Consider the following 57,671-nt stretch of genomic DNA (forward strand, 5'->3'; position numbering starts at 1 on the left):
CATCGTCAGCTTCTACAACAGCCAGCGGTTGCACTCCACACTGGGCAACTTGCCACCCAATGCTTTCGAGCAGAAATCGGCAATCAAACAACCTATCGGTCTGTACGAAAAAACTTGACCAGGACAGGCTGCCTGCGTGCCATTTGTCAGCATTGCGGGTGAAAGTATCCTTACAAAAAATAGGCGCCCTGGGTAAATGGATTTCATGAGCACCCTTGATTCATCCTAGAATTCACCCAATCTGCAGCCTGCAGAACATGAAGGAGTTTGACTATGACGGACAACATTCAATCCATTGATCACGGTTACGGCTATGTTGCGTCGGCCGAGCAGCGCAATAAGGTGCTGCGCAATACCTACTGGCTACTGGCTTTGAGCCTCGTGCCAACTGTCTTGGGCGCCTGGCTGGGCGTCGCCACCGGCATTACCCAGTCTTTGGGCGGTGGCTTGGGTCTGGTTGTGTTCTTGGGTGGTGCTTTCGGCTTCATGTACGCCATTGAGAAAACCAAGAATTCGGCAGCGGGTGTACCCGTTTTGCTGGGATTCACATTTTTCATGGGCTTGATGCTGTCGCGCATGATCGCCATGGTGCTTGGCTTCAAAAATGGCCCCGATCTGATCATGACGGCCTTTGGTGGTACGGCAGGTGTATTTTTTGTGATGGCCAGCCTGTCCAGCGTCATCAAACGCGACCTCTCCGGCATGGGCAAGTGGCTGTTTGTGGGTGCCGTGGCCGTGATGATCGGCGGCATTATCAATGTGTTTGTCGGGTCAACAGCGGCCATGATGGCCATCTCGGTGGCGGTTATTGGTATTTTCAGCGCGTACATGCTGTATGACCTGAAGCGCATCGTGGACGGCGGTGAAACCAATTACATCAGCGCCACCTTGGCGTTGTACCTGGATATCATCAATGTGTTCCAGGCGCTGCTGGCTTTGCTGGGTATTGCGGGTGGCGAGCGCGACTGACATCCTCTTTAGCGCCTGTCAAAAAAGACCCCGAAGGGTCTTTTTTGTTTTCGCCATACCGCCTGCACTTAATGCGGCGCACAATTTGCCGATAAAGATATTACTCATCCTACCTACGCCATGACTCTTCGCCTGCTGATCACTGCTATTGCCCTGCTTCTGGCCGGCTGCGAAATTCCCGGCATGGGACCTGACCCCAGAATTGCCAAACGCGAAGCTGACGCCAAAGCGATTGGCAGCGCCTGCAGATATGGCATACGCAGCATTGAAGACTGCTACAGCCTCAACCAAGCCGCGTCCAAAGCTGACATATTCACAGGCTGGAAGGAGATGGACGAATACATGCGCGAGAACAAGATTGAGGGTGTTCGCGCCACAGTGGTGAAGGCCGAACCGGAAGAAGAAGTCATCGAAGACCCCAAACCCAAGACCGCTGGCAGGGAGAGAACATCAGCCAGCAGCAAAGAAAAATCTTCTGAAACCAAACCTAAAGCTGCCGACAAGGCGGCCGCGAGATCCGTAGAAAGCGCCGCCGCGCACTGAAGCCTGCGCGCGCAGCGCTTGCTCGCTCAGACTTCCAGCTCAAACACCGCCATGCTCTCCACATGGGCCGTGTGAGGAAACATATTCACCACACCCGCCGAAGAGCACTTATAGCCCGCCTGATGTACCAGCAAGTCGGCATCACGCGCCAGCGTTGACGGATTGCAGCTCACATAGACAATGCGTTTGGGCGGCGTCCAGCCCTCAGCACCCGGCGTCGGTGGATTGGCCACGGGATCCAGCTTTTGCTGGTGCAAGTCCGCCAAGGCCTGGACCAGGGCCATAGCGCCCTCGCGCGGTGGGTCGATCAGCCATTTATCCGCCACCCCGTCTTCAATCAGCAAAGCCGGCGTCATTTCAAAAAGGTTTCTCGCTACAAAATTAGTAGCTGCCAGCGCACGATTGACGGGGGCTAGAGCCTTATTTTTCATAAAATTATCACGCGATCGAGCAACCAGCGCCTCACTGCCCTCCACGCCCAGCACCTCCCGCGCCTGCGTTGCAATCGGCAAGGTGAAGTTGCCGAGGCCGCAAAACCAGTCAATCACCCGTTCCTCTTTGGTTGCATCCAACAGCCGCAATGACCGTGACACCAGGACCCGGTTGATATGCGGGTTGACCTGGGTGAAATCAGTCGGCTTGAACGGCATATGGATGCCGAACTCCGGCAGGTCGTAGCTCAACTCTTCGCCGCCTTCATCCAGCAGATGCACCGTCTCCGGACCCTTGGGCTGCAACCACCACTGCACGCCGGCATGGCGCGCGGCAAATTCACGCAGCAAGGCCAGATCCCCATCACTCAGGGGCTCCATATGGCGCAGCACCAGCGCGATCACCGAGTCGCCGCAGGCCAGCTCGATCTGCGGGCAGTCCTCAATCGCGTCCATCGAGGTAATCAGCGCCCGCAACGGCAGCAGCAGGTCGCTTACATGCGGCGGCAACACATGGCACTCTTTCATGTCGGCGACGTAGCCGCTCTTGCGCTCATGAAAACCCACCAGCACCGCGCCCTTTTTACGCACATGCCGCACCGAAATCCGCGCCCGGTAGCGGTAACCCCAAGCCGGGCCTTCGATCGGCCGCAAAATATTGTCGGCCCGGACCTTGCCCAGATGCCACAGGTTGTCCTCCAGCACCCGCTGCTTGACGGCCACCTGCGCACCGATGTGCAGATGCTGCATCTTGCAGCCGCCACAAGCACCTTCATGCAAGCCAAAATGCGGGCAACCGGGTTTGACGCGCTGCGAGGACTCGCGGTGAATTGCCGTCACCACGCCCTGCTCCCAGTTGTTTTTCTTGCGGTGCACCGTGGCGCTGACCAGCTCGAACGGCAGCGCACCCTTGATAAACACCACCTTGCCATCGGCCCGGTGGGCCACCCCTTGCGCTTCGAGGTCCAGCGATTCGACCAAAAGCCAGTCAGGCGGTAAATTATCGGTTTTCTTGATTTCTTCAGTCATGCCGCTATTGTCTCAGGCCCATGCCTTGAGGTATTCATCCCAGTGCGACTCAATCGGCGCCAGCTGGCCCAATGTTTCCTTGACCATGGCGATCTCCTGCTCGTACTCCTGCTCCAGCAGGCCGCCGCGCATTTTCTGAAAGCGGCAATACAGCAGATAGGTGTTCATGACATCGGTTTCGCAATAACGACGGATGTCATCAAGCTTGCCCTCCAGGTACGCCGGGTACACGGCTGAACCGTCCATGCCGAGCTTGCCGGGGAAGCCGCAGAGCCTGGCCATGGCGTCCAGCGGCGCATTATTTTTTGGCTGGTACATGGCCAGCAAATCCATCAGGTCAAGGTGGCGCATGTGGTAGCGGCTGATGTAGTTGTTCCACTTGAACTCGCGGTCGTCTTCGCCCATGTCCCAGTACTTGTCGGCCACCACACCGTGTTTCAGGCCGCGGTAGTGCAACACCGGCAAGTCAAAACCGCCTCCATTCCAGCTCACCAGCTGCGGCGTATGCTTTTCCAGCGTATTGAAAAAAGTCTGAATCACCTTGCCTTCGCTGAGCCCGTCTTTGTCGACAAACGAATGCACACGCAAGCCCTCGGCATTGCGAAACACGGCACTGATGACCAGAATGCGCTGTAGATACAAGGGCACGAAGTCGCTTTGTCCTTTGGCCTGGCGCTCTTGCAGCCATGCCCCATAGACCTCAGCATCACTCACGTCGCCAGGTTCACCGCGCAAAGCGCGCAAGCCGACCACATCAGGAATGGTTTCAATGTCGAAGACCAAGACCGGCCAACTCATTGGCGGCGCCTCACAACAGCGCTTGCCGCGTGATCCCTCGCCGCGCCAGATAGCGCTTGAGCTTGGACAAGGCCTCGTTCTGGACCTGTCGCACGCGCTCACGGGTCAGCCCCAGGCGCGAACTGAGGACATCCAGCGTCTCGGGCTCGCGGTCATGCAGCCCAAACCGGCCTTCCAGAATCTCTTTTTCTCGCTCAGACAAGGTGCCGATCCAGTCCTCCAGCAAACGCTCCACCTCGTGGGCCTGGGTCACACCCAAAGGATCTATCGTGAGCTCATCCACCAGCGAATCACCCAGGGTCTGAGTCTCCTCCGAGCGGTCCATGGAAGCGTCCAGCGACTTGGGCGTTTCAGCCAGGGCCAGTAGATCGGCAACGCCTGCCGTGTCACGGCCCAGCAAGGCTGCAATATCGTCCACGCGAATGCCATCGGGCCGACTCGCTACAAACGTTGCATCATTTTCCAGCGCCCGGCGCGCGCGCAGCACCTGCTGCAATTCCCTAACGACGTTCACGGGCAGACGCACCGCCCGCCCCTGGTACATCAGGGCACGGTCGACCGATTGGCGAATCCACCAAGTGGCGTAGGTGGAGAAGCGAAATCCGCGTTCGGGCTCAAACTTGTCGATGGCGTGCATCAGACCCAGATTGCCTTCCTCGATCAAGTCAGACAAGGGCACGCCACGCCCCATATAAGCTTTGGCAATACTCACCACCAGGCGCAGGTTGTGTTCAATCATGCTCTGGCGAGCCGCAAAATCGCCCGCACGAGCGCGGGAGGCGAACTCAAATTCTTCTTGTGCGGTGAATAGCTCGGTGCGACGTACGTTGCGCAGGTAAACGGTCAGCGCGTCCCCAGACTCGCCCGATGCATCGACCGACAGCGTAAGCTCCAGCAAAGGCTGATCTACTACTAAATCAATAGCATCTTGCGCAGAATCCACGGGGGCTAGAGGCGAATTTACCTCATAATCTGAGGCGCCACGTGTTTGGGGTCTGGCGGACAAGCCATGGCCATTCACGGGGCGCTTCTTCACGGCATGGTCCCGTCACCTGGCCGGCAGGTACTTCGCCGGATCAACCGGTTTGCCTTGGCGGCGAACTTCAAAGTGCAACTTCACACGGTCCGCATCGCTGCTGCCCATCTCGGCAATCTTCTGACCTTTGCGCACCGACTGGTCTTCCTTGATCAGCAAGGTCTGATTGTGGGCATACGCCGTCAGGTAAGTATTGTTGTGCTTCAAAATAATCAGGTTGCCATAGCCGCGCAAACCGGCCCCGACGTAAACAACGCGACCGTCTGCTGCCGCCAACACGGGGTCGCCCGCCGCGCCGCCAATATCCAGGCCCTTATTCTTGACCTCGTCAAACCCGGCCAATACGGTGCCGTTGGTCGGCCAAATCCAGGCGATGTCATCTTCCGATGTCGTGGCCGGCGCAGAAGGCGCAGGCATCGGGACGGCAGGAGCCGATGTGGCTGCCGTGGGTGCTGACGACGCATGCTTGTCAGCACTCGCCGCTGGCGCTGGCGCGCTCGCCACCGGCGTGGCACTGGCCGAAGTCACGGGCTTGGCAACCACTCCATTGATAGCCGCTGGTGGCACGACCCGCAACACTTGACCTATTTCAATACGATTGGGGTTTTCCAGGTTGCTCCAGCGCGCAATATCCTTGGCCGCCTGGCCCTGCTCAAGGCCAATCCGGATCAGCGTGTCACCAGGTTTAACCGTGTAATACCCAGGCTTTCCCGCATTCTCAAATCCGGGGAGCTGCTGAACGACCGGTGTGGCCGCATCGGCCACCGCTGGCCCTGCTTTACCAGAGCCGATACCGCGATCTTCCACCGGCGCGCGATTGAGCGCTTTGGTGCTACACCCCCCCAGCAACGAGCCGGCAACCACGAGCGCCAAAATTGAACCCAAACGAACACTCAAACCAAACATACAACATTCCTTCATGCGATCCCCGATTTTAAAGGGACAAAGTGAACAGCCTCAAGCACCGTCTGCCTTAAACCCTGTGGGGTTTTGTCAATCACCACAAGGGCTTGCTGCCCGCCAGACGTGACGCCGGCAGACACAGGAGCTACAAGTCGCCCACCCATAGCCAGTTGATCGACCCAAGCCTGGGGCACGGACTCTCCACCGGCTGCGGCAATAATGGCCGCGTAGGGGGCTCCCTTGGCATAACCCGCCATGCCGTCCCCAAACAGAAGATGCAAGTTGGCCAAGCGTAAATGCCGCAGATTATCACGAGCCTTGTCGTGCAAGCCACGCAGGCGCTCGATACTGTAGACCTCGCTGGCCAGCAGACTTAATACAGCGGCCTGATAACCGCAACCCGTTCCAATCTCCAGCACGCGCCCCAATCTGCCAGAAGCACCGTTGCGCAGGAGTTCCGCCATTCGGGACACAACACCGGGTTTGGAGATGGTCTGACCCAAGCCGATCGGCAGACTCGTGTCCTCATAGGCCTGATTGACCAAGGCACTGTCTACAAACCGATGCCGCTCAATCGACCTCATGGCCGACAACACCATGGGATCGGTAATACCTTGCTTGGCAAGCTTGTGCACCATGTTCAGACGCACCGCACTAGAGTCCAGCCCAACCCCGTGGGACAACACCCCTGCTGGCGGCTTGGCGCCTGCGCTCAACCCACTGTGAATAACCCCCGGCACAGGCCGGTTGCCTTTGGACTTGCCCACCGAAAAGTCCAGGCGGGCAGGGAAAGTTGGGCGTTCTTTCATACGTTGGTCATTGGGGGGCAATCGTCTGTTTTGCTGAATGCTCAGTCTGATGGGGAACGACTGCCAACCTGGCAGCGGTCTGAGCCCAATAACCCAGGTGATCATGGTCGGTCAAATCAACTTTCAGGGGCGTGATCGAGATGTGCCCCTGTGCGGTAGCATGAAAATCAGTCCCTTCAGCCTCATCCATGACCGGCCCGGCGGCGCCTATCCAATACATGGTGTCGCCGCGCGGGCTAAGCTGTGTAATCACGGCCTCGGCCGCATGACGCCGCCCGAGCCGGCACAGTTTTACATGCCCAATCTCGTCGAATGGCAGGTTGGGAATATTGACGTTGAGCAACCAGGGACTGGTCCCAATCAGGTTTTGGCGAGACATTTGCATAACCAGATCACGGGCCTTGCGACCAGCGGATTCCAGATGCCCCCAATTTTTCTCAACTTGTGAAAACGCAATGGCCGGTATGCCAAACAAGAAACCTTCCATTGCCGCGCCCACCGTGCCCGAGTAAATAGTGTCATCGCCCATATTGGCGCCGTTGTTGATACCCGAAACCACCAGATCGGGCCGATATCCCAGCAATCCGGTCAAGGCAATATGCACGCAGTCTGCCGGCGTGCCATTGACATAGCGAAATCCATTGCTGGCACGGGTCACATACAAGGGCGAATGCAGGGTCAACGCGTTCGATTTGGCACTGTTGTTCTGCTCCGGTGCGACCACTTCGACATCGGCCACGTCTTTCAGGGCTTCATACAGCGCCACGATGCCCGGCGCCTGATAGCCGTCGTCGTTGGAAATAAGAATTTTCATATTCACTCAGAGTTGGCATTCATTGTAGGTGGCCGACCGGGCCGGTCATCTGGGTCACGCGTGAGACATTTTCCACGGCGACATACACCTATCATTCGCACAACTTCTTTGGAGAATTCCCATGCATGCCTGGCTTTGTGAAAACCCTGTGGGCGTCGATGCCCTGTTCTGGAAAGAAATGCCCACGCCACAGCCGAAGGCGGGCGAGGTACTGATTCAGATCAAGGCCGCCAGCCTGAATTTCCCTGATCTGCTGATTGTGCAAAACAAGTACCAGTTGAAACCAGCCCTTCCCTTTGTACCCGGCTCCGAATATGCGGGCATCGTGCAAGTGGTGGGCGAAAGCGTCACCCACCTGAAAGTGGGCCAGCATGTAGCCTGCCTGTCCGGCACCGGTGGCTTTGGCACACACACCTTGGCGCCTGCGGCATTGTGCCTGCCACTGCCAGCCAGCTTCCCCTTTGTGGATGCTGCCGCCTTCATCATGATCTATGCCACCTCCTACCACGGGCTGGTGGACCGGGCCCAATTGAAGGCTGGCGAAACCGTGCTGGTACTGGGCGCCGCTGGCGGCGTCGGCACTTCAGCCATACAGATTGCCAAGACCTTGGGAGCCAAGGTCATTGCAGCGGCGTCGAGCGACGAAAAATGCGCACTTTGCAAGTCCATTGGTGCCGACGCCACCATCAACTACACCACCGAAAATCTACGCGAGTCTGTCAAGACACTCACTGAAGGCCGCGGACCGGATGTCATCTACGACCCGGTGGGCGGCGATTTCACTGAAACCGCCTTCCGCTCCATTGGCTGGCGCGGTCGCTATCTTGTGGTCGGGTTTGCGTCCGGCCCCATACCGGCATTGCCTCTCAACCTGGCTCTGCTCAAGGGGGCCTCCATCGTGGGCGTGTTCTGGGGCGATTTCGCCAAGCGCGAGCCCAAAGCCAACGCGGCCATGATGGCGGAACTGGCTCTATGGTATGAACAAGGCAAGATCAAACCGGTGATTGACCGCACCATGCCCATGTCTGAACTCAAGGCCGCCTATGCCCACATGGGCGCCAGAGGCGTCAAGGGAAAATTGGTGATGGTGAACTGAAAATTCAGTTCTTCAGACAAAAAAATGCCCACATCACGTGGGCATTTTTTATGTTTTGGGGTGGCTGATGGGGCTCGAACCCACGACAACAGGAATCACAATCCTGGACTCTACCAACTGAGCTACAGCCACCGTAAGCTTTATATTATAACGTGCTGGCGTTTACTTTGAAGCAGCCAAGGATAAATCTGTTGAATTCCGTACTGGTCGTGGCGCCATGATTTCGACTTTAAAACGCTCCTTGAGGACGCCGTAATAAGCCTGATTCTCGGCCGCCGTCCACCACTGAGTGTATTGGGCGCGATCCTGCTTGGCGGCAGCCTCAGTTGCCGTTGGTCGCGGCACGATTTTATTTATCCGAACCACGGCGTAGCCTTGGGCGCCCAAGTCAACACCGACGAAGGCGGGCAAGGCTGACGCATCAGCGTGCAAAGCTGCGGCCAGGACCTGCGGCGGAACCTTTTGGGATTGGTCACGCGATACCACCAGTGCCGCTGGCATTATTGCCGCAGCGGGTGCAGCCTTCCAGGCCGCCAGCTTCTCCATGCCCTCTGTTTTCGCTAGTTCGGCTGCGCGGGCAGCGACGACGCGGTCATGCACGATGCTGCGCACATCAATAAACGGGACGGTCCGGGCCGCGGTGTATTGGGTGATACGCCCTGCAATCAATTGGTTTGGCGCGGTTTCAATAGCTTCGGTATTGCGCTTCTTTTCGATAGCGTCGGACGCGAATATCGCCGTCAGGAATTTATCATTCGTCAGCGGGCCAATCGCCCCTGTCGCCGGCTTGCGCGTCAGATTGGCAGCCGTTTTAATCTCAAGCTTGAGCTTGTCTGCCACTGGTTTCAGGCTGTCGGACTGCTCATAGACTCCGTTGGTAAAAGCTTCGGCAGTCTCAGCAAACTTGGCTTGGGCTTGCTGCGCTTTCAGGTCAGCCTCGATGCCTGTGCGCAATTCCTCAAAACTACGCTGCTTGGGTGTTTTGACGTCCGTGAGCTTGATGATGTGATAACCAAAGTCAGACTCGACCACTTCACTGATGTCCCCTTTTTTCATGGAAAAGACTGCATCTTCAAATGGTTTCACCATCGCGCCGCGCCCAAAGAAATCAAGATCACCCCCATTAGGAGCAGATCCCACATCTTGCGAGTTCTTTTTGGCAATCTCCACAAAACTGTCAGGTGATTTCCGCACTGCCTGCAACAACTCTTCAGCCCGCGCTTTGGCTTTTTGACGATCAGCTGCTGGGGCATCCTTGGCTGCGTTGATCAGAATGTGGCTCGCACGTCGCTCCTCGTTACCACTAAGGCGGGCCACATTTTGGTCGTAGTACGACTTGAGGTCAGACTCACTGATCGAAATACTCTTCTTGATTGAGTCAAGGTCCAGCACCACATACTCGATGCTGGCTTGGTCAGGTGCTTGAAACAGGGTCACATTGGCTTTGTAAAACGCCTCCAACTCAGCGTCGGTTGGACTAACTTTGCGTGCAAACTCAGCAGTCGCGAAATTGGCAATTTGTACTTCACGCTTTTCAAAGAATGCATTCAACGAGACATCGGCGATGCCCGCCGCAGAAAACCCGGTGGTGATCACTCCGGCTTCCACCTGTCGAACAGACAGATCCTGACGCACACGGCTTTCAAATCCTTCCGGTGTCATGCCCTGGCTGGCTGCCAGTTGACGATAGCGGTCCATGTCGAGCTTGCCGTCCGGCAAACGCAGGGAGGCAATGGTGGGATTCTCCTGCAAATCGCGCGCGAGGCGCGCATCGCTGGTCATCAGCTTGAATTTGTCTGCGGCTTGAACCAACACGCGTTCGCGAACCAGTCGCTCCAGCGTCGCATAGCGGGCCTCGGGAGAATCCAGCAGTTTGACATCCAGCTCAGGCCTTGTTGCCCGCAAACGATCCGATTCCGATTTATGCGCCGCATCCCACTCGCTCTGGGTAATGTCATGACCGCCCACACGCGCAACAGTCTCACCTTTTTCGCGAAAGCTGTTGTAGCCATCAACGCCAAACAGCACAAACGAAGGGATGATCAGCAAAAACATCACGAACATCATGACCTTCGTGTGCTTGCGGACAAAATCAAACATGCGCGAACTCTCCAAAAGAAAAACAAAAAAAGGCGAACATTTTGTTCGCCTTTACTTGGGTGGGTGGTGGGTGCTGACGGGCTCGAACCGCCGACCTACGCCTTGTAAGGGCGCCGCTCTACCAACTGAGCTAAGCACCCCACCTATAAACTTGTCAGTTCAAAGCATCCTTCAATGCTTTGCCCGGACGGAATTTTGGCACCTTGGCTGCTTTGATTTTAATCGCAGCGCCAGTTCGTGGGTTGCGACCTACACGCGCAGCTCGCTTGCCCACCGCAAATGTACCAAAACCCACCAGCGATACGGAGCCGCCTTTTTTCAATGTGCTCTTGACCGCGCCAATGGTTGACTCAAGCGCCCGAGCGGCTGCGGCTTTGGAAATATCTGCATGCACTGCAATGTGCTCAATCAGTTCAGTTTTGTTCACAAACAACCCTTAATATAGAAACAGAGTTAATCGAATTATTTCTTTGATGAATCTTGCAGCTGCACTGCAGCGTGTGATTAAAGCCATGGACTCTTACCGTGTCAACACGACATGCAGCTTTACAACAATGCGGTGGTAAATTCTAGTCGGTTTTCTCATGCACGCCGGTTCATTGCAGGCTGATTTTTCCACTCCATTGACAAAAACATCCCTTGGCAAATTCGGAACTGATCAAATCGCAGCCAAGCACATCCGCTTGCTGATCGATCCCTTGCACAATGCGCTCTGGCAAATCAAGCCGACTGGCGAGCCGGTCGCACGACAAGGCTCACACCAAAAGCAGTGAGGGCGGTACCAACAATGGTGAGCGCTGTAATGGGTTCAGCAAACAGTAGCCACGCCAGGAGGGCTGTGGAAGGCGGCACCAGATACATCAGACTGGTCACAGAAGCTGCAGCGCCGCGCTGAATCAGCAGGTACAACAGTGAACTGCCACCCAGCGTCAGGGCCAGCACAGACCAGGCCATGGCGCCTGCCAATTCAGCGGTCCAGCGCACGGACTCGGATTCAAGAAAAATCAAAGGCAGCGTCACGAGCAGGGCGGCACCCAGTTGGATGGTGTTGGCCGAGCGGACATCACAAGGTGCCACAAAGCGTTTTTGATACAGGGTTCCGATGGTGATGCTGAACAGGGCGCCCACAGCAAGCGACATGTTCAGCCAGTCGGCCTCGCCCCCCTGTCCGAACTTGCGCGACACCACCAGCACCAGACCGATAAGACCCAAGCCCAAACCAGCCCATTGCCGTGCAGCGATTTTTCCACCCGTGGATGACAACCACAAGGCGGTCAGCACAGGCTGCAAGCCCACCACCAGCGCAGAAAGCCCCGAGCCCATGCCCGCCTTTACAGCCGCCCAAACACCGCCCAGGTAACCCGCATGCATGAAGACGCCGGTCACGGCGAGGTGCAGCCACTGAGCCCGGCTACGTGGCCAAGCCACACGGGCCAACACAATCCATGGCAATAGACACGCAATGGACAATGCATAGCGTATGGACAGGAACTTCATGGGTGGGGCGTAAGGCATGCCGTAGCGGGCTACGATAAAACCCGTGCTCCAGATCAGTACAAACAATGCGGGCATGGCCCGGATAAGGGCGCGATCGTCGCGCGCCGTCACTTCACCCGCGCCCGAATTTCAGGCAGGGCCTTCTGCAGGTAGTACACCATGGACCAGACGGTCATGATGGCGGCAATCCAGATCAGCCAGACACCCCACAGATGCGTATCGATGATTCCCAGCAAGCGTCCGTCGAAAAGCAGAAACGGAATCGCCACCATCTGCACGACTGTCTTGAGCTTGCCAATCATGTGAACTGCCACGCTCTTGGAGGCGCCAATCTGCGCCATCCATTCGCGCAGGGCAGAAATCGCAATTTCACGGCCAATGATGATCAGCGCGACAAACACGTCGGCACGGCCGAGGTGCACCAAAACCAGCACACTGGCACACACCAGAATCTTGTCGGCCACCGGATCCAGGAAGGCACCAAATGAAGACACCTGATTGAGTTTGCGCGCCAGATAGCCATCCAGCCAGTCGGTGGCCGCGAACACGACAAACATAACCGTCGCCGCCAGGTTTTGCGTGGCCGCTTCAATCGGCAGGTAAAACACCCCGACTATCAAAGGAATCGCAGCAATGCGAGCCCAGGTCATGATGGTCGGAATGGTAAAAAACATGGCGTAATTGTGGCACGGCTTGGCAGTGTTCCCACGCCAGCGGATCAGTGCAGGGCCCGGTAGATTTCTTCGGCCAACTCACGGGAGATGCCTTCGACCGTCGCAATGTCTTCAACCCCCGCCAGCCCCACACCCCGCACGCCGCCAAAACGCTGCAACAATTTAGCGCGCCGTTTTGGTCCGATACCAGGAATCTCCTCCAGCTTGCCTCCGTCCACGCGCACCTTGGCCCGCTTGGCGCGCATCCCGGTGATGGCAAAGCGGTGCGCCTCGTCACGAATCTGGGCCACCAGCATCAAAGCCGCCGAATCTTTGCCCAGATAGACTTTTTCGCGACCATCGGCAAACACCAACTCCTCCAACCCGACCTTGCGCCCTTCCCCCTTTTCGACCCCCACGATCAGCGAGAGATCCAACCCCAGTCGCTCGAACACCTCGCGCGCCATCGATACCTGGCCCTTGCCGCCATCCACCAGCACCAGATCCGGCAGCCGGCCGGTGCCCGCGGGTGTTTGTCCTGTCTTTTTTGCGTCCGCCAAGGCCTCGGACAATTTGCCGTAGCGACGTAGCAACACCTGGCGCATGGCCGCGTAGTCATCGCCTGGGGTGATGCCGTCGATGCTGTAGCGGCGGTATTCTGCGTTCTGCATTTTGTGGTGATGAAACACCACACACGACGCTTGGGTGGCCTCGCCTGCCGTATGCGAGATGTCGAAACACTCGACCCGAAGTTCGTCCAGATTGTCCAGCGCCAAATCCAGTGCATCGACCAAGGCCCGGGTCCGGGCCTGTTGCGAGCCCTCTTCCGACAGCAAGCGGGCCAATTGCAGGCTGGCATTGGTTTGTGCCATTTCCAGCCACTGGCGGCGCTGCTCCCGCGGCTGGTGGACGGCCGTCACCTTGACGCCGCACTGGATCGACAAGGCCTTGAGCAGGTTTTTATTCACCGGCTCGCTGACCACCAGGGAGGGGGGAATCGGGACATTCAAATAATGCTGCGCCACGAAGGCCTCCAGCACTTGCGCCTCGATGGACGGCGCCACTGCGGCTCCCTCGTCGTCTTCGGTGTAGACCCCCGCAGCGTCTTCCACATGCACCGGAAAATAGGGCCGGTCCCCCAGGTGCCGCCCGCCGCGCACCATGGCCAGGTTGACGCAGGCCCGACCGCCTTGCACCTTCACGGCCAGAATATCCACATCCCGGTCCGACACGTTATCGACCGATTGCTGGTGCAGCACATTCGACAGGGCCGCGACCTGGTTGCGCAGTTCTGCCGCCTGCTCAAACTCCAGCCGTTCGGCATGCGCCATCATGCGGGCCTCCAGTGCGTCCATGACCTGGCGGGCGTCGCCGCGCAGAAAACGCTCGGCGTTGGCGACATCCTGCGCATAGTCCGATGGCGAAATATGCCCCACGCAAGGTGCTGAACAACGCTTGATCTGGTACAGCAGACAAGGGCGCGTCCGGTTGTTGAACATCGGGTCTTCGCAGGTCCGCAGGCGAAACACCTTCTGCATCAGCAGAATCGCTTCTTTCACCGCCCAGGCACTGGGGTATGGTCCGAAATAATGGTGCTTTTTCTCGACCGCGCCCCGGTAGTAAGACACCCGGGAAATGCTCGAACCCGGATTCGACGACGGGATCACGCCGGTGATCTTCAGGTACGGATAACTCTTGTCATCCCGGAACAGGATGTTGTACCTAGGGTTGAGCGTCTTGATGAGGTTGTTTTCCAGCAGCAGCGCCTCGGCCTCCGAACGCACCACCGTGGTTTCCAGGCGCACGATCTTGCTCACCATGTGACCTATGCGCGTGCCGCCATGATTTTTCTGGAAATAGCTGGACACCCGCTTTTTCAGGTTGATGGCCTTTCCTACATAAAGTACGGTGCCTTCGGCATCGAAATAGCGGTACACACCAGGCAGGGCCGGCAGGCTCGCCACATCGCTCAGCAGCTGGTCGGGGTGCATTGGCGGCGAAGCGAGCTCGGCCGACACAGAGGGCTCAGGCAGATTGGAATCAGGCATAACGGGCATAGGGGCGTATTGTGGACAATCCGAAGCGTGAATACAGGCAACTCGAAACTTTGGGACATCTTTTGCAGGGTCATCGACAACTACGGTGACATCGGCGTGTGCTGGCGCTTGGCTATCGGTTTGGCCGAGCGTGGCGAACAGGTGCGCCTGTGGGTGGACGATGCCAGTGCGCTGGGCTGGATGGCCCCCGAAGGCGCCCAAGGCGTGGAACTCAGGCCCTGGACCCAGCCCATCCAAACCGATGACTTGGTGATCGGCGACGTGTTGATAGAAGCCTTCGGTTGCGAGATTGCTCCTGAATATATAGCTTCCTACGCAGATAGTACGCGGGCTAGAGGCCTAAAAAGCATATGGATTAACCTGGAATACCTCAGCGCCGAGGATTTTGCGGAACGCAGTCACGGCCTGCCCTCGCCCGTGATGAGCGGCCCGGGTACGGGCCTGACCAAACACTTTTTCTACCCCGGTTTCACATCGAGAACCGGCGGCCTGCTGCGCGAACCCGATTTGGCGGAACGTCAGGCCCAATTTGACCGCATCGTCTGGCTGCGGCAGTTGGGCATTGAATTCCGGGGTGAGCGGCTGGTTTCCCTGTTTTGTTATGAACCCCCAGCCTTGAGCGAGTTGCTGGATCAGCTTGCCATCAACCCCCATGAGACCCGACTTATGGTGACGGCCGGACGCGCCGCAGCCGCTGTCAAGGCATGTATTGATGATAAAAACAAGTCCCAGCCCTTATGGAATATGCGTAAGCAGCTATCATTTTCATACGTGCCCATGCTCAGCCAGCGGGAATTTGACCATCTGCTCTGGGCCTGTGACCTGAATTTTGTCCGGGGAGAAGACTCGCTGGTACGCGCTTTGTGGGCCGACAAGCCGTTTGTCTGGCAGATTTATCCGCAACATGATGACGCGCATCACGACAAACTTGACGCCTTTCTGAATGTAATGAGTGCCCCGCTCTCGCTGCGGGATTTCCATCATGTCTGGAATGGCGTGCAGGGCTTTGCCCACGCGAATTTGCCAGCCATGGCGTTACCGGAATGGCAGGTAACTGTCACCCAAGCACGAAAGCAGCAGCTCCAGCATGACGATCTTGTGACCCAGCTCATGCGCTTTGTACTAAAAAACCATTAAAATTCAAGACTTTGCGAAATTTGACGGGATCTACATCCAGTCCATGCCGCCCTCGCCGCTAGTTAAGCGGCCAACCTTCACACTATCGCTATGAAAACCGCTCAAGAAATTCGCGCCGGCAACGTCATCATGCACGGCAAAGACCCCATGGTCGTCCTCAAGACTGAATACAGCCGCGGCGGCCGCAACTCTGCCACCGTGCGCATGAAACTCAAAAGCCTGATCGCCAACTTCGGCACCGAAGTCGTGTTCAAGGCCGACGACAAGATCGACCAAGTTATTCTGGACAAGAAAGAGTGCACCTACTCTTACTTTGCCGAACCGATGTACATCTGTATGGACCAAGAGTTCAATCAGTACGAAGTCGAAGCCGAAAACATGGGCGACTCACTGAACTACCTCGAAGACGGTATGGCCCTCGAAGTCGTGTTCTATGAAGAAAAGGCTATCTCGGTTGAAATGCCCACCAGCGTCGTGCGCGAGATCACCTGGACCGAACCCGCCGTCAAGGGCGATACATCGGGCAAAGTGCTCAAACCTGCCAAAATTTCGACCGGCTTCGACCTCGGTGTGCCAATTTTCGTGGCCCAAGGCGACAAGGTCGAAATCGACACCCGCACTGGCGAATACCGCAAGCGCGTCTAAAGTTCTTACTCACGGTCAGTACGCCTCGTACCCCGTTCAGTAGCAAAAGGCTTCCACCAGGAAGCCTTTTTCATTGGGGTTTTCACTGCACCCAGTGGACGCCGTGCGTGCGTACCCGCCTGCCAAACCGGTGTAGGCTACGGCCATGAGCAATCGCCCCGATGATTTGCAGGCGCCCGATGCGCTGCAAGGCAGAAATTTAACCGCATCCAACCTGTCTCTGCGTCGGGTGGCCATCGACACTTACCGCGAAAATGTGGCCTACCTGCACCGGGATTGCGCAGTGTACCGGGCCGAGGGTTTTCAGGCCCTGTCCAAAGTGGAGATTCGGGCCAATGGACGACGCATTCTGGCTACCCTGAACGTTGTGGATGACCCAGCCATTGTGGCTTGCCATGAGTTGGGTTTATCCGAAGACGCCTTTTTGCAGCTGGATATCAAGGATGGCCACACCGCATCGGTGTCTCAGGCCGAGCCGCCGGAGTCCATTGGCGCGCTGCACCGCAAAATTGCCGGCGAGCGACTGAACCGTGAGGACTTTCGGGGCATCATCCGCGACATTGCCGAGCTGCGTTATTCCAAGATTGAGCTGACGGCCTTTGTGGTGGCTACCAACCGGGATGAACTGGACCGGGAGGAGGTTTACTTTCTAACCGAGGCGATGGTCGCCAGCGGCCGAAAACTCGACTGGCACGAGCCGCTGGTGGTTGACAAGCACTGTATAGGCGGCATTCCCGGCAACCGCACCTCCATGCTGGTGGTGCCGATTGTGGCGGCGCACGGCCTGCTCTGTCCCAAAACTTCCTCACGCGCCATCACCTCACCCGCTGGCACTGCCGACACCATGGAAGTGTTGGCCAAGGTTGAGTTGCCCTTCGAGCAACTGGCGGACATCGTGCGCGAGCATCGGGGTTGCCTGGCATGGGGCGGTGCCGCCAACCTGTCCCCGGCAGACGATGTGCTGATTTCAGTGGAGCGCCCCTTGGCGGTCGACTCCCCGGGCCAGATGGTGGCCTCCATTCTCTCCAAGAAAATTGCGGCCGGATCAACCCATCTGGTGCTCGACATTCCGATCGGCCCTACCGCCAAGGTGCGCTCCATGCCCGAGGCCCAGCGCCTGCGGCGACTGTTCGAATATGTGGCTCGACGCATTCATCTGTCACTTGACGTGGTTATCACAGATGGTCGCCAGCCGATCGGCAACGGCATTGGCCCGGTGCTTGAAGCCCGCGATGTGATGCGGGTGCTGGAGAACGATCCCAGAGCCCCCAACGACTTGCGGCAAAAATCCTTGCGGCTGGCCGGCCGCTTGATTGAATGCAATCCGGATGTGCGCGGTGGTGACGGCTTCGCGATCGCGCGCGACATCCTGGACTCAGGCCGGGCCCTGGCCAAGATGAACGACATCATGGCGGCACAGGGCCAAAAACCTTTTGACCACAACGCCCCCCAACTCGGTGAGTTGACGATTGATGTGCATGCCACCGAGTCAGGGGTCATTGCGGCGATTGACAATCTCCAGATTGCACGCGTTGCCCGCCTGGCCGGCGCGCCCAAGGTCATCGGGGCGGGCGTTGACCTGTTCCGTAAACTGGGTGACGCGGTAATCAACGGCGATCTCTTGTACCGTGTTCACGCCGGGTTTCAGAGTGACCTCGAATTCGCACGGCAGGCCTGCATCAAAGCTACCGGATACACAGTTGGCCGTGCCGATGAAGTACCGCACGTATTTGTGGAATTCTGATGAAATCATCTACTCTGTCAAAGTCTGTATTGCTGTATTTTGAAGCTGAGCAGGACAGCGCCACGCGCATCGCGCATGCGGGCAATCTGGCACTCGCCCAAATCGATAGCCACCACTTTCCCGATGGCGAAATGAAGCTGCGCCTGCCTGCCCCCCTGCCTGCGCAAGTCGTCATCCTGCGCACATTGAACGACCCCAACGAAAAATTGATTGAACTGCTGCTGGTGGCGCAAACCGCACGCGACCTCGGTGCGCGTCATTTGACATTGGTGGCACCCTATCTCGCCTACATGCGCCAAGACATAGCCTTTCACCCGGGCGAAGCCATCAGCCAGCGCATTGTCGGACGATTTTTGGCGGGCCTTTTCGATGCCGTGGTCACTGTCGACCCCCATCTGCACCGCGTCGCCACACTCCAGGAAGCAATGCCAGTCACCAATGCCGTCGTGCTCAGCGGGGCTCCTCTGCTGTCTGATCTGATCGCGGCCCGCCGACAGCGCCCCCTTTTGGTGGGGCCCGACGAGGAGTCGGCACAATGGGTTGCCATGGCCGCATCACGCCATGGATTCGACCACGCCGTATGCAGCAAGGTTCGGCACGGCGACCGGGCTGTGGATGTCGTACTGCCCGACCTTCCTGTTCTGGGGCGTCAAATCGTATTGCTGGATGACGTGGCCAGTACCGGCCACACGGTGGCCAAAGCGGCGCGCCTTCTACTGGCCGCGGGCGCGGCTTCTGTCGATGTCGCCGTGACTCACGCACTTTTCTCAGGCGACGCCTTACAGCTTCTTCAGACAGCGGGTGTCGGAGAGGTTTGGAGCACAGACTGCATCACGCATCCCAGCAATGCGGTCAGCATGGCAGCTACCATTGCTCAGGCGTTGACCCAGATACAGGAAGAGGTGCAAAAATCAGCGATCAGGAGATAGCAGCAAACTTTGAGTGCTGTCAGTCTCGCGTGGGATTCGGACGCGCCACGACCCGTTGCGCTTTGCCACTGCGCCCTCGGGGGATGAGCTGTCCCGACTCCGCGATCACTGAGATCGATGCCACGCCTTGCATCGTCGCAAAATTCTCCAAAGCCGTACAACAACGCGCCATCGTCGTCGCGGCCTGAGCGTCGTGGAGATTGAGCCTGAGCACCAAGGTGTGGTCGTCGCGCTGGCTCAGCTGAAAGTCAAAGGCCCCAGCGTCGTCTTCGAGCACCGTGGTCAGCGCCAGCGGCAACAATGTCACCCGCTGTCCATCGCGTCCCGCCATCACCAGCGAATCGTCGCTACGTCCTTGCACCTCGATCACCGGCAATGACGAGCCGCACGCACAGCGATCGTCATGCACAGTCACCTGGTCACCCAAGTCATAGCGAATCAGCGGCTGCACGTGATTCGCCAGATTAGTCAGCAAAGTGGAGTACGAGCGCTGGCCCGCTGGCACCGGTCGTCCCCGCTCGTCGACCGGCTCAAGAATCAGCCAATCGGTATTCGCATGCATTTTTCCGTAACCACACTCCCAACCTATGGACATGAATTCCGACGCACCGTAGCTGTTATTTACCGAACACCGCAGCGCCAGCTCGACACGCCGCCGGACTGCCGGGCTTAGCGTTTCGCCGCCGGTCCAGAGTTCTTTCGGGAAAAAGTGCAGCGATCCGCGACAGGCCTCATCGGCCAATAAAGCTGCAACCGTCGGGTAGGTCGCAATCACCGTGGGCGCAAAAGCATTGAGCTCTTCCACCAAGGACGGGATAGCCTGCAAGATATTGAAGCAACGCAGGGATTGCGCCATCCATGGATTAAGTTGACGCACGCGCTGCATGGATACCATGCTGGCGAAATGACCACTCGTTGCGCCCACAAAGGCGATGCGTTCGGTTAGCAACATGGGGTCAAACCAGCGCTGCAATGGCCGCGGTGCACTGCGACGCAACGCTTCCAGCGCGTCGTAGACGGCCAAGGTCTGCGCGTCCTGCACAAATATACCGGGCTCATGGCTTGTGCCGGAACTCTCCCAGATCAGATACTTGCCGTGGTAAGCCTCTCCTATGCGCCGGGGATCGGCGATGAAGGCGCCAAGTTGGGCCAATTTGAGTTGCGGGTCGGTCACCCAATCATCAAAACGCTCCATCAGTTCGCTCCTGGACACTGAAGGCAAGGCACTCAATTGCGTGCCATCGATTGGAAGACCACTCAGGCGCTCGCTGTAGAACCGCGAGCCCCGCACAGCGACGTCGAGCAACTTGGCTAACCGGGCTTTTTGCCGTGCTGCGAGCGCGTCCGGCGTGGCATGGCCACAGGTCAGCACATCAAGCGCGACCGCACCCAAACGTAAGGGATCAAAAACTGAGGTCATTGGCTGGTCATGCTGTCGGGCAAGCCCTGCCCAAGGCCTGCGTGGTGCAAAAAAACGCTTCGTACAAGAAGACGTGGACTACGCGTTGCATTGGCAATACTAGACCTGCCTTGAATCGCCGCATTTGAGCTTGATCAAGAAATTCCATGCAAAACCCTCATAAAAAGGAACTCCCCGCACCGGTAACACCGAAGGTATGTCACCTAAAGTTCATAAGGCCACTCTTGATTTTTGTCAGGCGATCAAACACGATTCAGACTACCATCAACTTTGAATTTTTACACAATGGAGAGATACGATGAATGATATGACTGCGGTACAAAAAGACAAACTAATGAGCGACTTGCGTGTGGTTATTGCCGATGCCGAAGAGATGTTGCGCATGACTGCCGACGAGGTGGGCGAAGGTGCTGCTGACTTACGCAGCCGGGTGCAGGCCAGAATGAACCAAGCCAAGGCCGATCTTGTGCATTTACAGGAAGCTGCGGTTGCCAAGGCTAAAGCAGCCGGTCATGCAACCGATGAATTCGTTCACGAGAATCCATGGAAATCAATCGGCATCGCGGCAGGTGTTGGACTGGTGGTCGGTCTTTTGATCGGCCGACGCTAAGACCCGCGCGCTCTTCATGAGTGATCCTGTCAAGGAGAGTGGTCTCTTCAACTCGCTGCGCGGCCTGCTATCCACTGCGCTTGAGATAGTTCAGGTACGGCTGGACCTGCTGGGCACCGAGGTCGAGTTTGAAAAACGGCGTTTATTTGACGGGGTGCTTTTGGGTGCAATAGGACTGCTGTTTCTGGGTGTCGGCATTGTCTTGTTCTGTGGTTTCGTCATCTTGCTGTTTTGGGATGGCTATCGATTGGCTGCCGTGGGTGTGATGGCGCTGCTATGTCTCGCCGGTGGCTTCGTGCTGATGGGCGACGCAAGGCGACGCCTGCGCAACCCCAGTGCTATTTTTAATGCCAGCATGGCGGAACTGGAACGAGATCAAGCGGGACTCCAGGCATCAGGTCGACATGAACAACGATGACCTTGTATTGCGCCAACAGCGTTTGCTCACGCGCAGTGCGCAACTGCGACTCACCCTCGAAAATCAGGCACAGGTTTTCAAAACACCGCTGGCCATGGTCGATCAGGTGCGAAACGCTCTGCAATGGCTTTACCGCAACCCGCAATGGCCGCTGAGTGCATTGCTGGTCCTGACTATCCTTCGGCCACGCCGAACTCTCATTTGGGGAGGCCGGCTATGGTGGGCATGGAGAACGTTCAAACGGGCGCGCAACTGGTTAGCCAAGCTGCCCCTGAAACAGCACTCAACCTGAATTGACCTGCCCGTAGAGAACGAGGCAGGTGGATGTATCAAGTTTTTCGCACACAATGGCATCCATGGAAAATACTGAGCACCTTACCGAACGCCGCCTGGCCGATGCCTGGGCGGAACTGCAAAACCACTCTGTCCAGGGTAACCCATTGGACGCAGATGCCTACCGCCTGGCGTTTGCCGACCCAGAGTTTTTATTACGACGTGAAACACGTGGTATCCGCTTTCAGCTGGAAATGCTCAAGCCCGATCTTGACCAGACCGAACAAGGCATTGAGAACACCATTGTCGTTTTTGGCAGCGCCCGTTTTCCCTCGCCCGAGGAAGCTCAAGCATCTCTTAAGCAAGCACAGCTAAGTGGTGATGCCGCCGCCCTGACCTTGGCTCAGCGTCAACTACGAAACGCGCACTTCTATGACCAGGCACGCCTGTTCGCACGACACGTGGCGGGCTATAGCGCGCACCGGCGACCCGAGGAGCGGTTGTTCATCGCGACGGGTGGTGGCCCTGGCATTATGGAGGCAGCCAACCGTGGCGCGCACGAGATGGGCGCCCTGAGCGTTGGCCTGAACATTGCTCTACCCCACGAGCAGAGTGCCAATCCCTATGTCACGCCCACCTTGAGTTTCAAGTTTCACTACTTTGCCCTGCGCAAGATGCACTTCATGATGCGTGCCAAAGCACTGGTCGCATTCCCAGGCGGTTTTGGCACGCTCGACGAATTATTTGAAGTCATCACCCTGGTGCAGACCCACAAAGCGAAGCCGGTTCCAATTGTTCTGTTTGGTACCGCGTACTGGAAACGCCTGTTCAACACGGATGTAATGCTGGAGGAAGGTGTGATATCGCCGCAGGACCTGGACTTGTTTACCTACGTGGACGACGCACAAACTGGATGGGATGTCATTCGCACTTTTTACGGTCTTTGAGCGGACTGACCCCATCGCGAGATGGGGCTGGACATATTGACCATGTGGCCCGATGCCAAACGACGAGCTCACTAAAAAAAAGCCTGCTAGCAATTAGCTAGCAGGCTCTTCAATGCCTATAAGGCTTGTTTGGTGGGATGTGCGGGGGTCGAACCCACGACAAACGGATTAAAAGTCCGCTGCTCTACCAACTGAGCTAACATCCCATAATGACTTTTCATTGATTTTTTCAATGCTAAGTCAAGCCTCAAATTATAACGTTATTTATGGCGTCTATGAATTCTTCTTGGAAATTTGATCAAGAATCCAGCCCGCAGCACAATGACCAAATGTAGCGGTCACGCTGACCACCGAACCATAGCCGTGGCAATTAAGCGTTCCATCTCCTTCAACAGAACAGGATGCATCGGGAGGCTTCACTGCTTCGCGGCTAAATACGCAAGTCACACCAATTTTCTTGCCTTCACGCGGTGCATTGTGTTCCTTGCGCAGACGATGACGTACCTGCGTCAACAAAGGATCATGGGTTACGAGGGCGAGATCATCAATGTCCGCCAGATGGGCGTGGCGCTTGCCTCCAGCCGCACCCACTGCGATGAAAAGTACGCCGGTGTGTCGCGCCCAAACGGCCATTGCGGTCTTTGCTTTCACCTGATCGCAAGCATCGATGACAGCACTTACTCCCTCAGGCAACAGGCTGGGCCAGTTGGCGGCATCCACAAATTCTTCGATGCATGTCACCTTGCACGCAGGATTGATTGCATGAATACGATCTCGCATGGCCAGCACCTTCGCCTGGCCCAATGTAGCCTCAACTGCATGAACTTGACGATTAATATTGGACTCTGCAACGTGGTCCAGATCAATCAATGTTAGGCAGCCCACGCCGCTGCGCGCCAGTGCCTCCACCGCCCAGGACCCAACGCCGCCTATGCCGATGACGGCCACATGCGAGTCAACTATACGTTGCGCGCCCAATACACCGTACAGACGAGCCAACCCACCAAATCGTCGATCCACACTCATGGCATGCGATTCAAACTCCACATTTAGCATGAGTCTTACAGCTCAATTCGTACATTGCCAGACTAACGCAAGCGTAGTTTGTTATTTGAGACGTGACAGTCTTTCTTTGGCAGCCACTGCAGCCTCCGACTGAGGATAGGCCTTGATCAGATCGTCCAGTGTCTTACGGGCACCGCGTGGGTCTTTGAGTTCAATCTGGCAGTTAGCGATGGACAATACGGCCTCAGGAGCACGCAAATGATCTGGCACGCGCGCAATCAGAGCCCGAAAATTAATCATGGATTCTTTGTAGTCACGCGTCGCATATTGCGCGTTGGCAAGCCAGAACAGCGCTGATGGCCCATATCCACTTTGTGGATAACGCTTGAGAAAATCCAGAAACACGGTTTGCGACGCAGGAAAATCGCCTTTTCTAAAAACCGCCAACGCCGCTTCGTAGTCCCGCTTTTCAGCTGGTTCCGCCACAAATTCGCGACCATCAACTGCAACTTTTGTGGGTTCAAACTGCCGGAGACGATCGTCCACCCCTTGGGCACTGTCTTTCTGCCGCCGCTGTACATCCGCAACGTCACGCGACAATTGTTCATTCAAACCCCTGAGCTTCGCCGTCTCTGAACGCAAAGTATCAATCTGGTTTTGCAACTCGAGCAAACTTCGGCGCAAGGAAGCATTGTCTTCAGCCGCACGACTCACCCCCTGCTCCGACTCCAGCCGAGTGGCCTCGACACGCTGACGAAGATCAAGTATGGCCTTGCGCGCTTCGTCGTCTTCGAATAATCCAGCACTGGCGGTTGTCGCCCCAAAGCAAAGTAAAGCGGATATAAGAGTCAGGCGAAAAATTTTCACAACATCAGTTTCCACATCGACTATCGATAGCTAATTTCGGCCCGACGGTTCTTGGCCATTGCATCTTCGTCAGACCCTTGCGCAGCCGGTTTTTCTTTGCCAAAACTGACCGCCTCCACTTGACTGTCAACGACACCAAGAAGGCCCAAAGCCCTGCGCACAGCTTCCGCCCGCTTCTGACCCAGTGCAAGGTTATATTCGCGGCCACCGCGTTCATCGGTGTGTCCCTCGATTGCTACTTTGCGCCCTTTGTCCGCAACGATAAAGCGGGCATGAGCCTCAATCACCGACTGAAACTCCGGTTTGATAACAAAGCTATCAAAGTCAAAATAGACAATCCGCGGACCGGCAGGAATAGCACCCTGCTGAGCAGATTTTGCGACATCTACCGATGTCACTCCCCCCTTGTTGACAGAACTACCCTGCCCCCCCGCACCATCCTGAGAAATAGTGGTTCCAGACTTGTCTTCAACAGGCACACTGTCCAACTTCACAGCTGAGCCGCAACCCGCCATCAGCACGGCCGCACAAAAAGCCAACAATAGATGTTTCATTAAATTATTCCTAGTAAGAGTTTATTGTTTCTGGAACGGACCCCAGTCCGGTTCACGAATATTGCCATTTTGACCAGCCAGACGTGCTTTGAGTTTACCGTCCAGTGTCGTTGTCATTAGCGCTTCCCGCCCTTGTTGTTGGGTTGCGTAAACAATTAAGCGACTGTTAGGTGCAAAGCTCGGACTCTCGTCTGCCGATGTATCGGTAACTGCATTGACGGCTCCGCTCGCAAGCTCCATCACATGTAACTTGAAAGCACCATTCACCCGGGAAATGTAGGCCAGCCAGCGACCGTCAGCGCTAATCGCAGGAGAAATGTTGTAACTACCAGTAAACGTCACTCGTTCCGCGTTGCCGCCGGTCGAGGGCATCTTGTAGATTTGTGGAGCTCCGCCACGGTCACTGACAAAATAAATACTCTTACCATCGGGCGTGTAGGCAGGTTCGGTGTCAATACTACTGGATTGGGCTAGCCTGCGCGGCTCTCCACCGCCTGCGTCAATCGCATAGAGTTGGGAGCCTCCGTCACGACTCAGCGTCACGGCCAGCGTGCGTCCATCTGGAGACCAGGCTGGTGCACTGTTGGAGCCCCTGAAATTTGCAATCAGGCGACGTTTACCGCTGACGACATCGTGCGTGTAAACGACCGGCTTGCGGGACTCAAACGAAACGTAGGCTAACTGGCTGCCATTGGGAGACCAGGCTGGCGAAATAATGGGTTCGGGGCTTGCCAGAGCCGATTGAGCGTTTTCACCATCGGCGTCAGCGACCCACAGTTGATAACGCTGGCCGGCCTTGGTGACATAGGCAATTCGTGTTGAAAAAGCGCCCTTGTCACCCGTCAGTTTTTCATAAATGAAATCGGCAATGCGATGTGCCGCGAGTCGCAAATCGGCTTGAGCCACGGCATAACTCTGGCCACCCAAATCTTGCCCTCGCACCACATCCCATAGTCGAAACCGTACGTCGTACCGACCATCAGCCAGACGAACCACACTCCCCGTCGCCAGAGAGTCAGCGCCCTTTTGCCGCCATACAGCCACATCAGGGCGACTGCCCTCGTCAAGGGCAACACCCGTTGTATCAACACCGCGAAATTGCCCGCTGCGCTCCAGGTCAGCCTGCACGATGCTGGCAATCTTCTGTGGTGCGCCGCTTTCTCCACGAAACGTTGCAACAGCGATAGGCAACTGGTTCAAGCCAATTCCCGAAACGTCAACCCGAAACTGGGCGAATGCGGGAAGACCCAGGCTAAAGATCAGAAGAAAAAAATAAAATCTTGTAATGGTTTTGCTCATCTTGGGTACTGCATATTGAATCATTTCAGTTGAGTCGCGTCACTCTCACGTCATCAGTGACAAGAGCGTCATCGACACCTTTAAGGGCGCGCATAACGCCTGTATGCAAACGCCGAGTGACCAAGTGCCGATTGGACTCCTCATTGCTGCGACTATTTTCTTTATGCCACAAATGATAAACCTCCGTCGCACAAAAACCGTTCTTGCGTTGCAGTCCAGCATTATGAAGGCGTAACACCAAGTCAGCGTCTTCGTGTCCCCATCCCTGAAACGACTCGTCAAAACCATTGACGCGGACAAAATCGTCACGCCAGATTCCGAAATTGCAGCTTCTGATCTTTCTCCAGCGAAATTTTTTCTCTTTGCGAAATGGCGCATTAGGCCATTGCAGCAAATGGATCAGCTTATTTACATCACCGGTCAAACGCCAGCCAAGCCAATCACGCCAATGGGCGGTGTTGATATCAACTTCGTTGTCCAAAATTTTCTCGGTTAGAGATTCGCTCAACAACACACGACTTCCATTGACAAAAAACCCACCCTCGGACAAAGCCGTGTGCGCCTCGACAAAGCGAGGATTGGGTATGCAATCACCATCCATGAAGACCAAGTAGTCAGCGGTACTGGATACTGCTGCAAGATTGCGGGCTCGTGAAGCAGTGAAGCCGGTATCAGGGTGCCAAACATGGCTTACGGGACAATTGAATTGCGGTAAGGCCTTGTTTAGGGCCGCAATAGAGGCGGGACCAGACCCATCGTCTGCGATGATCACCTCATGCGATTCACCGCATTGTCTGGAGAGCCCATTCAAGACCTGCAACAAGGTGTCCACGCGGTTGTAGGTTAAGACAATAAAAGCCGTTTTCACTTTCCGCTTGCCTTTGCCGTTGGGGCCTGCGCTTGCGACATCAACCAGCGTTTCGCATACCGATAGTAAGTTCCTTCAGCATTGGATATCGCCAGGGCCAAGCCCAGCTGTCCATCGAGAAAGCCCCGGCGCAACACGTAAGTGCGGAAAAAGGCCCACACCCCGTGCCCGATGGCACCCCATAGACTCGCCGATGCGCCCTTTCGGGCCATACCCAATGCGCCCGCCGTCGAATAACGATTCACCTTGTCGAGCACCGACTCAAAGTCGGGAAAACTCAGATGACGCAATGGCGACCGAAGTTTACCAATCGGTTCCCGCGATATCAGGCGCTCATGAACCAGGTCATCGGAAAACCTCGCCTTCCCACGACGGAACAGGCGAACGACCAGATCTGGTTGCCAGCCAGAGTGCTTCATAAATTGGCCACAGTAACTGGACAGCCTGGGGAAACAGTAAGCATCATTCAATGGGGCTGTAGAAATGACCGCCAGAATTTCGTTCCGAAGCTCAGGGGTAACCCGTTCATCTGCATCAATGGACAGAACCCATTCGCCGCTGACAAGATCAAGCGCCCGGTTTTTTTGAGGTCCGAAACCGGGCCAATCGTCGCTTATGGCGACCCGTGCACCCAGGCTGCGTGCGATGTCTGCAGTTCCATCGGTACTTGCATTGTCCAGAACGACCACCTCATCGGCGAAGTCAAGACCCAGCAGGCAATCGGAGATATTGGCGCACTCGTTGCGAGTGATTACGATGACAGAAAGGCGCATAGGATATGCGGGAGTGTAGCAAGTTGCCGTCATAATACGTGCGTGCCTAGCCCCTGCGGGCGGCCTCCGATGACTTTTGGCAAAGCCAAAAGCACTAAAACCACTCACAGATGACGCAACCCATTTCCCCGAGCAATCGAGACCTGTACACGCGACTGCTGTCCTATGTCAGGCCTTACTGGAAGGCTTTCACGCTCGCGGTGGTGGGAATGATAGGAACGGCGGCTACGGAACCGGTATTTCCAGCCATTATGAAGTATCTGCTGGACAACGGATTCAAGACGCAGGACGCACGCATGGTATGGCTTATACCGATCGGTATCGTGTCGCTATTTGTAGTACGCAGCATTTTTGTCTATTTCACAGGCTATTTGATGATGTGGATTTCAAGCCGACTGGTCACTGATTTGCGTCGGGACATGTTTGCCAAACTCCTCGTTCTCCCAACCTATCACTATGACGAACATTCCGCGGGTCAGTTGATTTCCCGTCTTGTCTATGACGTGAACAACGTGACAGACGCAGCGACCAGCGCCCTGGTTTCGGTGGTTCGGGAATCTCTGACGGCCGTTGCGTTGATCGGCTACCTGCTCTACCTTGACTGGAAGCTAACACTAATCACCTTGGCCATCGGTCCAGTGATTGCGATCACTGTCAAGTTGTTCAGCAAACGAATGCGGGCTGCCAGCCTAAAGAGTCTGCAAGCGATGCGCCTGATTTCACATACGGTTGAGGAAACCATTTCAGCAGAACGGGTGGTTAAGATTTTTGGTGGTCAGGCCCGGCAGCAGCAACGGTTTTTTAATGCTACGGAACAATTTCGTAGAGCCCAGATGCGCGAAGCCATTCCTGCATCCGCAGTGACCCCCATTACACATATCGCAGCCTCTGTCGCGATTGCAATCATCGCCTTCCTGGCCCTGAGCCAATCCACCGGTCAAGCTGGGGCCTCGGCGGGCGGCTTTATTTCATTCATCACGGCCATGTTGCTGCTGATTTCACCAATCAAGCAGCTGACGACGGTCAATACAACCATTCAGCGCGGCCTCGCAGCCAGCGAGAGCGTATTCGCATTGCTGGACACACAACAGGAAGACGATCAGGGAAGGCAGCAATTGCTTCGGGCTAAAGGGGACATCTGTTTTGACGACGTGAGTTTTCTTTACCCCGGCGCAGAACGCATTGCCTTGAAAAGTATCAACTTTCAGATCGCAGCGGGTCAAACTGTGGCATTGGTTGGCGCCTCCGGTGGCGGCAAGACAACCATCAGTTCGTTGATTCCCCGCTTTTACCCTCTGACATCCGGCCGGATATTGGTCGACGGTATTGACGTGCAGGACCTGACCCTCGCCAGTTTGCGCCAGAACATTGCGCTTGTCAGCCAGGATGTTGTTTTGTTCAATGACACCATTGAAGCCAATATTGCATATGGTTCATTGGAAACATTCAGCCGGGATGAAGTGATTAAAGCAGCACGTGCAGCCCACGCATGGGACTTTATCGAGCAGCTTCCCAATGGCCTGGACACGCTTGTCGGTGAAAACGGCGCCAAACTTTCTGGCGGGCAACGTCAGCGTATCGCTATTGCACGAGCCCTACTCAAGGACGCGCCGATTCTGATACTAGATGAAGCGACCTCAGCACTCGACAGCGAGTCCGAGCGCCAGGTGCAGGCCGCGCTCGCCATTCTCATGCGAAATCGAACAACATTAGTTATTGCGCATCGGCTCAGTACCATTGAGCATGCGGACTGCATTCTGGTCGTTGACCAGGGACGGATCGTCGAAGCAGGCAACCATGCCGAGTTATTAGCTGCAGCTGGGTATTACGCCAATCTGCGTCGGCTGCAAGCATGAGCATTCCCATCCTCATGTACCACCAGATCGATGCTCCGCCACGGCGCGGTACCCCGCTGCGCGGCCTGGTTGTTTCGCCAGCTGTGTTTGCACGTCAGATGTTCGTACTGAAATGCCTCGGCTTCAGAGGCTTGTCCATGCGTGATCTTGAGCCCTACCTGGAAGGCAAGCAGCACGGGAAAGTGGTCGGCATTACCTTTGATGATGGCTACCAGAATAATCTGACAAACGCGCTACCCACTTTGACGAAGCATGGCTTTACGGCCACTTGCTATGCCGTGAGTGGCATGCTGGGCGGCGTCAATATCTGGGACAAGGAAATTGGTGTCGCGCAAAAACCATTAATGACCGCAGAGGACTGGCACGTCTGGCTGGACAGCGGTATGGAAATCGGGTCACACACCCGTACACATGCAGACCTCACCCGGCTCGACATGGATGCTGCGATCGACGAAATTGCGTTATCGAAGCAGGAGCTTGAAGACAGCCTGGGGTGTTCTGTCCGTCATTTCTGCTACCCCTATGGCCGATTTGATATCTCGCACGCTCAAATGGTAAAACAGGCCGGATACATCACGGCGACAACAACACGTCGTGGAAAAATTCAGGGAAACGACGACCCGTTTTCGCTCCGTCGAATTCTGATAGCCCAAGCCACACATATCAGCTTATTCATCCTAAAAATTCTCACCAAGTACGAAAATCGACGAGGTTAAACGCAAGCATCATCGATGGAAACAATTACTAAATAGAAAAATTATGGATGAATTAGTTCTTTATTGCAAAAGTTATTCGCGAGATTTAAATAGATGCTTGCGATTAACTCAATCGATTGAAAAATACAATATAGAAAAAATTGATTTTTATTTATCTATTCCATCCAAAGATTTTTCCTTATTTAAAGACAGCTTCTCTCCATTCAACGTGAAATTAATCCGAGATGAAGAAATAACTTCAAAAAATCCAAAAATTAAACTAGATGAGATAAATAAACTTCCTGGCGAAATATCTCAGCAAATCATTAAATCAGAATTTTGGCGTTTGGGGGTTTCCGTCAATTACGTATGCCTGGATTCAGACAACGAATTCATAAAAAACTTTACAAAATCAGATTTTATTTGCGACGATGGAACACCTTATACAGTGATTGGAGAGGGGAAAGAATACCTGACTTATTTTGCCTCAAAAAAAATAGACAAGATTCAAACCTACCTCAACAAGGAAGCCAAGCACGTTCAAGAATTTATTGGTCGAAGCGGAAAGATCTACGACTTTGGCATCCCACCTTTGGTTTGGTCGAGACGTGTATGGGAGTCATTTGATCAATTTCTTTGTGAAAAAGATATGAGCTTCGCCGATGCCATCATTCAGTATCCATACGAACTGCGCTTGTATGGAGAAGCATTACTTAAGTTCAACGCAATTCCGTTGCGTCCAGCAGAACCATTTTTCAGAACATATCTTCATGAAATTCAATACTACGCCGATAAAAAAAGAGGAATCACTCTTGATAGCATAAGAAAGAATTATCTTGGTATTGTTAAACAATCCAATTGGGAAGGCATAAGCAATGAAGCCCCAAAAAGCGTTTTATCACAAATGAATAAGACGATAAAAAGCATGATAAAGAAATTCCGAGCTTGAAACAGTTTGTCTACGGCTTACACTGCTGAAATGTAACTCGCGTTTGTAAATTCAAAGCTACTGATGCATAGGCGAGAAGAAATCCTTGCATTTCCATCATATGATCACGAAATATTGAGTCTGTGAAGCCGCGAAGAATCCAAAAAGTGGACAGCGCCACAAGTACTATCGCCCACTCATTCAGCTGTCTCTCACGGCGCAGATAAGTAAGCCCCTGTTTCAAGAAGAATAGCAGAGCCCACATATACAGCGCTGCACCGATCCATCCCAAAGCCAATACGGTATCAAGCCATCCGTTATGGGTATGTGCCATTTGAATGGCTGGCGTGGCACATTCCTCCATCAGTAATTTCTGAAATGAATGTCTGGATCCATCGCTCCCCCAGGGGTGTTTGAGTGCAAGTGCAAGGCCGGCACGCAAAACAACCATCCGGGCACCGTCGCCATCACGCACACTGGAGATAATCTGCTGCGCTTGCTCGCCAGAACCATATTGCGAGATTATTTTGGATTCAATGGAAGATGTTCCCTCGCACTGGATCTGAATGGCATCACCCTGAAATCCAGCGACAAGTTGCGAAGCCATGTTTTGCCAGCGGGCATCTTCCTTGACGGCTACGGCAAGGACGGCAAGCCCTACAAGCGTTAGGCCTAGCAAGCCGGCGAGCAAATTAATACGTCGACTATCTGCACGCACCAAATACGCGCAGCCAAAAGCAAGCACGCCTCCAATCAGACCAAAAGCCAGGCCAGCCCGTGAATGCGCCAGAGCCGTACTCAAGAGACAGGCAAACATCAAGGCCACAGCCAGGGGCCGCAGTGGCCGGTGACCTGCAATGGTGGCAGCTGCCAAGAGAACAATCGCCTGCCCAGCGGCGTAACCAAGATCCGCGTGATGTGTCTCCCTCCCCCAATAACCCCATGGAATCGACGATGTCGTCCACGCCTTCAAACCAAAGAGGCAGAGATGAACCAGTATGGAGAAAGCGCTTGCCAATCCGAGATAGAAAACAGCACCTTTGTCCTTGCTATAAAAAATGGTGGCGACTCCGGCGCCAACCAGCATGGCCAGTACTCCCCGGCCCCATTGCCCAAGCAAGTTTTCCAAAGCTATTGCCGGTGAAACTGCGATGAACGGGAAAAAGAGGATATAGCTCACCCATAGCACGACAGGCAGTACCCACTTGACGGCAGGAGGGCGCGCTTTTAGAAATTGCCATGCCAGACACATAGATAACGCCAAAAGGACCACATTGCGTAATGCAATGGTGTTGGACATTGGCAAAACAGCAATGTAACAAGCCGCGAGCAGTCCGATCAAGAACGTTGGCGTGCTGACCTCTTTGAGTCGGAGGAGTCGAAGGGTTGCCAGTCTCGTCATGTCATGAGTTTCCAGTTCCGCGAGCTTCGCGGCGAGTTACGGATAACTCATTTACCCAACCGGATAATTGACTCACGGCCGCCTCGGTGGTGTACGGGCTGACGTGATCGTTCTCCTCCAGACCAGCCGCCCGCCACCGATCAAACAGCTGCTCCAAAGCGGTTGCCAACGCAGGACCTGGCAGTGAATTGCCGGCTTTATCATCACTCCAGCAAACGGCCCAATGACCCTGCTCACGAATCAGGGCAGCCATTTGCGGGTTGCGATGCACGACTGCCAATATCGGCCGTTGCATCCATAGATATTCGTAGAGCTTGGACGGTATGTATTCAGCGCAGATGGCATCTTCTCCATGCAACAACAACAGCACATCCACGGACCGCATGCGGTGCAATATCTGCTCACGACCGCTCAAGCCGGTCTGAGGATCGGCTTCAATTCTGCCAAAGTGGCGTACGCACGGACCTACGCGAGATCCTGCCAACACTTGAGTTGAGACCTTGTCCAGTGGCCCTCCGTACAAATGCAATTCAGTGGCTTCAACCAGTTCATGCCGACGCTCGCTGAGCATTTCCAGTGCCGCTACGATTGGCCCAAGGTGCCGGGTCGGAGAGAGCGAACCGAAATGGCCTATAACAAACTTCCCCCCGGAATAGTAAGGCGGCAGCACCTGGAAAGGCTTGTCGATGCCGGGCAACATCATCTTCCCCCGCTCGGCCAGTTGCGGGTGCCGCAAACGGGCACTGGCCAGGGCCTGCTCAGTGAACCAGATCGCAATATCCGCATGGGTGCATATCAGGCGCTCAACCTCTGCCTGCATCTTTTGCTGGCGTGAAGTGGGCGTTTCCCCAGGTATCACCATCGGATCGTGTACCTCCGCCAGCCACGGCGTGCCGGAGGCCCGCTTGAGCGAACGAGCCGCCAAGTGCGCAGCAAAAGCACCACCGGTCGAGTAAATCAGATCAAAAGGCTTCTGTCGGGCCAATGCACGCCCTTTCAGGTAGGCACTCAACCACCAGGACCAGGAGCTTTCGACGGGCCACAGCAGTTTTTCCAGCAGCATCCAGGGCAATAGAAAAATGGAGGCCAGCGTCATCAGCAGGCGATAGCGAATGCCATTGCCCCAACGACGTCTCAACACGTGCCGCAATTCAAACCGAAAACCGGCTGGCCCCATCGGCCATAGCTGGTGATGCTCGACCTCGGTATCATGACTACCTGACACCCCACTCAAGACCACGACCTCGATCCCTGCACGCCGGAGGTGCGGCAACTTGTCGGTGATGGTCTGACTGGCTGCCCGGCCGTCCATGTTGAACGCGTGAGCGATAACGAGCCAGCGCTGCCGGGGGTTAGCAGTCATTCGAATAACCGGAGCCGTAGAGATTGGAAATGTGAAAGAACAGCGTCATTCCAAAGGAATTAGTGCATGGAAGCGGCCTGCAAATACAGCTGCTCATATTGTAGGGCGGCCCTCTCCCATGAATGAAGCTGGGCAAACTTCAAGCCATTACGGTGCAGATGCGCCGCAAGACCTGGATCGCCCAACACAGAGCCAATAAGCCGGGAAAGAGCCTGCGGATCTTTGGGATCAGGCAATAACATGGCGTCAACGCCATGCGTAAGTTGACTGGATATACCACAATGCCCGGGGCCGCTCACAATGACGGGCAATCCGTGGGCCAGTGCCTCAAGCACCACCATGGCAAAGCTGTCCTCCAGCGTCGGGTGGGCCAGGCAATCAGCCGCGCAATAGGCTGGGGAAAGATCGTCGAGCGATCCGAGGAAATGAATTCGTTGCTCGAGGCCCAAGCGCCCAGCCTCCTGGCGATATTTGGATGCAGACCTGGGGTTCCCCACAACAAACAAACCAACCTCTGCAGGCAAATTCGCCATGGCCTTCAACAGGGTGTCCAAGCCTTTTCGTGCGTAATCATTCGCGACAAACAGGACCAAGGGGCGATCCTGTGGCAAATCAAGCATTTGCCGTGCAGCTCGACGCGAGGGCAAATTCACAGGAAGATTGGTTCCAGGGACAATGACGGAGACCACAAGCGTGCTATCAGGATAGGCCTGCTCGCACTCCCTGCGCAGGTTCTCCGAAGTTGCGACTACTGTGCGTGAAGGACGCGATTTGAAGCGGGCGCCTTCCAGCAACACGTAGGTGATCAGGCGCGGACTCAGGGCAACCTTCAGCCATTGCACAAAGCGGCGAATCCCGTGACGCGCAAAAAACAGGTTGTGTCGCACCGGTCTGACATGAATGGTCTGGATTTGTCCGTGCCAGGTGTTCTCGTGGGAATGCACCACATCAAAGCCGCATCGGGTCTGCATCCAGGTGGCAACGGCAAACAAGAGCTGATTGACCCAGCGCGGCTTGCGGCTCAGGCAAAAAACACGGTGATAGGTTACCCCGGCCACAGGATGATTCGATTCCTGTGCAAACACATGAATGTCATGACGCGAGGCGAGCTGCTGGACCAGCGCGACCGAGTAACTTTCCGCGCCCCCGCCCGATTTTGAGAATACCCGACTGATGACGGCAATGCGCATGGACCTACAGAAGAACAATATCGTATTGCTCTTGCCCCATCGCACCTTCACTCTGCAATGAAACCGGTTTGCCGATGAACTCACTCAAACCAGCCAGATGCTGGCTTTCTTCATCCAGAAACAACTCAATCACCTTGGGCGACGCGATCACGCGAAACTCGCGCGGGTTGAACTGGCGCGCCTCACGCAGTATCTCGCGACAAATGTCGTAAGCCACACTGCGCGCTGTTTTAACAATGCCCTTTCCTTGGCAGGTCGGACAGGGTTCACACAGCATATGTGCCAGCGACTCACGTGTGCGCTTGCGCGTCATCTCGACCAGACCCAGCTGCGAAAAGCCGCCCGCCATGGTTTTGACGCGGTCCCGCACCAGCTGTTTTTTGAATTCCGCCAAGACCGACTCACGATGGTCTTCCCGCACCATATCAATGAAATCCACGATGATGATGCCCCCCAGATTGCGAAGGCGCAGCTGGCGCGCTATCGCCTGAGCGGCTTCCAGGTTGGTTTTGAAGATGGTGTCGTCAAAGTTGCGAGCACCGACAAAGCCACCTGTATTCACATCGACCGTGGTCAACGCCTCGGTCTGGTCCACGATCAGATAGCCGCCTGACTTCAGCTCGACCCGGCGCCCGAGCGCCTTGGCGATCTCGTCATCAATGGCATACAGGTCAAAAATAGGGCGTTCGCCCTTGTAATGCTGGAGCTTGGCCGATGCTGCTGGCATGAATTCGAGGCCAAAGGTCTTGAGGGCCTCAAACTGTTCCCGCGAGTCCACCCGGATGGTTTGTGTACCTTCTCCTACCAAATCACGCAATACGCGCTGCAGCAGGCTCAGGTCCTGGTGCAAGATCGACAAAGGCGGCAGACGCACGGATGCGCTCTTGATACGAGCCCAGGCTTTTCGCAAATAGCCGATGTCTTCAGACAACTCCAGATCAGAGGCGTCCTCACCATTGGTTCGAAGAATGAATCCGCCGCCTTCATTGCCAGCCAGGGCCACCAGGCGGGAACGAAGCTCGTCGCGCTGGTGTTGCGGGATTTTTTGTGACACGCCGACATGGTCGTCCTGCGGCAGGAACACGAGCATGCGCCCGGCAATACTGATCTGAGTGGACAGCCGCGCACCCTTGGTACCAATAGGATCCTTGATAACCTGCACCATCAGTGCCTGTCCCTCAAATACCTGCTTTTCAATCGGAACCAGTGGCTGTGTATTGCGCACCATGCTGGGTGGCTCGCCTTCTGGCTGGCGGTGCCAGACGTCGGCCACATGCAGGAACGCGGCGCGCTCCAGACCAATGTCAATGAACGCGGACTGCATGCCCGGCAGCACGCGAGCCACCTTACCCAAATAAACATTGCCAACCAAACCACGCTCCAGCGTCCGCTCGACGTGCAACTCCTGCAGCACGCCATTTTCAACAATGGCGACACGGGTTTCCTGCGGAGACCAGTTGATAAGAATGTCTTCTTGCATGGGAGGTGGGGTGCTCAAATCTTGAAGCCAAAGGTCCGTAGCAGTTGCGCAGTTTCAAACATGGGAAGTCCCATGATGCCAGAGTAGCTACCGGAGATAAACGAAATATACGCCGCCGCCCTGCCCTGCACACCATACGCACCGGCCTTGCCCATGGGCTCACCCGAGGCGACATAGGCCTGAATCTGGCGGGGGCTCATGTCGGCGAAGGTCACGCGCGATTCACACAGGGCTTGCACACGCTTGCGCACCGTGCCAAGCACCACGCCAGTCAGTACCCGGTGCGTCTTGCTTGAGAGCTCGGTGAGAATGCGGGCGGCATCAGCGGCATCTATTGGTTTGCCGTAAATGATGCGACCCAATGCCACGGTGGTGTCCGAGCAGAGCACGGGCGCCGTCGGCAACCCCCTTTGCTTGAGTCGCATTAATGCCGCATTTAGTTTGAGTTGCGTGACCCGTTTGACGTAGGCCGCAGGCGCTTCGTTGGGCAGCGCCACTTCAAGCGCTTCGGAGTCTTCATCCGCGCCGGGCAACAGCAACTCATGACGCACGCCCAGTTGATCCAGCAATTGACTGCGTCGCGGACTTTGCGAGGCAAGATAAATGAACTCACTCACAATGAAAACCTGAAAACATCACTCGCGGTGATAAGGATGATTGGCATTGATGGACCAGGCACGGTAAAGCTGCTCAATCAGCAACACCCGGACCATGGCATGGGGCAGGGTCAAATCCGACAAGCGAATGCGCTCATGTGCCGCTTGTTTGAATGCCGGGTCGAGCCCGTCGGGGCCGCCGATGACCAGGGCCACGTCGTCGCTTTCCAATTGCCAGTGCTTGAGCTTGTTCGCCAAGGCAACCGTGGTCATCGTGGTGCCGCGCTCGTCCAGGGCCACGATGCGGCAGCCCTTGGGTATAACGGCTTCGATACGCGCACGCTCCGCCGCGTAGAGATTTTCTAATGTTTTGGAGCCGCGCGGCTCGGTCTTGACGGTTTTGAGTTCGACTTTAAGTTCGTAGGGAAAACGCTTGGCATAGTCATCCCAAGCCGTTTGCGCCCAGTCAGGCACCCGCTGACCCACCGCAACAATCACCAGCCTCACAAAAAAAGACGCTGTCAGGCTTTGCGAGCTACTGCCGTCTTCCTGGCAGGTGCTTTCTTGGCGGCAACCTTGGCCGGTGCCTTGGGTGCCGATTTCTTCGCCGCCGTTTTCGCCGGGGCGTTGACCGTTACCTTCTTCACGGCAACTTTAACCGCGACCTTAGGCGCGGTCTTCTTCTCGGCAACGACGGCGGTGGCCTTGGCCGGTGCTTTCTTCGCAACCGCTTTTCTTACCGGCGCTTTTGCGGCAGCAGACTTGGCCGCCAGCGTTTTCTTCACCTGGGCTTTGGACGGGAAGGCCTCTGCCACGCCCTTCTTGGCGGCATTCGAACGCCTGAGGTTGCCCTCCACCTCGACCACCTTTTTAGTCGCTTTGAGCGGCACGATGATTTCTTTTTCGGTGGGCTTGACGGCACCAAATTTGAGCCGCACCGGCTTTTCGCCCCAAAGTTCTTCCAAGTTGTAGTACTGGCGAAAATTGGGTTGCATGACGTGCACCACGGCTTGGCCGCAATCCACAATAATCCACTCGCCGTTGGTCTCGCCTTCAACCCGGGGCTTGGGGAAACCAGCATCGCGAACCGCATCGCGCACGCTGCCAGCCAGCGCCTTGGTCTGCCGGTTGGACGTACCCGAGGCAATGATCACTCTCTCAAACAAAGCGGAAAGGTGCTCGGTATCGAACACCTGAATGTCCTGGGCTTTGACGTCTTCCAGACCATCGACGATGGCTCGCTGAAGTTTTTGAATGTCTTTTTTTGCAACGGTCGAAGTAGTCATCAAGTAGTCTGGTAAAGGTGGTGGTCGTCAATATAACGCGCAACTGGTTCAAAAACCAGTGGGGCAACGCATTGATGCGCTGCAATTCGGGTCCGAATATCGGTTGCGCTGACAGGCATAACTGGCATTTGCAGCCGCCTGAAACGCGATTCATGCGGTTTGGGAACATTAAATGAGGGGGTAGCCCCCGTCACATCTTTGCGCTCAGCTACACAAATTATAGCTAGTCGCAACACCTCGGTCCATTCATGCCAGCTTGGCAACGCACGGGCCTGGTCTTCACCCATGATCAGAAACAATTCGGCGTCAGGCCATAACGCCTTGAACTCGCGCAAGGTATCCAGCGTGTAACTCGGGCCAGAGCGCTCGGTTTCGCGTGAATCAATAACGACCCCTGGCAGATCTCCAAACGCCAGCTGTGCCATGGCCAGACGGTGACGGGCCGGACTCAAGTCCCGAGCTTTGTGCCACGCCTGCCCGGTGGGAACAATACGGAGTTCATCAAGATGCAAATCAGCCAAAGCAGCCTGCACCAGTGCCCGATGCGCAAGGTGAGGCGGGTCAAACGCGCCACCAAACACACCAATGCGCCGCGCCGCAGACTGCGTGGCGGTCAAACCCATTCCTTGCGCACCAGAAACCTGGCATATAAATCCGCTTCCGGCGAGCCTGCTTCCGGCACGTTTTGGTATGACCAACTCACCAGCGGTGGCATCGACAGCAGAATGGATTCAGTTCGCCCACCCGATTGCAGGCCAAAGTGCGTGCCGCGATCCCACACCAGATTGAATTCGACATAGCGGCCACGGCGGTAGAGCTGAAACGCGCGTTCCCTCTCCCCGTAGGCCATGTCTTTGCGGCGCGCAACGATCGGCAAATAGGCCGTCAAAAACGAGTCCCCGACTGACTGCATCATGGCCAGACTGTCATCAAATCCGAGTTCGGAAAAGTCGTCAAAAAAGATGCCGCCTACACCGCGCTGTTCCGCGCGATGCTTCAAATAAAAGTACTCATCGCACCAGGTCTTGAAGCGCGGGTATTTATCGCTGCCATACGGCGCAAGCGCGGCTTTGCAGGTGGCATGGAAATGCACTGCGTCGTCTTCAAAACCGTAAAAAGGCGTCAAATCCATGCCGCCGCCGAACCAGCACACGTCGGCACCGTCACGCCCCTTTGCCGCCAGCATGCGCACATTCATGTGGACCGTTGGCACATAGGGATTGCGCGGATGAAAGACCAGCGAGACACCCATGGCCTCAAACGGCGCGCCAGCCAGCTCAGGGCGATGTTGCGTGGCGGAGGGCGGCAAACTCGGGCCCCGCACATGCGAGAAACCGCACCCGGCACGCTCGAAAACAGCTCCACCCTCCAAAATTTGGGTGATGCCATTGCCTTGCAGCAGCTCACCGGGTTGCTTCTGCCAAACATCCGTCAAAAACGCACTGCCATCCAACGCCGCAATGGCCGAGGTGATGCGCGTCTGCAAACCCTGTAGATAGCCGCGCACCGCCTCAGTTCGCGATGAATTTTGATCCACCACACTCATGGCGCCGAATTTTTGACCGCGCGATGCCCAATGTCCGTGCGGTATTGCATGCCATCAAAATGAACACCCATGGCCACTTCGTAGGCACGCTGTTGCGCTTGCCGGACGTTGTCCGCCAGCACCGTCACACACAAAACGCGCCCACCCGACGTGACAATGTCGCCCTCTTGCATGGCCGTACCCGCATGGAACACGACGGCATCGTCCTCCTCCTTGGGCAGGCCGGTAACGACATCGCCCTTGCGCGGATGCAGCGGGTAGCCGTGCGCCGCCATGACCACGCCCATGGCCGTGCGGCGATCCCACTGCAACTCGACCTGATCCAAGTGGCCATGCGGGCCCGGCTCGGTAGCAGCTAGCATCACGTCGACCAAATCAGTCTTGAGTCGCATCATGATAGGTTGCGTCTCCGGGTCGCCCATGCGGCAGTTGAACTCCAGCGTTTTGGGATGCCCGTGGGCATCGATCATCAGCCCGGCGTACAGAAATCCGGTAAACGGAATACCGTCTTTTTCCATGCCCCTGATGGTGGGCAAAATAATTTCACGCATGGCGCGGGCATGCACATCGGGCGTCACTATCGGTGCAGGCGAATATGCCCCCATGCCGCCGGTGTTGGGGCCCAGATCGCCGTCCAGCAGACGCTTGTGGTCCTGGCTGGTGGCTAAGGGCAACACATTTTTGCCGTCACACATCACGATAAAGCTGGCTTCTTCACCGACCAAAAACTCTTCAATGACGACGCGCGCACCACCTTCGTTGTGTGTCACGCCCAGCTTATTGTCCACCAGCATGAAGTCAACCGCTTCGTGCGCTTCGGCCAGGCTCAAGGCCACCACCACGCCCTTGCCGGCGGCCAGGCCATCGGCCTTGACGACGATAGGCGCGCCCATCTTGTCAACATAAGCGTGTGCCGCCACCGGATCCGTGAAGGTCTCGTACTCGGCGGTCGGAATACCGTGGCGCTTCATGAACGACTTGGAAAATGCTTTGGAACTCTCCAGCTGGGCAGCAGCCTGGGTTGGACCGAAGACGCGCAGGCCATGTTTACGGAACTCATCCACCACGCCCGCCGCCAACGGACCTTCCGGGCCCACCACGGTGAGGCCAATTTTCTTGGCCACAGCCCACTCCCGCAATTCCTGGACGTCCGTGATATTGACATTCTCCAGCCGGCCATCCAGCTCGGTGCCGCCATTCCCCGGGGCCACATAAATCATTTGCACTTTGGGCGACTGCGCCAGCTTCCAGGCCAGGGCATGTTCACGGCCACCACCGCCAATCACGAGAATATTCATAGCGCCTCGCTGTCAATCTCTGCGTTGTGGTAAATATTTTGCGTGTCGTCCAGCTCTTCCAGCACGTCGAGCAGCTTTTGCATTCGAACAGCATCGTCGCCGGTGAGTTCGATCGGGTTTTCGGCCCGCATGGTGACCTCGGCCATTTCAGGCTTCAGGCCGGCGGCTTCCAGGGCGTTTTTGACCACCTCAAAGTCGGCATAGGCGGTCAACACTTCAATGGCACCGTCGTCGCCGGTAATCACGTCTTCGGCACCGGCTTCCAGCGCCACTTCCATGACCTTGTCTTCGTTCGTGCCAGGGGCAAAAATGAGCTGGCCACAATGCTTGAACTGAAACACCACCGAGCCTTCCGTGCCCATGTTGCCGCCGTATTTCGAGAAAGCGTGGCGCACTTCGGCTACCGTGCGCACCTTGTTGTCGGTCATGGTATCGACCAGGATGGCCGCGCCGCCAATGCCGTAGCCTTCATAACGAATTTCTTCGTAATGCACACCTTCCTGGTTACCGGTGGCCTTGTCGATGTTGTACTTGACGCGGTCAGCCGGCATGTTGGCCGCCTTGGCGCGCTCCACCGCCAGACGCAGGCGCGGGTTGGTGGCCAGATCGCCGCCGCCAGCGCGGGCTGCCACCGTGATTTCCCGGATGATGCGGGTCCAGATTTTGCCCCGCTTCTCATCCTGGCGACCTTTGCGGTGCTGAATATTGGCCCATTTACTGTGTCCTGCCACGGGGAATCCTTCAAAAGTTCGTTACGCTATCGAGTCAATTGTACTTTTCGAGAGCATCATGTCCGATCCCATCCTGATTGCACAACACGGCGAGACCCAATGCTTCCTGCGGCCTGACAAGGCCAACCGGCACGGGCTCATCACCGGCGCCACCGGCACCGGCAAAACCATCACCCTGCAAACCATGGCCGAAGGCTTCTCGCGCATCGGCGTGCCGGTGTTCATGGCCGACGTCAAAGGCGATCTCACCGGCATCTCCCAAGCCGGCACTTTAGGATCAAAACTGGCCCAAGTTCTCGCCGATAGAGCGCTTGCCGCTCCTGAATTTGCGGCGTGTGCGACCACCTTGTGGGACGTGTTCGGTGAACAAGGCCACCCGGTGCGGGCCACCGTCAGTGACCTGGGGCCGCTGTTGCTGGCGCGCATGCTCAACCTGAACGAGACCCAGGCCGGCGTGCTGCAACTGGTTTTCAAAATTGCCGACGATGACGGCCTGCTGCTGCTGGACATGAAAGACCTGCGCGCCATGTGCCAGTTGGTGGGCGACAACGCGGCCGAGTTCACCACCGAATACGGCAATATCAGCGCCGCCAGCATCGGCGCCATCCAACGCGGGCTGATGCAGATTGAGTCCCAGGGCGGCGACCAGTTCTTTGGCGAGCCCATGCTCAATATCGAAGATTTCATGCAAACCGACGCTGACGGGCGCGGCCTGATCAACGTGCTGGCCGCCGACAAGCTGATGAACGCCCCCCGCCTGTACGCCACGTTCTTGCTGTGGTTGCTGAGCGAATTGTTCGAAACCCTGCCTGAAGTGGGCGATCTGGACAAGCCAAAGATTGTGTTTTTCTTTGACGAGGCGCACCTGCTGTTTACCGACGCGCCCAAGGTGCTGATGGAACGCATTGAACTGGTGGTGCGGCTGGTGCGCTCCAAAGGCGTGGGCGTCTATTTCGTGACGCAAAACCCGCTGGACATTCCCGATTCGGTGCTGGCCCAGCTCGGCAACCGGGTGCAGCATGCCTTGCGCGCCTTCACGCCGCGGGACCAGAAGGCTGTCAAATCGGCCGCTGACACCATGCGGCCCAACCCGGCGTTGGACATCGGTGCCGTCATCACGGAACTCGCTGTCGGTGAAGCGCTGGTGAGTTTTCTGGACGAGAAAGGTCGCCCCGGCGTCACCGAGCGCGTCTACGTATTGCCGCCAGCAAGCCAGATTGGCCCCATCACGGCGGACCAGCGCAAGGCCCTGATAAACGAGTCGATCGTGGCCGGCGTTTATGAAAAAGCGCTGGACCGGGAATCCGCTTACGAAAAAATCAAGGGGCACGCCGAGACACGCCTGGCGACCAAAACGGCCTCAGCGCCCGCGCGCGACGCGAACGGCCGGAAGCAGGCGCCAGCCCAGCCGGAGAATGAAACGAGCACAGCAGCGCCAGCTGGCGGCGGGTTGCTCGATAGCCTGGGCTCCATTTTTGGCGGCGGCGTACGCCGAACCCGCACCTCCGCCGGCGAACAACTGATCCGAAGTGCCGCCAGCTCCGTGGGGCGCGAAGTGGGACGCCAGATCATCCGCGGCGTGCTCGGTGGCATCTTCGGCGGCTCCAAACGCTAGATTTTGACAATTGGCGTGACCGCCACAACTAAATATTTGACAAGGACCCCCTGAATGAGCACCTCAAACCACCCTGATCCCCACGTTCATCTGGTTGACCATCCACTGGTCCAGCACAAACTGACGCTGATGCGCAAAAAGGAAGCCAGCACCAACAGCTTTCGCACCTTGCTCAATGAAATCAGCATGTTGATGGCTTATGAAGTGACGCGCGACATGGCGATGCAGGAGGTGGAAATCGAGACGCCGCTGGAGACCATGACCGCCAAAGTGATCGACGGCAAGAAACTGGTGTTTGTGTCCATTCTGCGGGCGGGCACCGGCATTCTGGACGGCATGCTGACCATCGTGCCGGGCGCGCGCGTCGGCCACATTGGTCTGTACCGCGACCCCAAAACCCTGCAGGCCGTGGAGTATTACTTCAAGATGCCCCAAGACATGCAGGAGCGCGACGTGGTGGTGGTGGACCCGATGCTGGCCACCGGCAATTCAGCCGTGGCCGCCGTGACCCGGATCAAGCAGCTCCAACCCAAGTCCATCAAGTTTGTCTGCCTGCTGACCTGCCCCGAAGGCATCGCCACTCTGCGCAAAGCGCACCCGGATGTGCAGATCTACACCGCCGCGATTGACCGGCAACTCAACTCCCATGGTTACATCCTGCCCGGCCTCGGGGATGCCGGTGACCGGATTTTCGGCACCCAGTGAGGATTTCATAGTCAAATAGGCATCTAGCCCTCGCCGCATATGCGCAAATAGCTACTAATTTAATAGCAAATTCAATCAAAAGGGGCACGCCGCCTTTGCCGACTATCACTGCAAAACTGCGACGGAATCAGCCAGTGTCACGACTCGCTCATTACCACCAGCACCTGCGCGTCGGTGCGGCCCAGCGAGAGATAAATGTGACCGATGCCGCTGTCGAAATACGCCGACTCGTGGCGCCCGAGTTCGATGAGCTCGCCGGTCTCAAAATGGATGCGCACCCGGCCTGACTTCACCATGACGAACTCCTCCCCCGGATGGCGGATGAAATCCGGGAACTGCGCCCGTTCGCGCGCCACGATGCGACCAAACAAGGGCGTCATGCGCTTGGCCGGAAAATCCGTAGCCAGCATGCGGTAGTCATAGTTGCCCGAGCTGTAAGCCGGCGCCGTGTCGGCCGACGACCACACCACCGAAGGCGCCGGCATGCCGAGCGGTGCCGCCGCTCGCGGGTCAAACAGTTGCCCTACGTCCAGCGAAAGTGCGCGCGCCACCGCAGCGAGCTTTTCGTAACTGACAGAGATCTGCCCCAGCTCCATTTTGGACAAGGTGGACAAAGCCACGCCGGAACGTGCTGACAGGTCCTTGAGCGTCAAGCGCCGCGCCTTGCGGTGTTCGCGCAGACCCAGACCCAGGCGCACCCGATCCGGCTCGGGGGCTGCGACAGGCGTGGCGACCGCGGTGCGGGCGGAAGGTGCGGACATGGTGTTTTCCCTTGATTCAACCCAAACGGACAAATGACGCTGGACAGGCATGATTCTCGCATGCGAGAATTCTCAAATGCGAGAATTTGACATCATCATCCTCGGCGCTGGCATGGCCGGCGCTTCCCTGGCCTGGCGCCTGGCCGGACTGCGCAGCGTCGCGCTGATCGAGCGCGAGAGTCAGCCCGGTTACCACTCGACCGGCCGTTCGGCCGCCATGTTCATGGAAAGCTACGGCCCGCCCATGGTGCGGGCGCTGACCCGTGCCAGCCGGGCGTTTTACGAACAGCCGCCCCCAGGCTTTGTCAGTGAGCGGCTGATGCAGCCGCGTGGCGCGCTGTACCTGGCCACGCACGGCCAGGAGGCGCAACTCGCGCAGACCCACACCGAACTGGCTGCCACCTGCCCCAATCTCACGGTGCTGGATGCTGCCGCCACACTGGCCCGTGTGCCCTGCCTGCGACCCGAAGTGGTGCACGGCGCCCTGTACGATCCTGGCGCACAAGACATTGATGTGCATGCGCTGCACCAGGGCTTTCTGCGTGGCTTCCGACAAAAAGCAGGCCCGGACGGTGAGCTGCGCACCGGCGCCACGCTGACGCAGGCCAGCCACGATGGCCAGCGCTGGACCTTGGTGTTTGCCGATGGCCAGACGCTGCAGGCACGCACCGTGGTCAACGCGGCAGGCGCCTGGGCTGACGAAGTAGCCGCCCTGTTCGGCGCCCGCCCCATCGGCCTGGTGCCGCACCGGCGCAGTGCTTTTACCTTCAAGCCGCCCGAAGGCGTGGACGCCTCTGACTGGCCGGCCGTCGTCGGCGTGGACGAGAGCTACTATTTCAAGCCCGACGCCGGCCAGCTGCTGGGCTCGCCCGCCAATACCGACCCCACCGTGCCGCACGACGTGGTGCCCGAGGAGCTGGACATTGCCATGGGCATCCACCAGATCGAATCGGTCTCCACCCTGAGCATCCGCCGCCCCAGCAGCACCTGGGCCGGCTTGCGCTCGTTTGTGCCTGACGGCGAGCTGGTGATCGGCCCGGACGATGCCTGTCCCGGCTTTTTCTGGCTCGCAGCCCAAGGTGGCTACGGCATCCAGAGCGCGGCCGGCGCCAGTGCGCTGGCCGACGCCCTGCTCAGAGGCGTGGCGCTGCCAGAAGAATTGATCCAGCAGGGCGTCGAGCCTTCGGCCTTGTCGCCAGCCCGGCTGCGTGCCTGAATCACCCTTCCCAACCCTTTCTTTTCCAACGAGGTCCCCCCATGCAAGCGACTCCCCTCAAGACATTGCGCCGTACTTTGATCGCCAGCAGCATCCTCTTTGCCGCCCTCCTCGGTTCAGATCTAGCGGCCGCAGCCGGCTTCCCCGAACGGCCGCTCACCTTGATCGCACCCTACCCGGCCGGCGGCGCGGCCGACGTGCTGGCACGCATCCTGGCCCGAAAGCTTGAGGAGCAGTTGGGCCAGCCGGTGGTGGTGGACAACAAACCCGGCGCCGGCACCGCGATTGGTGCGGCAGCCGTGGCCAACGCCAAGCCTGATGGCTACACCTTGTTGATCAGCTCCAACTCCACCTTCACGCTGAACCCGGCGCTCAACCCCAAGCTCCAGTACGACCCGGTCAAAGGCTTCGAGCCCATCGGCATGGTCGGCTCGGTGGCGCTCGCGCTGCTGGTGAATTCCTCCGTCACGGCTACCGGCGTGCCGCAACTGGTCGCAGCGGCCAAAGCCAGTCCCGACAAATTCGTCTATGGCAGCTTCGGTAACGGCACCACCTCGAACTTCGCGGGCGCCATGTTCAACGCTGCCACCGGCCTCAAAATGACGCACATACCGTACCGGGGCAGCGCGCCACTGATGACCGACCTGATCGGCGGGCAGATTCCCCTGTCCTTCGACACCGTGGTGGCCGCCGCGCAGCAGCTCAAGAGCGGCAAGATCAAGGTGCTGGCGGTCACCACGGCCAAACGCTCGACGATGATGCCCGACGTTCCGACCGTGGCCGAGTCCGGCTACCCCGGTTTCGACATGACCGCCTGGCTCGCGCTGGTAGCACCGCATGGCCTGCCACCGGAGGTCAAAGCACGGCTGGAGAAGGCGCTGGCCACACTGATGGCCAGCCCGGATACGCAAGAAAAAATGAAGACCGCCGGTTTCGAGCCGGCTTACCACGCCATCCCTGACTGGGCTGGCATGGTCACGGCCGATATTGCCCGCATGAAGGGCATCGCCGAGCGCTCGCAGATCAAAGCAGATTGAGGCCGAACATGAATACCAGCCTGCCCGAGAAATCCGCCGTCGAGCTGCGCCGCCTGATCGGCAGCCGCCAGCTCTCGCCGGTGGAACTGCTGGATGCCTGCATCGCGCGCATTGAGGCCCTCAACCCCGCCGTCAACGCCATCTGCGCGACCGACTTCACGCGGGCCCGCGAAACCGCGCGCCAGGCCGAGGCGCAGGTGATGCGCGGCGAGCGCTTAGGTCCATTGCACGGCCTGCCCCTCGGCGTGAAAGACCTGCAGGACACCGCCGGCCTGCTCACCACCTACGGCAACGTGCGGCTGCGTGGCAACGTGCCCGCCAACGACAACGCACTGGTGGCGCGGCTGCGCGCGGCCGGCGCCATCGTCACCGCCAAGACCAATGTGCCCGACATGGGCGCGGGCGCCAACACGCGCAACCCGGTCTGGGGCGCCACCAGCAATCCATTCAACCCTGCCCTCAATGCCGGTGGCTCCTCGGGTGGCTCGGCCGCCGCGCTGGCCACCGACATGCTGCCGCTGTGCACGGGCTCGGACACCGGCGGTTCGCTGCGCATTCCGGCGGCGCTGTGCGGCGTGGTCGGGCTGCGCCCCTCCCCGGGGTTGGTGGCCAACGACGCGCGGCCGCTGGGCTGGTCGGTGATCTCAGTGCTGGGGCCCATGGGGCGCAGCGTGGCGGACACCGCGCTGATGTTGGCCGCCAGCGTAGGGCCGGATGCGCGCGACCCGCTGTCCTACCCGGTCGACGCGTCCACGTTTTGGCCCTTGAAAGAAGTCGACCTTTCAAGCCTGCGCGTGGGCACGACGGAAGACTTTGGCCTGTGCATCGTGGACCCCGAAATCCGCCGCGTATTCCGTCAGCGCGTCGAGGCGATCCGGCCGCTGGTGGCAAGTTGCGAGCCGGTGGACTTGCAACTCGGCGATGCTGACCGTACGTTCGACATCTTGCGTGCCGAGAGCTTCGTAGCCGCTTTTGGCGACACCTACCGCAACGCGCCCGACACCCTGGGCCCCAACGTACGCGCCAACATGGAAATCGCGGCCGCCATCACGCTGGCCGACCGGGCCTGGGCGCACCTAGAGCAGACCCGCGTCGCGCGCCGCTTCGCCAAAGCGTTTGAGCAGTACGACCTGATCCTGGCGCCGGTGACGCCGGTCACGCCTTTTTCGTGGACCGAACTGTATGCCGGCCAGATCGACGGCCAGGCCATGCGCAACTACTACCACTGGCTGGGCCTGACTTATGTGGTCACGCTGGCCACCAACCCGGCGCTGTCCCTGCCCTGCGGCAGCGACGAGCACGGCATGCCGTTTGGCCTGCAGTTGATCGGGCGGCTGCACGGCGACACGCAGTTGCTGGCCGCGGCCCAGGCACTGGAACAGGCTTGTCAGTCCACGCCGGGGCTGTGCCGCCCCAAACCGGACATTGACGCGCTGCGGGTGGCCCGGCCCGAACTCAAGTCCATCGTCACGCATCCGCCGCAAACAGACGGCTCCGGAGGCGCTGGCGACGGCATGACCGCGGTTTGACCGGCGCCGTCACCGCCGCCGCGCCGACCTCACCCCGGTCAGCTCGGCCACGATTGCCAGCACCTTGGCCAGCCGACCTGAGTTCGAGACTTCGACCGTGAAGGTCATCCAGGCCGTGCCCTTCACCGACTGGGTTTGCACCCCGATCACGTTCATTTTTTCCTTGGTGAAGACTTCCGAAATATCGCGCAGCAGACCTTGCCGGTCAGCCGCTTCGATCGCCACGTCCACCGGATAGACGGCGGTCGTAGCGGCTTTCGGTAGCCCCCACTCCACCTCAATCACCCGCTCGCCATTCTTGGCCACCATCTCGCGCAGATTGGAGCAATCGGTGCGGTGCACGCTCACCCCCTTGCCGCGCGTGACAAAGCCGCAAATGGCATCCGGCGGCGCCGGCTTGCAGCACTTGGCCAGCTGCGTCATGAGTGAATCCACGCCCACCACCAGCACCCCGCCTTTGGCCGGGTTGGCCGCACTGCGCGGTTTTTTGAGCAGCAGGTAGTCGTCTTCTGACGGCGCCGGTTCGGGCGGGCGCAGCAAGATTTCGATATTGCGCAGCGAGAACTCGTCTTTGCCGACCACTTCAAACAACTCGTCCGCCGAGTTGAAGCCGAGTTGCGAGGCCAGGTCTTCCAGCTTGACGGCGGTCTTGCCCAGCCGCTGCAACAGCTTTTCCACCGCCTCGCGGCCCTTGGCCACGGTCTCATGCATCGCCTGCGCGTTGAACCAGGCACGCACTTTGGACCTGGCCCGGTGGCTGACCAGATAACCCAGCTCGATATTGAGCCAGTCGCGCGACGGGCCGCCTTCCTTGACCACGGTCACCTCCACCGTTTGCCCGTTTTTCAGCGGCGTGTTCAGCGGCACCATGACGCCGTCGAGGCGCGCGCCGCGGCAGCGGTGGCCCAGGTTGGTGTGCACGCTGTAGGCAAAGTCCACCGCCGTGGCGCCCTGCGGCAGCTCGACGATGGCCGCGTCGGGCGTCAGGACATAGATCCGGTCGTCAAAATCGCCCTGCCCCTGTTCACCGGAAAGATCACGCTCCCAGGCCAGCAGCTGGCGCAACACCGCGATTTTGGCGTCGTAAGCGCCGCTGGCCGACACGCCAGCATAACCTTTGACACCGGCCTCTTTGTAGGCCCAATGCGCCGCCACGCCGTGTTCGGCATGGTCATGCATGGCCTGGGTGCGGATCTGGATTTCGATCGGCTGGCCATTCCCGTCGCGCACCACCGTGTGCAAGGACTGGTAGCCGTTGCCCTTGGGCTTCGCAATGTAATCGTCAAACTCGTCCGGGACCGGCGTGAACGTGCTGTGCACCCAGCTCAGGGCGGCGTAGCAGTCGGGAATGCTCGCCACCACGATGCGCAGCGCCCGAATGTCATAGACCTGGTCAAAGCCCAGCGACTTGCCGCGCATCTTTTTGACAATGCTGTAAATGTGTTTGGGTCGGCCCTGCACCATTGCGTCGATGCCCTGTGCCTTGAGATCCGCCTCCAGGCAGGCCCTTAAATGCGCCACCTGAGCTTCGCGCTGAGCGCGTTTTTCGTCCAGCAAGCGCGCCACCTGCCGGTAGGTGTCGGGCTCCATGAAGCGAAAGGCCAGGTCTTCCATCTCCCACTTGATTTCCCAAATGCCCAGACGGTTGGCCAGCGGCGCAAACACCTGCTGGGCCTCGCGCACCAGGCCAGGCGGTACCGGCAGCTTGCTGGCGGCAAAAAAGCGCAACGTTTGCAAGCGCGAGGCCAGGCGCAACATCACGACGCGCAAGTCGCGTGAAAACGCCAGCAGCATCTTGCGGACGTTTTCGGTTTGCACCGCGACCGTTTGCGCCATGGAGATCGCATTCGATGCCCGGGCATTGGCCACCTGGGTCTGGCGCGCTTGACGCTGCACCCGCACCAGCTTGGTGGTTTCCACTGCCAGCTCGGCGAAATTGTCACCAAAGGCCTTGGCGATGACCTCTTGCGGTTTTTGCAGGTGATCGCAGGCGTAGACCAGATAACTGGCCGCCTGCATGGCCTCGGAGCCCCCAATGGTCTTGAGAATGGCGGCCACCGCATCGGCATGGGCCAGAATGTTCTCCCCCGTATCCAGAGATTCACAAGCCAGCAGCGGCTCGGCAAAGGCGCGGGCACGTGCCAGCGCGTGGTCCTGTTCGGGCAGGCTCTGGGCGGTGGCGGCAATCAGTTGCGGTACGGCTTGGGTCGGGGACACCGATTCAGCAGGGTCGGCTTGAAGTCTTTTCATCCGGGAATCACCAATTATTTTTTAATCAAGCAGGAAGTCTGTCACCGTTTGCACCTGCTTGTCGGCGATGAAAGTGGGCGCATGACCCACCCCTTCAAACTCCACCAGCCGCGCCTTGGGGCCGCGCGCCACCATGGCCTGCGCCGTCTCAACCGTCAGCAAATCGGACTGGGCACCTCGGGTCAGCAAGGTGGTGGCGGTGATGTGGTCATACACCTGCCACAACTGCGCCTCGGCCTGGGCCACCGACTCTTGCGTCATGGCGCCGAACGGCGTTGCAATGGCCGGGTCGTAATGCAGCGTCACAAGACCGGGTTCGCCCACCACGGGCTTGACCATATGGCGCGAAAAGGCCAGCCACTGCTCCGGCGTGTGTGGCCCGAAGCTGGTCGACACCGCCCACAGGGCATCGGCCGCCTGCTGCACCGAGGAAAACTGCACCGAATGGCCCAGGTATTCGCCAATGCGCTGCAAAGCCTGCCACTGCATGGCGGGGCCCACATCGTTGAGCACCAGGCGCCGTATCGGCACGGGCAGGGGCAGATCGGGCTGCCCGCACAGCACCATGCCAATCAGCCCGCCCATGCTGGTGCCCACCCAGTCCAGCGTGGCGGGTTTGAGGTGCGCCAGCAAGACCAGCATGTCGGCAACGTAGGCCGGAATCTGGTAATAAGCGGGGTCTTTCAGCCAATCGCTTTGGCCGCGACCGGCCACATCCGGACACACCACACGAATGCTGTTGCCCGCCTTGGCGCACAAAGCCTGCGCCAGTACGTCAAAGTCCCGCCCCTGGCGCGACAGACCGTGGACACAGACCACGACGTGGGTGCTTTGCGGATTGCCCCATTCCCAGTAAGCCATGCGATGCCCACCGGAAGCATCAGGACAAAAAATGTAATTCAGAACAGGTTCAGACATGGTGAGAGCAATGGTTTGATAAAGTCGCTGTGCCAACAGGTGAGCGATCCACCGTGACAATCACGACATCCTAATTCAATCGCAGTATCCCCCTACCCCTTAACGGAGAAACAAATGTTAAAAGGCAAAACAGCCCTCATCACCGGATCTACCAGCGGCATTGGCCTTGGCATTGCCAAAGCCCTGGCGCAGCAAGGTGCCAATATTGTTCTCAACGGCTTTGGCGACGTCGAAGGCCCGAAGGCCGAGGTAGCAGCCCTGGGCGTCAAGGTGGCTTACCACGGGGCCGACATGAGCAAGCCCGCCGAGATTGAAGACATGATGACCTACGCCGCCGCCCAGTTTGGCCGCGTCGATATTCTGGTGAACAACGCCGGTATCCAGCATGTGGCCCGCATCGAGAATTTCCCGGTGGAACGCTGGGACGCCATCATCGCCATCAACATGAGCAGCGCCTTTCATGCCACCCGCCTCGCCCTGCCCGCGATGCAGGCCGCCGACAACGGCAAGGGCTGGGGCCGCATCATCAACGTCGCCTCCATCCACGGCCTGGTGGCCTCGGCCGAAAAATCGGCTTACGTGGCAGCCAAACATGGCGTGATCGGCCTGACCAAAGTGACGGCTTTGGAAAATGCCACGTCCGGCGTCACCTGCAACGCCATCTGTCCCGGCTGGGTGCTGACCCCCTTGGTGCAAAAACAGGTCGATGCCAAAGCGGTGGCGCTGGGCGTCACGGTGGAGGAGGCCACCAAGCAACTGCTGGCTGAAAAAGAACCGTCCATGCAGTTCACCACGCCCGAAGAACTCGGCGCGCTGGCCGTGTTCTTCTGTTCACCGGCCGGCAACAATGTACGCGGTGTGGCGTGGAACATGGATGGCGGCTGGACGGCGCAGTAACGCTATAAAAACGATAGCCACCTGCGCTTAGGGGACGAGGGCTAGAGGCTTAAAACAGTCTTAAACCCTGTCTTGGTACATCAGATGGACTGTTTGAACGCCATCACCGCCTGATTGCGCAGGGTCTGGAGCAGCGCCAGCTGTTTCGCATCCAGCACCAGGCCGCCCTTCTCGGCTTTGTCCGCATAGATCAAGCCAAAGGGTTTGCTCTTGATGCTCACCGGCAGCAGCAAAAAGGTCGGGGCATTGATGGCCTTGCGGTACCAGGCCGGCAGGCGCCCGGTGATATGCGCCTCGGTGGCGTCACTGATCATGGCGTCTGCACCCTTGGTGCAGACCGCCGTGAACAAATCCGGCGTGCCAGCCTTGAGCGCCACGTTGAAGATTTTGACCAGGCTCTCGACGTCCTTGCCCAGGCCGAAGCGGCCAGTCAGCGCATCCGTCTTCGGGTCGCGCATGCAAAAGATGATGCGCTGAAAGTCCATGGCCCGGAACATGGTTTCCAGAATCATGCGCAGCAGGTCACTCAGCTTGACGTCTTCGACCATGGCATTGGTGATGTCCTGAATACCCGCCACCAGGGTTTGCGTCACGCGCTGCGCCTCTTGCTGCGCGGCGACTTCGCCTGTTTTGCCCATCGGCGGAGGCACCGCCTGGGTGGCGTGCAACTCCAGCGGCGCCAGCATGTCAGCAGGCTCCGTATCGTGTTCCTGGAGCGCATCTGCGTCTCCTTCGGGGGCTTTCAACAGTTTCGCGGCAGCGGAACCGGGAAGCACCTTGATGTCCATGGCCATCGCCATGTCGATGAGTTTTTTGCGCGCCACGCTGGTGGCCACCTGCACCTCCGTGGGACTGACGCCCAGGGTCTTGGCATAGTGCCTGGCCACCTGCGCCAGTTGCGCATCCATGGCTTTGGGGTCCGCGTGCAGCAGGATGTCCGCCAGGTCGTTGGCCGCCAGGGCCATCCAGCGCAGGCGTTCACCGGCCTCCGCGGGCACGCGTACGGGCGGCTCCCCAACCGGCTTGTGCATGCAGCGCTGTATGCCTTCGGGCAAGCCCCAGGCTTTGGCCACGCCCACGCCCAAGGCCTCAAAACTCAGGCCCAGCACACTGGCAGAGGCCGTTGCCTCGCTGACCGGCTGGCGGGTGGAAGTGGTGAGGCTGCGCACCGTGCGCGCTTCTTCGGGAAAATAGAACTCGGCCAGCAGGCGGCCCAAACTGTGAAACATGGCGCCAATGAAAGCGTCCTCACTTTCCCGCGCCGCAGGGCACAATTCGCCCGCGATGGAGGCAGCCATCAGGGAGCGCAAAAATTCCTCTTTCAGCACGTGGGCATGGGCCTTGTCCTGCATATGCTCCAGCAGCACCAGGCTGAGCGCCATATTGCGAATACCGTTAAACCCCACCAGACTCACCGCCCGCGACACCGTGCTGATGCTGCCACCCCGGGCGAAATGAACGCTGTTGACCAGGCGCAGCAGCTTGTTGGTCAGCGCCACATCCTTCAGGATTTCATTGGTGACGCTGCCGATGCTTTCGGTCTCGGAGGTCGCCATGCCTTGAATTCGAACCACCGAGTCCGACATGGCGGGGAAATCACTTTTATGGCGCATGCGGCGCAACAAGAAATCAAGCGTGCTATTGCCAGTGGCACCGGCCGACTTCTCGGTTTCTCCGGCTTTGGCTTTATCGGCAGCGCCCGACCATTTGGCCAGTTCGTCACGGAAAACCTTCGCACTGGGATAGCGCTGCAAGGGGTCGCGGGCCAGCGAGCGCATCAAAATTGCGCGCAGCCCGTCATCCACCCCGGCACTCAAGTCGGCCGGCAGCACAAGCTGCTCGTGAACGACCCGGTAGATGGCGCGCACGGGATCGACTTCGGTGATGAGCGGCTTGCCCGAGAGCAGTTCGGCCAGCACCATACCGGCTGAAAAAACATCCACCAAGGGCGTGACAGGCGCCCCTTGGGCAGCTTCGGGCGCCATATAGCCGGGCGTACCGCTATCCGGTGCTGGCCTCCCTGCGCCACCGGCCTCCTTCATGCGCGCGGCAATGCCGAAATCCATCACCCGTGCCCGGCCTGCAGCGTCCACCAGCACATTGGAGGGTTTCAGATCGCGATGAACGACGCCAGCACCGTGGGCCACGACCAAAGCGTCCAGCACCTCCATCATCAGGGCCACGCCTTCCGCAGCCGGCAAGGCCCCGCGTTTGGCCAGCACGGCGGACAAGGTCTGCCCCGGCACATACTCAAACACCAGGTAGGGCTGCTGATCCTGCACGTCGGCCTCAAATACCGGAACGATATTGGGGTGCGTCAGGCGGCTGACGCTACGGGCTTCCTGCAGCCACTGGACAATGGCGGCGGCGTCGGAGCCGTGGCCCATCTTCATCAGCTTGATCGCCACTTCGCGCTCCAGGCGCGGGTCAAATGCCAGCCAGACGACCGACTGCGCACCCCGCCCCAAAATGCGTCGCAGCTCGAAACGCCCCAACATGGCGGGTTCCTGCGGCGCAGACAGACCGGTCGCCAGTCTCTTGATGGTGTTGAGGGGTGAAAAAACAGACATGGGTCAATGGACGCGAAGAATAAGGGGCCGGGACCGGATGATAAGGCGATCAGACCGTCTGACGCATTCGATCGGTGCCCACACTTAGAAACTGCTCGAATTCATCAAGCGGAACGGGGCGGCTAAACAGATAACCCTGGTAGTTGTGGCAACCGTGCTGCGCCAGAAAATCTCTTTGCGCCTCGGTCTCAACACCTTCGGCGATCACCGCCAAGCCCAGACTCTGGGCCAGAGCAACGACCGTTTTGGCGATGGCCGCATCATTCGGATCGAGCAGGACATCGCGCACAAAGGATTGGTCGATCTTGAGTTGATCAAGCGGCAGTCTTTTGAGATAGGACAAAGAGGAGTAACCGGTACCGAAATCGTCCAGCGAAAAACTGATGCCACTGGCTCGCAGCGTCGTCATTTTGGCGGCGATGTCTTGCAGGTTGTCCGCCAGCATGCTCTCCGTCAGTTCGAGCTTAAGCCGTTTCGGATTGGCTCCGGTGGCGTCGAGCAGGCGCAGCAAATAACTGGCGAAATCCGGCTCGCGAAACTGCCGGCTGCTGACATTGACTGCCAGCGTCAGATGTGCGCATGCCGGCTGCTGTGCCCAGATCAGCAACTGGGCGCACGCGGTCTCCAGCACCCAGTTGCCCAGCGCCAGAATCTGTCCTGTTTCTTCCGCCAGCGGAATAAATTCAACCGGCGACACCATGCCGCGCACCGGATGAGGCCAGCGCAACAGCGCCTCAGCGCCCGTGACCTGGCCCAGGCCGTCCACCTGGGGCTGATAGAAAAGAACGAATTGCCCCAGCAAGAGACCCTCGCGTAAATCGGCTTGCAGCGCGGCACGCGAATTCACCACGGCCTGCATGAGCGGATCAAAAAACCGCATGCTGTTGCGGCCTGCCGACTTGGCCTGGTACATCGCCAGATCGGCTTGCTTGAGCAAGTCTTCCATCGACACCGATTGGCCGCTGTACAAAGCAATGCCAATGCTGGGGGTGCTGTGAAAGTCATAGTCATTCAGGCGGTAAGGCTGGTTGAGCAGCGCCATGATCTTCTCTCCGACGGTTTTGGCCTCGTCAGCCGCCAACTCGCGCGCCATATCCAACTCTTCCAGCATGACCACGAATTCATCGCCTCCGAGGCGGGCCACGGTGTCACCTTCGCGCATACAGCCGGCCAGACGTGTGGCGACCTGTTGGAGCAGCAGATCGCCTTTCTCGTGTCCCAGCGTATCGTTGAGTATCTTGAAGTGATCCAGGTCAATGAACAGCACCGCACCGCTGCGCAGGCTGCGTTCACTGACCGCCAAGGCCCGCTGCAAACGGTCCATCAGCAAACGACGGTTCGGCAGATTGGTCAGCGGGTCAAAAAACGCGAGTTGCCGGATCTGGTCTTCCGCGGCCTTGCGTTGCGTGATGTCAGTCAAGGTGGTCACATAGTGAGTCACCTGTTTGCTCTCGTCCATCACCGCCGTGATGTTCATCCACTCGGGAAACACGTCACCGTTTTTGCGCCGACTCCAAACTTCACCCGTCCATTGCCCACAGCGTTGCAAGTGCTCCTCCATGTCGGCATAAAACGCAT

The 57,671-nt window shown here is 57.8% G+C and carries 54 protein-coding genes and 3 tRNA genes (1 of these 57 running past the window's edge); 20 read left to right on the top strand and 37 right to left on the bottom strand.

Annotated features, from left to right (window positions below):
- The first annotated feature begins 273 nt into the window (after positions 1-273).
- A complete protein-coding gene (locus C5P05_RS08645; protein WP_114969440.1) occupies positions 274-969 on the top strand; it encodes a Bax inhibitor-1/YccA family protein in 696 nt (231 codons plus the stop codon).
- Between the two features lie 120 nt (positions 970-1,089).
- Positions 1,090-1,512, top strand: coding sequence for a hypothetical protein (locus tag C5P05_RS34400; RefSeq protein ID WP_232834404.1), 423 nt, complete (start codon positions 1,090-1,092; stop codon positions 1,510-1,512).
- A gap of 26 nt (positions 1,513-1,538) precedes the next feature.
- Here C5P05_RS34400 and rlmD read toward each other — a convergent pair whose 3' ends face one another.
- The 6 genes from rlmD to surE are packed head-to-tail and all read right to left on the bottom strand — an operon-like array spanning position 1,539 to position 7,332.
- Positions 1,539-2,972 carry a 23S rRNA (uracil(1939)-C(5))-methyltransferase RlmD gene (gene rlmD / locus C5P05_RS08655; protein WP_114969441.1) on the bottom strand — a complete coding sequence of 478 codons (1,434 nt, stop codon included), beginning with the start codon at positions 2,970-2,972 and terminating at the stop codon, positions 1,539-1,541.
- Between the two features lie 12 nt (positions 2,973-2,984).
- Entirely contained in the window at positions 2,985-3,770 is a 786-nt protein-coding gene (locus C5P05_RS08660) for a 3'-5' exonuclease (protein ID WP_114969442.1), read from the bottom strand.
- Between the two features lie 10 nt (positions 3,771-3,780).
- Positions 3,781-4,806 carry a sigma-70 family RNA polymerase sigma factor gene (locus tag C5P05_RS08665; protein WP_420130731.1) on the bottom strand — a complete coding sequence of 342 codons (1,026 nt, stop codon included), beginning with the start codon at positions 4,804-4,806 and terminating at the stop codon, positions 3,781-3,783.
- Between the two features lie 12 nt (positions 4,807-4,818).
- A complete protein-coding gene (locus C5P05_RS08670; RefSeq protein WP_114969444.1) occupies positions 4,819-5,712 on the bottom strand; it encodes a peptidoglycan DD-metalloendopeptidase family protein in 894 nt (297 codons plus the stop codon).
- 11 nt (positions 5,713-5,723) lie between these two features.
- On the bottom strand, positions 5,724-6,518 hold the full coding sequence (locus C5P05_RS08675; protein ID WP_114969445.1) for a protein-L-isoaspartate(D-aspartate) O-methyltransferase: 795 nt from the start codon (positions 6,516-6,518) through the stop codon (positions 5,724-5,726).
- A gap of 7 nt (positions 6,519-6,525) precedes the next feature.
- Complete coding sequence (surE, locus tag C5P05_RS08680) at positions 6,526-7,332, bottom strand: 5'/3'-nucleotidase SurE (protein ID WP_114969446.1); 807 nt, start codon at positions 7,330-7,332, stop codon at positions 6,526-6,528.
- Positions 7,333-7,453: 121 nt separating this feature from the next.
- Here surE and C5P05_RS08685 point away from each other — a divergent pair, with 121 nt between their 5' ends.
- Positions 7,454-8,428, top strand: a complete 975-nt coding sequence (locus C5P05_RS08685) for an NADPH:quinone oxidoreductase family protein (RefSeq protein WP_114969447.1) — start codon at positions 7,454-7,456, stop codon at positions 8,426-8,428.
- A gap of 56 nt (positions 8,429-8,484) precedes the next feature.
- On the opposite strand, the gene C5P05_RS08690 is transcribed toward C5P05_RS08685, so the two are convergent.
- From C5P05_RS08690 to uvrC, 7 genes are all read right to left on the bottom strand, one after another.
- A tRNA-His gene (locus C5P05_RS08690) sits at positions 8,485-8,560 on the bottom strand.
- Positions 8,561-8,590: 30 nt separating this feature from the next.
- On the bottom strand, positions 8,591-10,528 hold the full coding sequence (locus C5P05_RS08695) for a SurA N-terminal domain-containing protein (protein WP_114969448.1): 1,938 nt from the start codon (positions 10,526-10,528) through the stop codon (positions 8,591-8,593).
- A 64-nt stretch (positions 10,529-10,592) separates the two neighbouring features.
- Positions 10,593-10,668: transfer RNA gene (locus C5P05_RS08700), tRNA-Val, on the bottom strand.
- Between the two features lie 14 nt (positions 10,669-10,682).
- A complete protein-coding gene (locus C5P05_RS08705) occupies positions 10,683-10,955 on the bottom strand; it encodes an HU family DNA-binding protein (RefSeq protein WP_114969567.1) in 273 nt (90 codons plus the stop codon).
- A 293-nt stretch (positions 10,956-11,248) separates the two neighbouring features.
- Positions 11,249-12,100 (bottom strand): DMT family transporter, encoded by an 852-nt coding sequence (locus C5P05_RS08710; protein WP_114969568.1) that lies wholly within the window; start codon positions 12,098-12,100, stop codon positions 11,249-11,251.
- A gap of 32 nt (positions 12,101-12,132) precedes the next feature.
- Positions 12,133-12,699 carry a CDP-diacylglycerol--glycerol-3-phosphate 3-phosphatidyltransferase gene (pgsA, locus tag C5P05_RS08715; RefSeq protein ID WP_114969449.1) on the bottom strand — a complete coding sequence of 189 codons (567 nt, stop codon included), beginning with the start codon at positions 12,697-12,699 and terminating at the stop codon, positions 12,133-12,135.
- Positions 12,700-12,743: 44 nt separating this feature from the next.
- On the bottom strand, positions 12,744-14,726 hold the full coding sequence (gene uvrC, locus C5P05_RS08720; protein WP_420130732.1) for an excinuclease ABC subunit UvrC: 1,983 nt from the start codon (positions 14,724-14,726) through the stop codon (positions 12,744-12,746).
- 36 nt (positions 14,727-14,762) lie between these two features.
- On the opposite strand from uvrC, the gene earP reads away from it, so the two are divergent.
- The 4 genes from earP (at position 14,763) to C5P05_RS08740 (ending at position 19,190) form a co-directional block, all read left to right on the top strand.
- Positions 14,763-15,872: an elongation factor P maturation arginine rhamnosyltransferase EarP gene (earP, locus tag C5P05_RS08725; RefSeq protein WP_420130733.1), complete on the top strand. Its 1,110-nt coding sequence runs from the start codon at positions 14,763-14,765 to the stop codon at positions 15,870-15,872.
- A gap of 90 nt (positions 15,873-15,962) precedes the next feature.
- Positions 15,963-16,517 carry an elongation factor P gene (efp, locus tag C5P05_RS08730; protein WP_114969451.1) on the top strand — a complete coding sequence of 185 codons (555 nt, stop codon included), beginning with the start codon at positions 15,963-15,965 and terminating at the stop codon, positions 16,515-16,517.
- A gap of 145 nt (positions 16,518-16,662) precedes the next feature.
- Positions 16,663-18,261: a thymidine phosphorylase family protein gene (locus tag C5P05_RS08735; RefSeq protein ID WP_114969452.1), complete on the top strand. Its 1,599-nt coding sequence runs from the start codon at positions 16,663-16,665 to the stop codon at positions 18,259-18,261.
- On the top strand, positions 18,261-19,190 hold the full coding sequence (locus C5P05_RS08740) for a ribose-phosphate diphosphokinase (protein WP_114969453.1): 930 nt from the start codon (positions 18,261-18,263) through the stop codon (positions 19,188-19,190). Before C5P05_RS08735 ends, C5P05_RS08740 begins: the two co-directional genes overlap by 1 nt.
- Positions 19,191-19,209: 19 nt before the next feature.
- Here the strand turns inward: C5P05_RS08740 and C5P05_RS08745 are convergent, their stop codons facing one another.
- Positions 19,210-20,610 carry a phenylacetate--CoA ligase family protein gene (locus C5P05_RS08745; RefSeq protein ID WP_114969454.1) on the bottom strand — a complete coding sequence of 467 codons (1,401 nt, stop codon included), beginning with the start codon at positions 20,608-20,610 and terminating at the stop codon, positions 19,210-19,212.
- Positions 20,611-20,908: 298 nt separating this feature from the next.
- Here C5P05_RS08745 and C5P05_RS08750 point away from each other — a divergent pair, with 298 nt between their 5' ends.
- The 4 genes from C5P05_RS08750 (at position 20,909) to C5P05_RS08765 (ending at position 22,858) form a co-directional block, all read left to right on the top strand.
- A complete protein-coding gene (locus C5P05_RS08750; RefSeq protein WP_114969455.1) occupies positions 20,909-21,220 on the top strand; it encodes a DUF883 family protein in 312 nt (103 codons plus the stop codon).
- Between the two features lie 16 nt (positions 21,221-21,236).
- Positions 21,237-21,638 carry a phage holin family protein gene (locus C5P05_RS08755; protein ID WP_114969456.1) on the top strand — a complete coding sequence of 134 codons (402 nt, stop codon included), beginning with the start codon at positions 21,237-21,239 and terminating at the stop codon, positions 21,636-21,638.
- Complete coding sequence (locus tag C5P05_RS08760; RefSeq protein ID WP_157979271.1) at positions 21,625-21,930, top strand: YqjK-like family protein; 306 nt, start codon at positions 21,625-21,627, stop codon at positions 21,928-21,930. Before C5P05_RS08755 ends, C5P05_RS08760 begins: the two co-directional genes overlap by 14 nt.
- A 64-nt stretch (positions 21,931-21,994) precedes the next feature.
- The gene (locus tag C5P05_RS08765) at positions 21,995-22,858 is read left to right on the top strand and encodes a TIGR00730 family Rossman fold protein (protein WP_114969458.1); all 864 of its coding nucleotides are present in this window, start codon (positions 21,995-21,997) and stop codon (positions 22,856-22,858) included.
- Between the two features lie 130 nt (positions 22,859-22,988).
- Here the strand turns inward: C5P05_RS08765 and C5P05_RS08770 are convergent.
- The 7 genes from C5P05_RS08770 to C5P05_RS08800 form a co-directional block, all read right to left on the bottom strand.
- Positions 22,989-23,064 (bottom strand) — tRNA-Lys (locus C5P05_RS08770).
- Between the two features lie 67 nt (positions 23,065-23,131).
- Positions 23,132-23,914, bottom strand: a complete 783-nt coding sequence (locus tag C5P05_RS08775) for a tRNA threonylcarbamoyladenosine dehydratase (RefSeq protein WP_114969459.1) — start codon at positions 23,912-23,914, stop codon at positions 23,132-23,134.
- A gap of 51 nt (positions 23,915-23,965) precedes the next feature.
- The gene (ybgF, locus tag C5P05_RS08780) at positions 23,966-24,745 is read right to left on the bottom strand and encodes a tol-pal system protein YbgF (protein WP_420130734.1); all 780 of its coding nucleotides are present in this window, start codon (positions 24,743-24,745) and stop codon (positions 23,966-23,968) included.
- A gap of 5 nt (positions 24,746-24,750) precedes the next feature.
- A complete protein-coding gene (gene pal / locus C5P05_RS08785; RefSeq protein ID WP_114969461.1) occupies positions 24,751-25,284 on the bottom strand; it encodes a peptidoglycan-associated lipoprotein Pal in 534 nt (177 codons plus the stop codon).
- A gap of 21 nt (positions 25,285-25,305) precedes the next feature.
- Complete coding sequence (tolB, locus tag C5P05_RS08790) at positions 25,306-26,583, bottom strand: Tol-Pal system beta propeller repeat protein TolB (protein WP_114969570.1); 1,278 nt, start codon at positions 26,581-26,583, stop codon at positions 25,306-25,308.
- A gap of 25 nt (positions 26,584-26,608) precedes the next feature.
- Entirely contained in the window at positions 26,609-27,451 is an 843-nt protein-coding gene (locus C5P05_RS08795) for a glycosyltransferase family 2 protein (RefSeq protein WP_114969462.1), read from the bottom strand.
- Positions 27,448-28,224 carry a glycosyltransferase family 2 protein gene (locus C5P05_RS08800; protein WP_114969463.1) on the bottom strand — a complete coding sequence of 259 codons (777 nt, stop codon included), beginning with the start codon at positions 28,222-28,224 and terminating at the stop codon, positions 27,448-27,450. The genes C5P05_RS08795 and C5P05_RS08800 overlap by 4 nt, the downstream gene beginning before the upstream one ends.
- A 110-nt stretch (positions 28,225-28,334) precedes the next feature.
- Here C5P05_RS08800 and msbA point away from each other — a divergent pair, with 110 nt between their 5' ends.
- From msbA to C5P05_RS33635, 3 genes are read left to right on the top strand one after another with little or no spacing between them, the layout of a single operon-like run.
- On the top strand, positions 28,335-30,080 hold the full coding sequence (gene msbA / locus C5P05_RS08805; protein ID WP_114969464.1) for a lipid A export permease/ATP-binding protein MsbA: 1,746 nt from the start codon (positions 28,335-28,337) through the stop codon (positions 30,078-30,080).
- The gene (locus C5P05_RS08810; RefSeq protein WP_114969465.1) at positions 30,077-30,796 is read left to right on the top strand and encodes a polysaccharide deacetylase family protein; all 720 of its coding nucleotides are present in this window, start codon (positions 30,077-30,079) and stop codon (positions 30,794-30,796) included. The genes msbA and C5P05_RS08810 overlap by 4 nt, the downstream gene beginning before the upstream one ends.
- A 43-nt stretch (positions 30,797-30,839) precedes the next feature.
- Positions 30,840-31,724: a DUF6492 family protein gene (locus C5P05_RS33635; protein WP_157979272.1), complete on the top strand. Its 885-nt coding sequence runs from the start codon at positions 30,840-30,842 to the stop codon at positions 31,722-31,724.
- Positions 31,725-31,734: 10 nt separating this feature from the next.
- Here C5P05_RS33635 and C5P05_RS08820 read toward each other — a convergent pair whose 3' ends face one another.
- The 11 genes from C5P05_RS08820 to C5P05_RS08870 are packed head-to-tail and all read right to left on the bottom strand — an operon-like array spanning position 31,735 to position 42,595.
- On the bottom strand, positions 31,735-33,105 hold the full coding sequence (locus C5P05_RS08820; protein WP_114969467.1) for an O-antigen ligase family protein: 1,371 nt from the start codon (positions 33,103-33,105) through the stop codon (positions 31,735-31,737).
- Between the two features lies 1 nt (position 33,106).
- Positions 33,107-34,468: a glycosyltransferase gene (locus C5P05_RS08825; protein ID WP_114969468.1), complete on the bottom strand. Its 1,362-nt coding sequence runs from the start codon at positions 34,466-34,468 to the stop codon at positions 33,107-33,109.
- Between the two features lie 59 nt (positions 34,469-34,527).
- Positions 34,528-35,658 carry a glycosyltransferase family 4 protein gene (locus C5P05_RS08830; RefSeq protein WP_114969469.1) on the bottom strand — a complete coding sequence of 377 codons (1,131 nt, stop codon included), beginning with the start codon at positions 35,656-35,658 and terminating at the stop codon, positions 34,528-34,530.
- Positions 35,659-35,662: 4 nt separating this feature from the next.
- The gene (rng, locus tag C5P05_RS08835; RefSeq protein ID WP_114969470.1) at positions 35,663-37,138 is read right to left on the bottom strand and encodes a ribonuclease G; all 1,476 of its coding nucleotides are present in this window, start codon (positions 37,136-37,138) and stop codon (positions 35,663-35,665) included.
- A gap of 14 nt (positions 37,139-37,152) precedes the next feature.
- Complete coding sequence (locus C5P05_RS08840) at positions 37,153-37,755, bottom strand: Maf family protein (RefSeq protein WP_114969471.1); 603 nt, start codon at positions 37,753-37,755, stop codon at positions 37,153-37,155.
- A gap of 18 nt (positions 37,756-37,773) precedes the next feature.
- On the bottom strand, positions 37,774-38,241 hold the full coding sequence (gene rlmH / locus C5P05_RS08845) for a 23S rRNA (pseudouridine(1915)-N(3))-methyltransferase RlmH (protein ID WP_114969472.1): 468 nt from the start codon (positions 38,239-38,241) through the stop codon (positions 37,774-37,776).
- Positions 38,242-38,255: 14 nt separating this feature from the next.
- On the bottom strand, positions 38,256-39,020 hold the full coding sequence (gene rsfS, locus C5P05_RS08850) for a ribosome silencing factor (RefSeq protein ID WP_114969473.1): 765 nt from the start codon (positions 39,018-39,020) through the stop codon (positions 38,256-38,258).
- Entirely contained in the window at positions 39,020-39,637 is a 618-nt protein-coding gene (nadD, locus tag C5P05_RS08855; protein ID WP_232834407.1) for a nicotinate (nicotinamide) nucleotide adenylyltransferase, read from the bottom strand. Before nadD ends, rsfS begins: the two co-directional genes overlap by 1 nt.
- Complete coding sequence (hemF, locus tag C5P05_RS08860) at positions 39,634-40,566, bottom strand: oxygen-dependent coproporphyrinogen oxidase (RefSeq protein WP_114969475.1); 933 nt, start codon at positions 40,564-40,566, stop codon at positions 39,634-39,636. Before hemF ends, nadD begins: the two co-directional genes overlap by 4 nt.
- Entirely contained in the window at positions 40,563-41,864 is a 1,302-nt protein-coding gene (gene purD, locus C5P05_RS08865; RefSeq protein WP_114969476.1) for a phosphoribosylamine--glycine ligase, read from the bottom strand. Before purD ends, hemF begins: the two co-directional genes overlap by 4 nt.
- Positions 41,861-42,595: a YebC/PmpR family DNA-binding transcriptional regulator gene (locus C5P05_RS08870; protein WP_114969477.1), complete on the bottom strand. Its 735-nt coding sequence runs from the start codon at positions 42,593-42,595 to the stop codon at positions 41,861-41,863. The genes purD and C5P05_RS08870 overlap by 4 nt, the downstream gene beginning before the upstream one ends.
- 58 nt (positions 42,596-42,653) lie before the next feature.
- On the opposite strand from C5P05_RS08870, the gene C5P05_RS08875 reads away from it, so the two are divergent.
- A complete protein-coding gene (locus tag C5P05_RS08875) occupies positions 42,654-44,210 on the top strand; it encodes a helicase HerA-like domain-containing protein (protein ID WP_114969478.1) in 1,557 nt (518 codons plus the stop codon).
- A 54-nt stretch (positions 44,211-44,264) separates the two neighbouring features.
- The gene (gene upp, locus C5P05_RS08880; protein ID WP_114969479.1) at positions 44,265-44,915 is read left to right on the top strand and encodes a uracil phosphoribosyltransferase; all 651 of its coding nucleotides are present in this window, start codon (positions 44,265-44,267) and stop codon (positions 44,913-44,915) included.
- A 137-nt stretch (positions 44,916-45,052) separates the two neighbouring features.
- On the opposite strand, the gene C5P05_RS08885 is transcribed toward upp, so the two are convergent.
- Positions 45,053-45,676, bottom strand: a complete 624-nt coding sequence (locus C5P05_RS08885; protein ID WP_114969480.1) for a helix-turn-helix domain-containing protein — start codon at positions 45,674-45,676, stop codon at positions 45,053-45,055.
- 76 nt (positions 45,677-45,752) lie between these two features.
- Between C5P05_RS08885 and C5P05_RS08890 the strand changes: the two genes are divergently transcribed.
- From C5P05_RS08890 to C5P05_RS08900, 3 genes are read left to right on the top strand one after another with little or no spacing between them, the layout of a single operon-like run.
- Complete coding sequence (locus tag C5P05_RS08890; protein WP_114969481.1) at positions 45,753-46,892, top strand: NAD(P)/FAD-dependent oxidoreductase; 1,140 nt, start codon at positions 45,753-45,755, stop codon at positions 46,890-46,892.
- A 41-nt stretch (positions 46,893-46,933) separates the two neighbouring features.
- Positions 46,934-47,929, top strand: coding sequence for a Bug family tripartite tricarboxylate transporter substrate binding protein (locus tag C5P05_RS08895; protein ID WP_114969482.1), 996 nt, complete (start codon positions 46,934-46,936; stop codon positions 47,927-47,929).
- An 8-nt stretch (positions 47,930-47,937) separates the two neighbouring features.
- On the top strand, positions 47,938-49,458 hold the full coding sequence (locus C5P05_RS08900; RefSeq protein ID WP_114969483.1) for an amidase: 1,521 nt from the start codon (positions 47,938-47,940) through the stop codon (positions 49,456-49,458).
- Positions 49,459-49,467: 9 nt separating this feature from the next.
- Here C5P05_RS08900 and C5P05_RS08905 read toward each other — a convergent pair whose 3' ends face one another.
- Together C5P05_RS08905 and C5P05_RS08910 are read right to left on the bottom strand one after the other, a co-directional pair.
- Positions 49,468-51,708 carry a RelA/SpoT family protein gene (locus tag C5P05_RS08905; protein WP_114969484.1) on the bottom strand — a complete coding sequence of 747 codons (2,241 nt, stop codon included), beginning with the start codon at positions 51,706-51,708 and terminating at the stop codon, positions 49,468-49,470.
- Positions 51,709-51,729: 21 nt separating this feature from the next.
- The gene (locus C5P05_RS08910; protein WP_114969485.1) at positions 51,730-52,626 is read right to left on the bottom strand and encodes an alpha/beta fold hydrolase; all 897 of its coding nucleotides are present in this window, start codon (positions 52,624-52,626) and stop codon (positions 51,730-51,732) included.
- Between the two features lie 114 nt (positions 52,627-52,740).
- Here C5P05_RS08910 and C5P05_RS08915 point away from each other — a divergent pair, with 114 nt between their 5' ends.
- Positions 52,741-53,523 (top strand): 3-hydroxybutyrate dehydrogenase, encoded by a 783-nt coding sequence (locus C5P05_RS08915; RefSeq protein WP_114969486.1) that lies wholly within the window; start codon positions 52,741-52,743, stop codon positions 53,521-53,523.
- An 80-nt stretch (positions 53,524-53,603) separates the two neighbouring features.
- On the opposite strand, the gene C5P05_RS08920 is transcribed toward C5P05_RS08915, so the two are convergent.
- Positions 53,604-56,093, bottom strand: coding sequence for a protein kinase domain-containing protein (locus C5P05_RS08920; protein WP_114969487.1), 2,490 nt, complete (start codon positions 56,091-56,093; stop codon positions 53,604-53,606).
- 49 nt (positions 56,094-56,142) lie between these two features.
- A protein-coding gene (locus tag C5P05_RS08925; RefSeq protein ID WP_114969488.1) for an EAL domain-containing protein crosses the window boundary here: on the bottom strand, positions 56,143-57,671 show its 3' portion. Its footprint extends 1,129 nt past the window's final position; only the last 1,529 of its 2,658 coding nucleotides appear in the window; the start codon falls outside the window, past its right edge; it ends in the stop codon at positions 56,143-56,145.

The sequence above is a fragment of the Rhodoferax ferrireducens genome (genome assembly GCF_003347515.1).
Lineage (GTDB): Bacteria > Pseudomonadota > Gammaproteobacteria > Burkholderiales > Burkholderiaceae_C > Rhodoferax.

Bases quoted from the DNA above. Each gene is read 5' to 3' on its own strand.
- C5P05_RS08645 (WP_114969440.1), top strand. From the start codon at position 274: ATGACGGACAACATTCAATCCATTGATCACGGTTACGGCTATGTTGCG.
- C5P05_RS34400 (WP_232834404.1), top strand. From the start codon at position 1,090: ATGACTCTTCGCCTGCTGATCACTGCTATTGCCCTGCTTCTGGCCGGC.
- rlmD (WP_114969441.1), bottom strand. From the start codon at position 2,972: ATGACTGAAGAAATCAAGAAAACCGATAATTTACCGCCTGACTGGCTT.
- C5P05_RS08660 (WP_114969442.1), bottom strand. From the start codon at position 3,770: ATGAGTTGGCCGGTCTTGGTCTTCGACATTGAAACCATTCCTGATGTG.
- C5P05_RS08670 (WP_114969444.1), bottom strand. From the start codon at position 5,712: ATGTTTGGTTTGAGTGTTCGTTTGGGTTCAATTTTGGCGCTCGTGGTT.
- C5P05_RS08675 (WP_114969445.1), bottom strand. From the start codon at position 6,518: ATGAAAGAACGCCCAACTTTCCCTGCCCGCCTGGACTTTTCGGTGGGC.
- surE (WP_114969446.1), bottom strand. From the start codon at position 7,332: ATGAAAATTCTTATTTCCAACGACGACGGCTATCAGGCGCCGGGCATC.
- C5P05_RS08685 (WP_114969447.1), top strand. From the start codon at position 7,454: ATGCATGCCTGGCTTTGTGAAAACCCTGTGGGCGTCGATGCCCTGTTC.
- C5P05_RS08695 (WP_114969448.1), bottom strand. From the start codon at position 10,528: ATGTTTGATTTTGTCCGCAAGCACACGAAGGTCATGATGTTCGTGATG.
- C5P05_RS08710 (WP_114969568.1), bottom strand. From the start codon at position 12,100: ATGCCCGCATTGTTTGTACTGATCTGGAGCACGGGTTTTATCGTAGCC.
- pgsA (WP_114969449.1), bottom strand. From the start codon at position 12,699: ATGTTTTTTACCATTCCGACCATCATGACCTGGGCTCGCATTGCTGCG.
- uvrC (WP_420130732.1), bottom strand. From the start codon at position 14,726: ATGCCTGATTCCAATCTGCCTGAGCCCTCTGTGTCGGCCGAGCTCGCT.
- efp (WP_114969451.1), top strand. From the start codon at position 15,963: ATGAAAACCGCTCAAGAAATTCGCGCCGGCAACGTCATCATGCACGGC.
- C5P05_RS08735 (WP_114969452.1), top strand. From the start codon at position 16,663: ATGAGCAATCGCCCCGATGATTTGCAGGCGCCCGATGCGCTGCAAGGC.
- C5P05_RS08740 (WP_114969453.1), top strand. From the start codon at position 18,261: ATGAAATCATCTACTCTGTCAAAGTCTGTATTGCTGTATTTTGAAGCT.
- C5P05_RS08745 (WP_114969454.1), bottom strand. From the start codon at position 20,610: ATGACCTCAGTTTTTGATCCCTTACGTTTGGGTGCGGTCGCGCTTGAT.
- C5P05_RS08750 (WP_114969455.1), top strand. From the start codon at position 20,909: ATGAATGATATGACTGCGGTACAAAAAGACAAACTAATGAGCGACTTG.
- C5P05_RS08755 (WP_114969456.1), top strand. From the start codon at position 21,237: ATGAGTGATCCTGTCAAGGAGAGTGGTCTCTTCAACTCGCTGCGCGGC.
- C5P05_RS08760 (WP_157979271.1), top strand. From the start codon at position 21,625: ATGAACAACGATGACCTTGTATTGCGCCAACAGCGTTTGCTCACGCGC.
- C5P05_RS08765 (WP_114969458.1), top strand. From the start codon at position 21,995: ATGGAAAATACTGAGCACCTTACCGAACGCCGCCTGGCCGATGCCTGG.
- C5P05_RS08775 (WP_114969459.1), bottom strand. From the start codon at position 23,914: ATGCTAAATGTGGAGTTTGAATCGCATGCCATGAGTGTGGATCGACGA.
- pal (WP_114969461.1), bottom strand. From the start codon at position 25,284: ATGAAACATCTATTGTTGGCTTTTTGTGCGGCCGTGCTGATGGCGGGT.
- tolB (WP_114969570.1), bottom strand. From the start codon at position 26,583: ATGAGCAAAACCATTACAAGATTTTATTTTTTTCTTCTGATCTTTAGC.
- C5P05_RS08800 (WP_114969463.1), bottom strand. From the start codon at position 28,224: ATGCGCCTTTCTGTCATCGTAATCACTCGCAACGAGTGCGCCAATATC.
- msbA (WP_114969464.1), top strand. From the start codon at position 28,335: ATGACGCAACCCATTTCCCCGAGCAATCGAGACCTGTACACGCGACTG.
- C5P05_RS08810 (WP_114969465.1), top strand. From the start codon at position 30,077: ATGAGCATTCCCATCCTCATGTACCACCAGATCGATGCTCCGCCACGG.
- C5P05_RS33635 (WP_157979272.1), top strand. From the start codon at position 30,840: ATGGATGAATTAGTTCTTTATTGCAAAAGTTATTCGCGAGATTTAAAT.
- C5P05_RS08820 (WP_114969467.1), bottom strand. From the start codon at position 33,105: ATGACGAGACTGGCAACCCTTCGACTCCTCCGACTCAAAGAGGTCAGC.
- C5P05_RS08825 (WP_114969468.1), bottom strand. From the start codon at position 34,468: ATGACTGCTAACCCCCGGCAGCGCTGGCTCGTTATCGCTCACGCGTTC.
- C5P05_RS08830 (WP_114969469.1), bottom strand. From the start codon at position 35,658: ATGCGCATTGCCGTCATCAGTCGGGTATTCTCAAAATCGGGCGGGGGC.
- rng (WP_114969470.1), bottom strand. From the start codon at position 37,138: ATGCAAGAAGACATTCTTATCAACTGGTCTCCGCAGGAAACCCGTGTC.
- rsfS (WP_114969473.1), bottom strand. From the start codon at position 39,020: ATGACTACTTCGACCGTTGCAAAAAAAGACATTCAAAAACTTCAGCGA.
- hemF (WP_114969475.1), bottom strand. From the start codon at position 40,566: ATGAGTGTGGTGGATCAAAATTCATCGCGAACTGAGGCGGTGCGCGGC.
- purD (WP_114969476.1), bottom strand. From the start codon at position 41,864: ATGAATATTCTCGTGATTGGCGGTGGTGGCCGTGAACATGCCCTGGCC.
- C5P05_RS08875 (WP_114969478.1), top strand. From the start codon at position 42,654: ATGTCCGATCCCATCCTGATTGCACAACACGGCGAGACCCAATGCTTC.
- upp (WP_114969479.1), top strand. From the start codon at position 44,265: ATGAGCACCTCAAACCACCCTGATCCCCACGTTCATCTGGTTGACCAT.
- C5P05_RS08885 (WP_114969480.1), bottom strand. From the start codon at position 45,676: ATGTCCGCACCTTCCGCCCGCACCGCGGTCGCCACGCCTGTCGCAGCC.
- C5P05_RS08890 (WP_114969481.1), top strand. From the start codon at position 45,753: ATGCGAGAATTTGACATCATCATCCTCGGCGCTGGCATGGCCGGCGCT.
- C5P05_RS08895 (WP_114969482.1), top strand. From the start codon at position 46,934: ATGCAAGCGACTCCCCTCAAGACATTGCGCCGTACTTTGATCGCCAGC.
- C5P05_RS08900 (WP_114969483.1), top strand. From the start codon at position 47,938: ATGAATACCAGCCTGCCCGAGAAATCCGCCGTCGAGCTGCGCCGCCTG.
- C5P05_RS08905 (WP_114969484.1), bottom strand. From the start codon at position 51,708: ATGAAAAGACTTCAAGCCGACCCTGCTGAATCGGTGTCCCCGACCCAA.
- C5P05_RS08910 (WP_114969485.1), bottom strand. From the start codon at position 52,626: ATGTCTGAACCTGTTCTGAATTACATTTTTTGTCCTGATGCTTCCGGT.
- C5P05_RS08915 (WP_114969486.1), top strand. From the start codon at position 52,741: ATGTTAAAAGGCAAAACAGCCCTCATCACCGGATCTACCAGCGGCATT.
- C5P05_RS08920 (WP_114969487.1), bottom strand. From the start codon at position 56,093: ATGTCTGTTTTTTCACCCCTCAACACCATCAAGAGACTGGCGACCGGT.